This window comes from Acetobacterium paludosum (assembly GCF_008086595.1).
Classification (GTDB): Bacteria; Bacillota; Clostridia; order Eubacteriales; family Eubacteriaceae; genus Acetobacterium; species Acetobacterium paludosum.
This window is the reverse complement of record NZ_RXYA01000010.1, coordinates 115,343-167,849: the sequence shown is the minus strand read 5'-3', so window position 1 is coordinate 167,849 and position 52,507 is coordinate 115,343. Positions and strand designations below refer to the sequence as shown.

41 protein-coding genes, 1 pseudogene, 1 CRISPR repeat array and 1 riboswitch (1 of these 44 only partly in view) are annotated in these 52,507 nt (G+C 41.6%); of the genes and pseudogenes, 3 read left to right on the top strand and 39 right to left on the bottom strand.

What is annotated here, in order from left to right:
• The 27 genes and pseudogenes from FZC41_RS11540 to FZC41_RS11410 all read right to left on the bottom strand — a co-directional run.
• Window positions 1-328, bottom strand: a 328-nt coding sequence (locus FZC41_RS11540; RefSeq protein ID WP_243136710.1) for a GTP-binding protein, incomplete at its 3' end; no start/stop codon positions are given.
• Window positions 329-367: 39 nt separating this feature from the next.
• Window positions 368-2,440: an elongation factor G gene (fusA, locus tag FZC41_RS11535; protein WP_148567561.1), complete on the bottom strand. Its 2,073-nt coding sequence runs from the start codon at window positions 2,438-2,440 to the stop codon at window positions 368-370.
• A gap of 38 nt (window positions 2,441-2,478) precedes the next feature.
• Window positions 2,479-2,949: a 30S ribosomal protein S7 gene (gene rpsG, locus FZC41_RS11530; protein ID WP_148567560.1), complete on the bottom strand. Its 471-nt coding sequence runs from the start codon at window positions 2,947-2,949 to the stop codon at window positions 2,479-2,481.
• 138 nt (window positions 2,950-3,087) lie between these two features.
• Entirely contained in the window at window positions 3,088-3,462 is a 375-nt protein-coding gene (gene rpsL, locus FZC41_RS11525; protein ID WP_148567559.1) for a 30S ribosomal protein S12, read from the bottom strand.
• 109 nt (window positions 3,463-3,571) lie between these two features.
• Window positions 3,572-3,811 carry a ribosomal L7Ae/L30e/S12e/Gadd45 family protein gene (locus tag FZC41_RS11520; RefSeq protein ID WP_148567558.1) on the bottom strand — a complete coding sequence of 80 codons (240 nt, stop codon included), beginning with the start codon at window positions 3,809-3,811 and terminating at the stop codon, window positions 3,572-3,574.
• Window positions 3,812-3,892: 81 nt separating this feature from the next.
• Window positions 3,893-7,567 carry a DNA-directed RNA polymerase subunit beta' gene (gene rpoC, locus FZC41_RS11515; RefSeq protein ID WP_148567557.1) on the bottom strand — a complete coding sequence of 1,225 codons (3,675 nt, stop codon included), beginning with the start codon at window positions 7,565-7,567 and terminating at the stop codon, window positions 3,893-3,895.
• A gap of 36 nt (window positions 7,568-7,603) precedes the next feature.
• Entirely contained in the window at window positions 7,604-11,260 is a 3,657-nt protein-coding gene (gene rpoB / locus FZC41_RS11510) for a DNA-directed RNA polymerase subunit beta (protein ID WP_170253968.1), read from the bottom strand.
• Window positions 11,261-11,661: 401 nt separating this feature from the next.
• Window positions 11,662-12,456 (bottom strand): amino acid ABC transporter ATP-binding protein, encoded by a 795-nt coding sequence (locus FZC41_RS11505; protein ID WP_148567555.1) that lies wholly within the window; start codon window positions 12,454-12,456, stop codon window positions 11,662-11,664.
• A gap of 10 nt (window positions 12,457-12,466) precedes the next feature.
• The gene (locus FZC41_RS11500; protein WP_148567554.1) at window positions 12,467-13,129 is read right to left on the bottom strand and encodes an amino acid ABC transporter permease; all 663 of its coding nucleotides are present in this window, start codon (window positions 13,127-13,129) and stop codon (window positions 12,467-12,469) included.
• Between the two features lie 76 nt (window positions 13,130-13,205).
• Complete coding sequence (locus tag FZC41_RS11495; protein ID WP_148567553.1) at window positions 13,206-14,012, bottom strand: amino acid ABC transporter substrate-binding protein; 807 nt, start codon at window positions 14,010-14,012, stop codon at window positions 13,206-13,208.
• 172 nt (window positions 14,013-14,184) lie between these two features.
• Window positions 14,185-16,704, bottom strand: a complete 2,520-nt coding sequence (locus FZC41_RS11490) for a cation-translocating P-type ATPase (protein WP_148567552.1) — start codon at window positions 16,702-16,704, stop codon at window positions 14,185-14,187.
• Window positions 16,705-16,834: 130 nt separating this feature from the next.
• Window positions 16,835-16,932, bottom strand: a riboswitch (NiCo riboswitch).
• Window positions 16,933-17,062: 130 nt separating this feature from the next.
• Window positions 17,063-17,647, bottom strand: a complete 585-nt coding sequence (locus FZC41_RS11485) for a TIGR03943 family putative permease subunit (protein WP_148567551.1) — start codon at window positions 17,645-17,647, stop codon at window positions 17,063-17,065.
• 4 nt (window positions 17,648-17,651) lie between these two features.
• A complete protein-coding gene (locus tag FZC41_RS11480; protein ID WP_148567550.1) occupies window positions 17,652-18,470 on the bottom strand; it encodes a metal ABC transporter permease in 819 nt (272 codons plus the stop codon).
• Window positions 18,463-19,173: a metal ABC transporter ATP-binding protein gene (locus FZC41_RS11475; protein ID WP_148567549.1), complete on the bottom strand. Its 711-nt coding sequence runs from the start codon at window positions 19,171-19,173 to the stop codon at window positions 18,463-18,465. The genes FZC41_RS11480 and FZC41_RS11475 overlap by 8 nt, the downstream gene beginning before the upstream one ends.
• Window position 19,174: 1 nt before the next feature.
• Window positions 19,175-20,140 carry a metal ABC transporter substrate-binding protein gene (locus FZC41_RS11470; protein ID WP_148567548.1) on the bottom strand — a complete coding sequence of 322 codons (966 nt, stop codon included), beginning with the start codon at window positions 20,138-20,140 and terminating at the stop codon, window positions 19,175-19,177.
• A 125-nt stretch (window positions 20,141-20,265) separates the two neighbouring features.
• On the bottom strand, window positions 20,266-20,565 hold the full coding sequence (locus FZC41_RS11465; protein WP_148567547.1) for a hypothetical protein: 300 nt from the start codon (window positions 20,563-20,565) through the stop codon (window positions 20,266-20,268).
• An 85-nt stretch (window positions 20,566-20,650) separates the two neighbouring features.
• Window positions 20,651-21,103 (bottom strand): Fur family transcriptional regulator, encoded by a 453-nt coding sequence (locus FZC41_RS11460; RefSeq protein WP_148567546.1) that lies wholly within the window; start codon window positions 21,101-21,103, stop codon window positions 20,651-20,653.
• A gap of 53 nt (window positions 21,104-21,156) precedes the next feature.
• Entirely contained in the window at window positions 21,157-21,999 is an 843-nt protein-coding gene (locus FZC41_RS11455) for a metal ABC transporter permease (protein WP_148567545.1), read from the bottom strand.
• Entirely contained in the window at window positions 21,999-22,838 is an 840-nt protein-coding gene (locus FZC41_RS11450; RefSeq protein WP_148567544.1) for a metal ABC transporter ATP-binding protein, read from the bottom strand. Before FZC41_RS11450 ends, FZC41_RS11455 begins: the two co-directional genes overlap by 1 nt.
• Window positions 22,838-23,755: a metal ABC transporter substrate-binding protein gene (locus FZC41_RS11445; RefSeq protein WP_243136709.1), complete on the bottom strand. Its 918-nt coding sequence runs from the start codon at window positions 23,753-23,755 to the stop codon at window positions 22,838-22,840. Before FZC41_RS11445 ends, FZC41_RS11450 begins: the two co-directional genes overlap by 1 nt.
• A gap of 601 nt (window positions 23,756-24,356) precedes the next feature.
• Window positions 24,357-25,073 (bottom strand): annotated as a pseudogene (locus FZC41_RS11440) (amino acid ABC transporter ATP-binding protein); the annotation flags it as partial.
• The gene (locus tag FZC41_RS11435; RefSeq protein WP_148567542.1) at window positions 25,070-26,668 is read right to left on the bottom strand and encodes an ABC transporter substrate-binding protein/permease; all 1,599 of its coding nucleotides are present in this window, start codon (window positions 26,666-26,668) and stop codon (window positions 25,070-25,072) included. The pseudogene FZC41_RS11440 and the gene FZC41_RS11435, both read right to left, overlap by 4 nt.
• 206 nt (window positions 26,669-26,874) lie before the next feature.
• Entirely contained in the window at window positions 26,875-27,084 is a 210-nt protein-coding gene (locus tag FZC41_RS11430) for a hypothetical protein (protein ID WP_148567541.1), read from the bottom strand.
• A gap of 42 nt (window positions 27,085-27,126) precedes the next feature.
• Window positions 27,127-29,337: an NHLP bacteriocin export ABC transporter permease/ATPase subunit gene (locus FZC41_RS11425; RefSeq protein ID WP_148567540.1), complete on the bottom strand. Its 2,211-nt coding sequence runs from the start codon at window positions 29,335-29,337 to the stop codon at window positions 27,127-27,129.
• 14 nt (window positions 29,338-29,351) lie between these two features.
• Complete coding sequence (locus FZC41_RS11420; protein ID WP_311135824.1) at window positions 29,352-31,493, bottom strand: NHLP family bacteriocin export ABC transporter peptidase/permease/ATPase subunit; 2,142 nt, start codon at window positions 31,491-31,493, stop codon at window positions 29,352-29,354.
• A gap of 52 nt (window positions 31,494-31,545) precedes the next feature.
• On the bottom strand, window positions 31,546-32,028 hold the full coding sequence (locus FZC41_RS11415) for a hypothetical protein (protein WP_148567538.1): 483 nt from the start codon (window positions 32,026-32,028) through the stop codon (window positions 31,546-31,548).
• A 279-nt stretch (window positions 32,029-32,307) separates the two neighbouring features.
• Entirely contained in the window at window positions 32,308-32,625 is a 318-nt protein-coding gene (locus FZC41_RS11410; RefSeq protein WP_148567537.1) for a hypothetical protein, read from the bottom strand.
• Between the two features lie 350 nt (window positions 32,626-32,975).
• Here FZC41_RS11410 and FZC41_RS11405 point away from each other — a divergent pair, with 350 nt between their 5' ends.
• Complete coding sequence (locus FZC41_RS11405) at window positions 32,976-35,552, top strand: winged helix-turn-helix domain-containing protein (protein ID WP_148567536.1); 2,577 nt, start codon at window positions 32,976-32,978, stop codon at window positions 35,550-35,552.
• A 67-nt stretch (window positions 35,553-35,619) separates the two neighbouring features.
• On the opposite strand, the gene FZC41_RS11400 is transcribed toward FZC41_RS11405, so the two are convergent.
• From FZC41_RS11400 to FZC41_RS11370, 7 genes are all read right to left on the bottom strand, one after another.
• Window positions 35,620-36,207 carry a class I SAM-dependent methyltransferase gene (locus FZC41_RS11400; RefSeq protein ID WP_148567535.1) on the bottom strand — a complete coding sequence of 196 codons (588 nt, stop codon included), beginning with the start codon at window positions 36,205-36,207 and terminating at the stop codon, window positions 35,620-35,622.
• A gap of 165 nt (window positions 36,208-36,372) precedes the next feature.
• Window positions 36,373-37,860, bottom strand: a complete 1,488-nt coding sequence (glpK, locus tag FZC41_RS11395; RefSeq protein ID WP_148567534.1) for a glycerol kinase GlpK — start codon at window positions 37,858-37,860, stop codon at window positions 36,373-36,375.
• 16 nt (window positions 37,861-37,876) lie between these two features.
• The gene (locus tag FZC41_RS11390; RefSeq protein ID WP_243136708.1) at window positions 37,877-39,430 is read right to left on the bottom strand and encodes an amidohydrolase; all 1,554 of its coding nucleotides are present in this window, start codon (window positions 39,428-39,430) and stop codon (window positions 37,877-37,879) included.
• A gap of 336 nt (window positions 39,431-39,766) precedes the next feature.
• On the bottom strand, window positions 39,767-40,408 hold the full coding sequence (dhaL, locus tag FZC41_RS11385; protein ID WP_148567533.1) for a dihydroxyacetone kinase subunit DhaL: 642 nt from the start codon (window positions 40,406-40,408) through the stop codon (window positions 39,767-39,769).
• Window positions 40,409-40,533: 125 nt separating this feature from the next.
• Window positions 40,534-41,541, bottom strand: a complete 1,008-nt coding sequence (locus FZC41_RS11380) for a dihydroxyacetone kinase subunit DhaK (protein ID WP_148567532.1) — start codon at window positions 41,539-41,541, stop codon at window positions 40,534-40,536.
• 147 nt (window positions 41,542-41,688) lie between these two features.
• Window positions 41,689-42,084 (bottom strand): dihydroxyacetone kinase phosphoryl donor subunit DhaM, encoded by a 396-nt coding sequence (gene dhaM / locus FZC41_RS11375; RefSeq protein WP_148567531.1) that lies wholly within the window; start codon window positions 42,082-42,084, stop codon window positions 41,689-41,691.
• 116 nt (window positions 42,085-42,200) lie between these two features.
• Window positions 42,201-44,225: a sigma 54-interacting transcriptional regulator gene (locus tag FZC41_RS11370; RefSeq protein WP_148567530.1), complete on the bottom strand. Its 2,025-nt coding sequence runs from the start codon at window positions 44,223-44,225 to the stop codon at window positions 42,201-42,203.
• 193 nt (window positions 44,226-44,418) lie between these two features.
• Between FZC41_RS11370 and FZC41_RS11365 the strand changes: the two genes are divergently transcribed.
• Both FZC41_RS11365 and FZC41_RS11360 read left to right on the top strand, forming a co-directional pair.
• A complete protein-coding gene (locus FZC41_RS11365; protein WP_148567529.1) occupies window positions 44,419-44,868 on the top strand; it encodes an RpiB/LacA/LacB family sugar-phosphate isomerase in 450 nt (149 codons plus the stop codon).
• 7 nt (window positions 44,869-44,875) lie between these two features.
• Window positions 44,876-45,649, top strand: a complete 774-nt coding sequence (locus FZC41_RS11360) for a triose-phosphate isomerase family protein (RefSeq protein ID WP_148567528.1) — start codon at window positions 44,876-44,878, stop codon at window positions 45,647-45,649.
• Between the two features lie 47 nt (window positions 45,650-45,696).
• On the opposite strand, the gene FZC41_RS11355 is transcribed toward FZC41_RS11360, so the two are convergent.
• The 5 genes from FZC41_RS11355 to cas7c form a co-directional block, all read right to left on the bottom strand.
• A complete protein-coding gene (locus FZC41_RS11355; RefSeq protein ID WP_170253963.1) occupies window positions 45,697-46,290 on the bottom strand; it encodes a glycerol-3-phosphate responsive antiterminator in 594 nt (197 codons plus the stop codon).
• A 351-nt stretch (window positions 46,291-46,641) separates the two neighbouring features.
• A CRISPR array of direct repeats spans window positions 46,642-50,140; the repeat unit is 33 nt; unit sequence GTTTCAATCCACACGCCCCATGCGGAGCGCGAC.
• Window positions 50,141-50,299: 159 nt separating this feature from the next.
• On the bottom strand, window positions 50,300-50,590 hold the full coding sequence (gene cas2, locus FZC41_RS11350; RefSeq protein ID WP_148567526.1) for a CRISPR-associated endonuclease Cas2: 291 nt from the start codon (window positions 50,588-50,590) through the stop codon (window positions 50,300-50,302).
• A 9-nt stretch (window positions 50,591-50,599) separates the two neighbouring features.
• A complete protein-coding gene (cas1c, locus tag FZC41_RS11345; RefSeq protein WP_148567525.1) occupies window positions 50,600-51,631 on the bottom strand; it encodes a type I-C CRISPR-associated endonuclease Cas1c in 1,032 nt (343 codons plus the stop codon).
• Between the two features lies 1 nt (window position 51,632).
• Entirely contained in the window at window positions 51,633-52,301 is a 669-nt protein-coding gene (cas4, locus tag FZC41_RS11340) for a CRISPR-associated protein Cas4 (RefSeq protein WP_148567524.1), read from the bottom strand.
• Window positions 52,288-52,507, bottom strand: the end of a protein-coding gene (gene cas7c, locus FZC41_RS11335; protein ID WP_243136707.1) for a type I-C CRISPR-associated protein Cas7/Csd2. It continues 659 nt past the right edge of the window; only the last 220 of its 879 coding nucleotides appear in the window; its start codon lies off the right edge, out of view; it ends in the stop codon at window positions 52,288-52,290. Before cas7c ends, cas4 begins: the two co-directional genes overlap by 14 nt.

Below are 52,507 nucleotides of genomic sequence, written 5' to 3'. Positions count from 1 at the left end.
CAGCACTAACAACCAGGATGGCTCCATCCATTTGGGCAGCACCGGTGATCATGTTCTTTACATAATCCGCATGGCCCGGGCAATCAACATGGGCGTAATGGCGATTTGGGGTTTCATATTCAACATGAGCTGTTGAAATTGTGATTCCACGTTCTCTTTCTTCTGGGGCTTTATCGATGTTTTCGAATGCTACCGCTTCCCCTGTTCCAAATCGTTTGTTTAATACACATGTAATTGCCGCTGTTAATGTTGTCTTGCCATGATCGACATGTCCAATTGTTCCAACATTTACATGTGGCTTATTTCTTTCAAATTTTGCTTTTGCCATTTGTTCTTCTCCTTAAAATTTATTTTATTAATTGCGTTATTATTTTCGACCTTCAATTATTTCTTCTGAAACACTTTTAGGTACTGCTTCATAATGTGAGAATTGCATAGTGGAAAGGCCACGGCCCTGCGTTTTACTTCTTAATGCAGTTGCATATCCAAACATTTCTGACAATGGTACCATCGCTTTGACAATCTGAGCGCCACCACGCATTTCCATTCCTTCAATATGGCCTCGTCGAGAACTGATATCCCCGATAACATCGCCCATGTATTCTTCTGGAATTACTACTTCCAGAGCGAATATAGGTTCCAGTATTACAGGATCAGCTTTTCTCATACCATTTTTAAATGCCATCGATCCGGCAACTTTAAATGCCATTTCCGATGAATCCACATCATGATAAGATCCGTCATAAACAATTACTTTTAAATCCAATACCGGATAACCAGCCAATACACCGTTACGCATTGCTTCGACAATCCCCTGATTAATTGGGTTAATAAATTCTTTTGGAATTGAACCCCCAACTGTTTTGTTTTCGAAGACGTATCCAGTACCTGGTTCAACTGGTTCCATATGAATTAAACAATGTCCATACTGACCACGTCCACCAGATTGACGGGCAAACTTACCTTCAGCATCAACCGCTTTGGTAATGGATTCTTTATAAGCTACCTGAGGAGCGCCAATATTGGCTTCGACCTTGAATTCCCGAAGCATCCGATCAATAATAACATCCAAGTGAAGTTCTCCCATACCTGAAATAATCGTCTGACCTGTTTCTTCGTCAGTTCTGATTCGGAATGTTGGATCTTCTTCAGCCAGTTTCGCTAAAGCTGTACTCATTTTTTCCTGACCAGCTTTTGTTTTTGGTTCAACAGCAACATGGATTACAGGTTCCGGGAATACCATGGATTCTAGCACAATCGGTGCTGTATCCACACAAAGGGTGTCCCCTGTGGTTGTGTCTTTTAAACCAACTGCCGCTGCAATGTCCCCGGTATAAACGGTTGAAATCTCTTCCCGATGATTTGCATGCATTTGCAAAATACGTCCAAGACGTTCTCTTTTGCCTTTGGAAGAGTTGAAAATATAAGAACCGGAATTAATTGTTCCTGAATAGACTCTAAAAAAAGCAAGCTTGCCTACAAATGGATCCGTCATTATTTTGAAAGCCAACGCTGAGAATGGTTCTTCATCACTTGCGTGTCGAACTTCTTCTTTCTCAGTTTTAGGATTAATTCCAGTAATTGGAGGAACATCCAATGGTGATGGCATGAAGTCAACTATTGCATCCAACATTGGTTGAACACCTTTGTTTTTATAGGACGAACCGCATACAACCGGAACAATTTCATTATTCAATGTTGCTAAACGAATAGCGGCCTTAATTTGATCAACACCAACTTTTTCGCCTTCAAGGAATTTCTCCAAAATCGCTTCATCGTAATCCGAAATGGATTCGATCATTTTTTCACGGTATTCAGCAGCTAATTCTGCCATATCTTCTGGAATATCAACAATCTCAATGACTTCGCCTAAATCATCTTTATAGATTTCGGCATTCATTTGAATCAGGTCGATAATTCCGATAAAATCGCCTTCTTTACCGATAGGTAATTGAATTGGAACAGGATTCGCGCCTAAACGATCCTCCATCATATCCAGTACATTATAAAAATCTGCTCCGGTGATATCCATCTTATTGACATATGCCATTCTTGGAACATTATATTTATCGGCTTGTCGCCATACTGTTTCTGATTGAGGTTCAACGCCACCTTTTGCACAAAATACAGATACAGCACCATCAAGAACTCTTAGTGAACGTTCTACTTCGACGGTAAAATCAACGTGTCCTGGCGTATCAATGATATTAATACGATTTTCTTTCCAAAAACATGTTGTTGCTGCTGAGGTAATGGTAATACCTCTTTCCTGTTCCTGTTCCATCCAGTCCATTTGAGCTCCACCATCGTGGGTTTCTCCAATTTTGTGAATTTTTCCGGAATAGAACAGAATTCTTTCTGTGGTGGTGGTTTTTCCTGCATCAATATGTGCCATAATACCTATATTTCTTGTTTTTTCTAAACTATAACTTCTTGACACAGATGCTTTCCTCTCTTATTTCAAATTTTGAATAAAGACTACCAACGATAATGTGCGAAAGCTTTATTTGCTTCTGCCATTGCGTGTGTATCATCTTTCTTCTTAACGGCTGCACCACTATTATTTAATGCATCCATGATTTCTCCAGCTAAACGATCTTTCATTGTTTTTTCTGATCGTTTTCTGGAATAATTAACTAACCAACGAAGACCTAAAGCTTGTTTTCGTTCGGTTCTTATTTCCATTGGAACTTGATATGTTGCACCACCTACTCGGCGAGCTTTAACTTCTAAAACAGGAGTAATATTAGCTAGAGCTTCTTCAAACGCTTCCAGCGCATCTTTTCCGGTTTTTTCATTTACTTGTGTAAATGCATCATATACAATTTTTTGGGCAACCCCTTTTTTTCCATCTAACATAATATTGTTGACTAATTTTGTCACAACAATACTTCCATAGATCGGATCAGGTAAAACTTCTCTTATTGGAACAGGTCCTTTTCTAGGCACTTTACTTCCCTCCTTAACATTATTTTTATGTTCATCGGTACTCGACATCCAACATATTGTTGTTGTGCGTATTGCGTCTCTAACATATATCTGGTCTCGATCTTTTACGAGCGCTTTAATATGCAGCACTATGCACTACTACTTTTTAGGCTTTTTAGCCCCATATTTGGATCGAGCTTGTCTACGAGCATCTACACCAGCGGTATCGAGAGCACCACGGATAATTTTGTAACGAACCCCTGGTAAATCCTTAACACGTCCGCCTTTGATAAGAACAATACTATGTTCTTGCAAATTATGGCCGATTCCTGGGATATACGCGGTAACTTCCATTCCGTTTACGAGACGAACTCTGGCAATTTTTCTTAATGCAGAGTTTGGTTTCTTTGGTGTGGATGTTCTAACTGCTGTACATACACCTCTTTTTTGAGGGTTTGCTTTCAACGCTGGAGTTTTTGTTTTAACTTCCTGACGTTTTCTTCCTTTTTTCACAAGCTGATTAATGGTAGGCATTTAGTCCTGCACCTCCTTTTATAAAATAATATATCAATAACCCGCTAAGGTCATTAATGACTTCATGTAGGGATTGGGAGTGTCTCAGCAGAGACACTCCCAATCCCTTTTATTTAATTATTGCAATGACGGCTGCGCCACGGTCAATACCACCGGCTTTTCCAAGTCCTACCTTGGTTTCGACCCGCTCTATCGGTACATTATGATCGTTACAACAATCGACAATGCTTTTTTTGATACTTTCGTCTGTATCTTCTGCTAAAACAACTTTGAGTGCTTTTTCTTCTTTCACAGCCTTAAGGGTTTGTTTCATTCCAATTACTTTTGAAACATCAACAAATTGATTCATACCGTTTCTTCTCCTTGCTGTTTATGTATCTCTTTAAACACGCCTATTAATTGTATATGTTTGAGCTCAAAATGTCAAGAATTATTCTTTTGTCAGAAAATCCAAATCAAAGATATCCAAATCCGTGATAATTGCTTCATCTGTTTCTTCTTGCGTTTCTTCTACGTGAGCATCCAGAATCTCATCATCAAAAACAATATCCAGCATCTCGTCGCTTTCATCTGGTGCTATAAAGACTTCATCAGTCTCTTCTTCTTCACGTTCATAGATCAACTCAATATCAGCATATCTTTTGACGCCGGTACCGGCTGGTATCAGTTGTCCAAGGATCACATTTTCTTTTAATCCAACCAGCGGATCAACTTTGCCCTTTATGGCGGCGTCCGTAAGAACACGGGTAGTTTCCTGGAATGATGCTGCCGACAAGAATGAATCTGTCGCTAATGAAGCTTTTGTTATCCCCAATAACTCGCGGGTTGCTGTTGCCACTTCTAAATTTTCTTCCGTTGCTATTCGGTTTTCTTCTTCAAAGTTAAAGATATCGACCATGCTTCCGGAAAGAAGTTTTGTATCACCAGGATTTTCAATTTTAACTTTTCTTAACATCTGGCGAACAATCAATTCAACATGTTTATCGCCAATGTGAACCCCTTGCATACGGTAAACTTTTTGTACTTCCTGGAGTAGATATTGCTGAACATGATCAATCCCCTGTATTCTGAGAATATCACTTGGATTTATGGAACCTTCAGTGATTTCATCCCCGGCTTCTACTCTATCCCCGGTATGGACACGTAGCCGTGAACCATAAGGGATAAGATATACTTTCATTTCGCCGTCAGCTGCTGTGATAACCGCTTCAGTCTTCTTTTGGGTATCCTGAATTTCTACGCGACCATCAATTTCCGAAATAATGGCTTGCCCTTTTGGTTTTCGTGCTTCAAAAAGTTCTTCAATACGGGGAAGACCCTGGGTGATATCTTCAGCTGATGCAACACCCCCGGTATGGAATGTACGCATGGTTAACTGAGTACCCGGCTCTCCGATTGATTGAGCTGCGATAATTCCCACGGCTTCACCAATTTCAACCGGTCTCCAAGTGGTTAAGTCAACACCATAACATTTTTTGCATACGCCATGCTTTGATTGACAATTGAAAACTGCCCGAATTAGAACTTTTTCAATTCCCGACTTAATGATTGCTTCGGTCATTTCACTGGTAATGATTTCATTGGCTGGGGTAAGAATCTCACCAGTTTCAGGATGGACGACATCTTCAAAAGCGTATCGGCCAACGAGTCTTTCTTCCAATGTTTCAATAATCTCACCATGATCATTAATTGTAGAAACTTCATATCCACGAGTTGTTCCGCAATCTTCTTCACGGACAATTACATCCTGACTGACATCAACAAGACGTCGTGTCAAATAGCCTGAATCGGCTGTACGAAGGGCTGTATCTGCAAGTCCTTTTCGCGCACCATGGGTGGACGAGAAGAATTCAAGAACATTTAGACCTTCACGGAAGTTTGAACGAATTGGTAATTCAATGATTCGACCAGTTGGATTGGCCATCAGACCACGCATACCTGCTAACTGACGAATCTGATTCTTACTACCTCGGGCACCGGAATCGGCCATCATATTGATTGGATTCCAGGCATCCAGATTATTTAAAAGTGCCTCTGTAACCTCATCAGTGGCGCTATTCCAAATTTCAATAACATTGTTATAACGCTCTTCATCGCTGATAAAACCTTGACGATATAATGTCAGATTTTCATCAATTTTATCATCGGCTCTCGATAAAATTTCTTCCTTATCCTCTGGAACCACCATGTCACAAACTCCGACTGTAATGGCACCTTTTGTAGAAAATTTAAAGCCGACACCTTTTATTTCATCCAAAACCTCAGATGTTACGGTTGGTCCGAATTTCTTATAGCAACGATCAACAATTTCAGTTAGGACTTTTTTATTCACTTGTCGATCAATTTCCAAAGCAAATTTTTCCTCTAAAGTATCCCGTTTCACAAAGCCTAATTCCTGTGGAATAATGGTATTGAAAATGAATCGTCCCACGGTCCCATCTACTAATCGGGTGATTTGTTCGCCATCAATTTCTTTAGTACTTCGGACTTTAACCCGGGCATGCAGCTCAACCTCATGATTGAAGTAAGCCATTTCCATCTCTTCCAAATCTCTGAACACGCTTCCGGTGCCTTTAACATTTTCCTTATATATGGTCATGTAGTAGGTACCCAGAATCATATCCTGAGTCGGCGATACAACCGGTGTTCCGTCTTGTGGCTTAAGAATATTATTTGAAGCCAGCATTAGAAAACGTGCTTCTGCTTGTGCTTCAACTGATAACGGTACATGAACAGCCATTTGATCACCATCAAAATCGGCATTGTAGGCGGTACAAACCAGAGGATGAAGTTTCATCGCTCTGCCCTCTACTAAAACCGGTTCGAAGGCTTGAATACCCAATCGATGAAGGGTCGGAGCTCGGTTTAATAAAACCGGATGCTCTTGAATAACATCTTCCAAGACATCCCAAACTGCCGGGTCGAGCTTTTCAACCATTTTTTTTGCACTTTTTATATTTTGGGATAGATTACGTCCAACCAGTTCCTTCATAACAAACGGTTTGAATAGTTCAATCGCCATTTCTTTAGGAAGCCCGCATTGGTACATTTTCAAGTTTGGTCCAACAACAATTACAGAACGCCCGGAATAATCAACCCGTTTTCCCAAAAGATTTTGACGGAAACGTCCTTGTTTTCCTTTTAGCATATCACTTAAAGATTTAAATGGACGGTTTCCCGGACCGGTTACCGCGCGACCGCGGCGACCATTATCAATGAGCGCATCCACTGCTTCTTGAAGCATGCGTTTTTCATTTTGAACGATAATATCCGGTGCATCCAATTCTAAAAGTTTCAAAAGACGATTATTACGATTAATCACGCGTCGATACAAGTCATTTAAATCCGATGTTGCAAAACGCCCACCATCAAGTTGTACCATTGGTCGTAATTCTGGTGGGATAACCGGAATTGCTTCTAAAATCATCCATTCCGGACGATTGTTAGAATTTCGAAAAGCTTCGACTGCTTCTAAACGCCTGGCAATCCTAATTTTTTTCTGTCCGGAGCTTCCTTTAAGTTCTTCCTTGAGCACTGCCGATTCTTGATCGAGGTCAACCAATTTCAATAATTCCTGAATGGCTTCAGCCCCAATATTAGCAGTAAATTTGTTTCCAAATTGTTTTTTTGCTTCTTTGTACTCTGATTCTGTGAGGATTTGTTTGTATTCAAAATTACTTTCCCCAGGATCGGTAACAACATAGGCTGCAAAATAAATGATTTTTTCTAAGTTCCTTGGTGACATTTCTAGAATCAGACCCATTCGACTGGGGATTCCTTTGAAATACCAAATATGTGAAACTGGCGAAGCTAATTCAATATGCCCCATTCGTTCACGTCTTACTTTTGATTTTGTTACCTCAACACCACAGTTTTCGCAGACAATGCCCTTATGGCGAATACGTTTATATTTTCCACAATTACATTCCCAGTCTTTCTGAGGTCCAAAGATTTTCTCGCAAAACAACCCCTCTTTTTCTGGTTTCAGGGTTCTATAATTAATAGTCTCCGGTTTTTTTACTTCCCCTCGTGACCACTCTCTGATTTTTTCAGGTGATGCCAATCCGATTTGTATGGATTTTAAAGTGAATTCCTCATTCAACAAATGGCTTCGCTCCCTTCTTTTATAAATTTATTCAACTTAAAATAAGTCGTCATCAGTATCATCAATGCTTTTAATTTGGAAGGAATCTTCCAATCGTACATCATCGCCAGCTTCGGAAATTTCCGCGCTGCCAATTTCAATCGCCAATTCTTCCAATGGATCACGTTCATCCATTTCATCATCAAGCTGTTTAAGCACCTCTTGATCATTGAGGATGTTAACATCCAATGCTAAACTTTGTAATTCTTTTATCAATACTTTAAATGACTCTGGGATTCCTGGTCGGGGAATGTTTTCACCTTTTACAATGGCTTCATAAGCTTTAACCCGTCCCACGACATCATCCGATTTAATCGTCATAATTTCCTGTAGGGTATGAGCTGCGCCATAGGCTTCCAGTGCCCAAACTTCCATTTCTCCAAAACGCTGTCCACCAAATTGGGCTTTACCACCCAAAGGCTGTTGCGTAACCAGAGAATATGGTCCGGTTGATCGGGCATGCATTTTATCATCAACCAAATGATGTAGTTTAAGCATATACATGTAACCGACGGTTACCGGATTATCAAAAGGTTCGCCGCTGCGTCCATCATAAAGCTGAATCTTACCATCTTGCGGTAAACCAGCCTGATCGAGCAACTCCATGATATCATCTTCGTTAGCAGGGTCAAAAACCGGGGTGGCAATATGCCAGCCGATGGTTCTCATCGCGAGTCCCAAATGGACTTCCAGAACCTGTCCGATATTCATACGAGACGGAACCCCCAGCGGATTAAGACAAATCTCCAATGGTGTGCCATCAGGCATAAACGGCATATCTTCTTCAGGAAGGATTCGGGAAATAACCCCTTTATTTCCATGACGACCAGCCATTTTATCGCCGACTGATATTCTTCGTTTTACCGCAATAAGAACTCGCACCAATGTATTGACACCTGGTTTAAGATCTTCATCCTTATTTTCGCGAGAAAATACTTTTACATCCAAAACAATTCCTGATTCTCCATGAGGAACTTTTAAGGAAGTATCCCGTATTTCACGAGCTTTTTCTCCAAATATTGCTCTTAAAAGTTTTTCTTCAGCAGAAAGATCAGTTTCCCCTTTAGGGGTAACCTTTCCAACCAGAATATCTTCAGATTTAACCTCTGCACCGACAAAAATAATGCCGCGTTCATCCAGATTCTTTAAAGCATCTTCACTGACATTGGGAATATCTCGTGTAATTTCCTCTGGTCCAAGCTTGGTTTCCCGTGCTTCTGCTTCAAATTCTTCAACATGTATCGATGTAAACACATCTTCCTTGAGAAGTTTTTCATTGATCAGCATGGCATCTTCATAATTATAACCTTCCCAGGTCATAAATCCGATGAGGATGTTTCGGCCAAGTGCCAGTTCGCCCATTTCTGTTGAAGGACCATCTGCGATGATTTCTCCCGCCGCGATGTGTTGCCCCTTGTCTACCAAAGGTTTATGGTTCATACAGGTTCCCTGATTAGAGCGTTTGAATTTCAAAAGGGTATATTTGTCTAATTCTCCCTCATCGGTACGAATATGGATGGCTGAAGCTTCAACCCGTTCAACAATTCCGGCATTTTTAGCAATCACACAGACGCCTGAATCATGAGCCGCCTTGCATTCCATTCCCGTTCCGATAATCGGAGCTTTGGGAATCAGCAGCGGAACTGCCTGACGTTGCATGTTCGCTCCCATCAGAGCTCGGTTGGCATCATCATTTTCAAGGAACGGAATAAGCGATGTCGCTACCGAAACAACCTGTTTTGGTGAAATATCCATATAATCAACCCGATCCGGCGGAATCAGCACAAAATCACGCATGCTTCCAGCACGACCGGTAACCTGTTTACGTTCAAAACGGTTGTTTTTATCTAAAGGTTCATTCGCCTGGGCAATGGTATAGCGACCCTCTTCATCAGCTGCCAAATAATGAATCTCATCTGTTACAACCCCGTCATATACTTTACGATAGGGAGCTTCAATGAAACCATATTCATTGACTCTGGCATAGGTACTGAGGGAACCAATCAGTCCAATGTTAGGACCTTCAGGCGTTTCAATCGGACACATACGACCATAATGGCTATGATGAACATCACGCACTTCAAATCCGGCCCGTTCACGGCTAAGACCACCTGGTCCCAATGCTGATAAACGTCGTTTATGCGTTAATTCTGCCAATGGATTCGTCTGATCCATAAATTGCGAAAGCTGCGAACTTCCGAAAAATTCTTTTAATGCCGCGTTTACCGGACGAGTATTAATTAACCCTTGTGGGGTCAGAATTTCATCATCCTGGACCGACATTCTTTCACGTACAACGCGTTCCATTCGGGATAATCCGATTCTGAATTGGTTTTGAAGAAGCTCCCCAACTGATCGCAGACGACGGTTTCCCAAATGGTCAATATCATCAATGGCTCCGATATCATAATCGAGTCCAATGATATAACTAATTGACGCATGAAGATCTGAAATCAGCACATGTTTTGGAACTAGCTCGTCCATGCGTTTTTTGATGGATTTCTTTTTTTCCTCATCAGTCATATCTGATTCTAAGATTTCTTTAAGTACTTCATAACAAACGTGTTCTTTGATCTCAAGATCACTGATATCAAAAGGAATATCCTGAACATTAATATCGACAAAACCATTCCCGATAACTCGAACATTTTTATCATCGACTCGGACATCGACCACATTGATACCGGCATTTTGAATCTGTATCGCCACATCAATGGAAATGATGTCGCCTTCTTCAATGTAAACTTCTCCGGTTTCAGGATCAATAATTGTATTCGCTGCCCGTTGACCGGCAATCCGGGTTGCAAGCGCCAATTTTTTATTATATTTATGTCGGCCGACTTTTGCCAGGTCATATCGACGATCATCAAAAAACATGGAATTAATCAGGGATTGAGCACTTTCTACTGTTGGTGGTTCACCTGGTCTCAGTCTTTTATAAATTTCAATGAGACCATCTCGGGTTGATTTCATATTATTATTTTCATCTTTTTTTATGGTTTCAATTAATCGATAATCATCCCCATAGAAATCAAGAATTTCTTGATTTGTTCCTAATCCTAATGCCCGGATAAGGGCTGTGATTGGCAACTTACGGGTACGGTCAATTTTAACATACATAATATCGTTAGAATCGGTTTCATACTCCAGCCACGCACCACGGTTTGGAATAACTTGCGCCGAAAATAATTTCTTTCCAAGTTTATCACGACTTAAAGAATAGTATGCCCCTGGTGATCTCACCAGCTGGCTGACAATAACACGTTCTGCTCCATTAACGATGAAGGTTCCTGTCTCTGTCATTTTATGCAAATCGGCCATATAAACCTTTTGCTCTTTAACTTCATTTTTTTCCTTATTAATTAAACGGACTGTTACTTTTAAAGGAATAAAGTAGGTTTGATCCCTCTCTTTACATTCCTCTACCGAATACTTTGGTTTACCCTCAATGGAATAATCCACGAATTCCAGAACTAAATTTCCGGTGTAGTCTTCGATTTTATCAATATCATCAAAAACCTCTTTTAATCCTTTTTGAATGAACCATCGGTATGATTCTTTCTGAACCTCGATCAGGTTCGGCATTTCAATAACTTCTTTGATTTTAGAAAAGCTTTGGCGTGTTCTTAAGCCAGTTTTTTCAGGATGCAACATTACCATCCAATATCACCCCTCGCACAATACTCAGCAACGGATCACCCAGTAAGAGACTGCTGTCTCTCCTTTTGGCATCCCTAATTTGCCTGTTGTTTTTCATCTCTCCTTGTGTTATGATTAGCAAGTAATCAATTTCATATGCATTAGATTCAGCTTTACTTCCCCTTTGATCAGTTTGTAATTGCGGAATCACTAGCTAGGTTATTGTTTCATTGAAAATCAATGACAAGGACGCCTGATAATCTTATTTTTAAAGATACCAATGCAATTTAATATTCTATCATAAGATTATCTGTTTGTCAATTTTTTTGAGCGCCTTTTTTTTAATAATTAAGCCTTCCCAATTCATTTTGGGAAGGCTTTGTCTGTATATAAAGCAAAATAGCAAATACAAGTTACTATAAATATTTTTTAAGTCGGTATTTCTTTTTAACTTTTTTACTCTGTTCTCTAAGAACAGTACTTAAAAACGCCTGGGTTCTTTGCTCCCGGGGATTATTAAAAATATCTTCCGGTGTTCCCTCTTCCAGTATTTTACCTGCGTCCATAAAAAGAATCTTATTTGCAACTTTTCTGGCAAAATTCATTTCATGGGTTACAACCACCATTGTCATATGCTCATTGGCAAGACTTTGCATCACATTTAATACTTCGCCAGTCAGTTCAGGATCCAGAGCCGATGTCGGCTCATCAAAAAGTAGAATATCAGGATTCATCATCAATGCCCGAGCGATCGCAACCCGTTGTTTTTCTCCGCCTGATAAAGTCGAAGGCATCGCGTCAATTCGTTCTAACAAACCAACCTTTTCCAAATAAGTTTCACAGCGCTTATTCATTTGAAGTGGTTCTTCTTTTTTTACCACTTTTGGTGCCAGTTCTAAATTTTGTCGCACGGTGAGATGGGGAAAAAGATTAAAGTGCTGAAAAACCATTCCCATTCTCATGATAATTTCCCGAATCTCTTGCATACTGGGATAAACGCCAGATTTAATCAACGGTTTTCCTTCCATAAAAACATCTCCGCTATCAGCCTTTTCCAAATCAATCAGACAGCGAAGCAAGGTGGATTTTCCCGAACCGGAAGAACCGATGATTGCTACCACATCGCCTTTGTTTACAGTAAACGAAATATCGTTTAGCACATGATGATCGCCAAAACTTTTATTGAGTTTATCTACCCTTATTATTTCCATGTTGCCCCCCCTAAAATTCATATTTCTTTTCAAGTTTCTTGAATACCATGGTAATAACAAAATTGATCAGCAGGTACAATATGGCGGCAATAAAAAAAGGAAAAGGACCTCCGTCCCGATTAACAGCAGTTTTCGCATAGTGCAAAATTTCGGCTACTCCAATTACGGTAACCAGAGATGTATCTTTTACCAGTGTAATGGTTTCATTGGTGATCGATGGTAAACAAACGCGGATCATCTGTGGAACAACAACCCGAGTCATGGTTTCGAATTTTGTCAATCCCAATACCTTTGCCGCTTCATACTGACCCTTGTCAATGGCAAGCAGCCCGCCCCGAAAGATTTCCGCAAAATAAGCGGCATAGTTCATTCCAAAAGCGATGCAGGCGGCCGTGAATCGGTCAAAAATAAAAAATTGACCGAAAAAAGGCAATAACGGCAGTCCAAAATAAACGAACATCAATTGAAGCAGCAATGGTGTTCCCCGCATGACATAGATATAGGCATCGGCAAATGCTTTTATCGGTTTAAATTTACTTCGGACCATCAGGGTAAAAAGAAAGCCTAATGGAATTGAACATACAAAGGTGACCGCAAAGATGCTGAGTGCAATACCCATACCATATATCATCGGTAAAGTAATATTAGATAAATAAGTTAAAAAATCTGACATAATCGTTCTCCTGAGTAATAAAATAAAAAAGGAGCTATTGCAAAAGCCCCTTTCTAATAATTAATTTATTTAGAAATTATGGTTTATAAATAATGTCTTCGCCAAACCATTTTGTCGAAATGGTAGCAGCCGTTCCATCAGCAATCATAGCATCAATAGCATCCTGCAGTTTTGTCAACAATTCAGTATTGCCCTTTTTAACAGCAACACCATAGAGTTCTGGCGACAAACTTTCATTCAAAATAGTGTACGCAACATTTTCAGATTTGATGTAATAACGAGCGACAATAGAGTCAACGATGACGGCATCAATTCGGCCAATTCCTAAATCACTGAGTGCCGAAACGTTATCATCATATTCGTTCATCGCAGCCGTTTCTTTACTGATTGGGTCAGCCATGTAGGCATCATAGGCCGAAGATCCCTTTTGAAGACCAATATTTTTACCGGCTAAATCAGCTTTTGTTTTTATACTAGAATCACTTTTAACAACAATTACCTGATCGTTTTTAAGATAAGGTTTTGTGAAATTCATGGCTTGTTTACGTTCATCCGTTATCGTTAATCCGTTCCAGATAACATCGATATTTCCGGAATCAAGTTCTAATTCCTTAGTATCCCAATTAATTGGCTGAAGGACAACTTCCATTCCCATCCGCTTCCCTGCCTCTTTAGCAAGATCTACATCAAATCCAACGATTTCATTTTTATCATCTCTGAAACCCATTGGCGGGAAAGAATCATCTAAACCAACAACAAAAGTCTTATCATCATTTTTTGCAGTCGTATTACTATCTGTTTTGGCAGAACTGCTGCAACCTGCGAATAAACCAGCGACAAGAATGACGGTAAGCATTAAAACAAGTAGTCTTCTTTTTTTCATTCCTTTTTGTTCCTCTTTTCCTAATATAATTACGAAGCCATTATACACTTTATCACAGTGCTTTGCTAGTCCTTTGCATTAAAATCCGATATAAATTTTCGCATAAAAGCATAACTCCAGATCTCTCTCAGAAGTTATGCTTTTTCTATTTTTAGCGTTTTGATAAGCCTAATTAATTATTTCTTTTTTTCCTAAGCCAACAAACCAATTTCACTGCTTCATACCAAATTACCGATAAGATTGCTATCCCGGCAGCCATAAAAAACTGCTCGATTGTTAATGGATACAACTTTAAAAAAGCACTTAAAGGGGTGTATAAAATTACCAAAATTCCGCCAATCGTTCCGATATTAATTGCCCACATGACTTTATCTTTGATCAGACGCTTCATTGACTGAAAAACAAAGTCCTGATTGGAACTGTTGACCTGTACCAAAACCAAATTGGCCAGCATGATGATAACCAACCCCATAGTTCTCGCCAGCGGTGTATTTCCCTGTCCCAGAAACATAAAATAGGTTCCAAAGGATGTTCCGAAAATAACCAATCCTTGAATCACACTTTTTGCTAAAGTTTTTCCCGGGATAATACTTTCATTGGGATTTCTTGGTTTTCGATCCATGATATCATGTTCAGCAGGCTGTCGTTCTAAAACAATGGAACAGGTCGGATCAATAATAAGTTCCAGTATGACGACATGAAGCGGCAGTAAAAATAAATTAGTTGTTGACACACCCAGCAGTGGGGCAAACAAGCAGGAAAACGCGATCGGAATATGAATGGTGAACACATATCCTACCGCTTTTCGAATATTATCATATATCCGTCTGCCATCTTCAATAGTCGATACAATGGTAGAAAAGTTATCATCCATTAAGATGAGATCAGCTGCTTCCCGGGAAACTTCTGAACCGCGTTTTCCCATGGCAATTCCGATATCTGCCGTTTTAAGAGCCGGGGCGTCATTAACCCCATCCCCCGTCATGGCCACAACCTCGCCATTGGCTTTAAAGGCCTTAACAATTCGCATCTTATGCTCTGGCACAACTCTGGAAAAGATACTCACATTTTTAACTTTTTCCTGCAATACCTCATCAGACATAAGGTTTAATTCATCCCCGGTAATAATATGATCACAATTCGGTATGCCAATCTGTTTGGCAATACTACTGGCCGTAATGCCATTATCCCCAGTGATCATAACAACCCGAACGCCGGCTCTGGTACAATTTTTGATGTCTTCCTTAACGGCTTCCCGAGGTGGATCCGCAAGGCCAATAAGGCCTAATAATCGCAACTTAGCTTGAGTAATCGTTTTGGGAATTTCAGCTTCAGTCTGGGGCTTCATGACTCCCACTGCGATAACACGCAATCCTTTTTTTGACATTTCTGCGATTTTATCATTAACTTCCAGGCGTTCCTGATCCGTTAAGATGCAAATTGTCAGCATCCGTTCTGGCGAGCCTTTGGCTGCGACGATAATTTCTCCATCATGATGCCAGACATGACCCATCATTTTTAATTCATTGGTAAACGCATATTCCGTAATTAATTCTCCGCCAAAAAGATGCTCTTTGGAAAAGCCACATTTTTCACAATAACGGACCATGGCCTTTTCCATTGGATCATAGGCTTCTGTTTCGCATCCAAGACCCATCATCTCGCAGAGTTCGTCTTCATCGGAATTTCGGGCCCAGATATCCGTGACGGTCATTTGATTCATGGTAATCGTACCGGTTTTATCCACACAAAGTACTGAAACAGCCCCTAACGTTTCCACTGAAGGCAGTTTGCGCACCAGTGAATTTTTCTTGGCTAATCGCCAGGCACCCATGGATAAAAACACCGTGAGAATGACCGGAAATTCCTCAGGTATCATGGCCATGGCCAAAGTAATTCCCGATAAAATACTTTCAATGATACGATCCTTGAAAACATGTTCCGGGATATTAAAATAAGTGATCACCCCGACTAATGCACAAAGAACCGCTGCAATGCCAGCGCACAGCTTTACAAGACTTCCTGTTTGTTTTTGTAACGGCGTCGGTTTTTCTTCGGCTGAAGCGACGCTGGTTCCGATTTTTCCATATTCCGTTAGCGCGCCAATTTTATCAACAAGTACATGAGCATTTCCCTGCGTAACCAGCGTACCGGCATAACAGTAGTCTCTTCGCCAATAATCGTCCGATTCCTCGGCGTTATCAACGGTGACTTTCCAAACACCTTCCGCTTCCCCGGTTAAGGATGATTCATCTACACAAAGATCATTAGCCTTGATAATTTCACCATCCGCAGGTATTTTAACCCCTTCGGCGATGATCATCGTGTCTCCCGGCACTAAATCCACACTGGCAATCATCAGTTCTTCACCATCACGAATAACGGTGACATGTGGTGCAGACAGTTCTTTTAACGCATTTAAAGTCTTATCCGTTTTCCACTCCTGGATCACATCAATACTGATAATGCCGATAACAAAAATCAGCATTACCGCACCATCTCGGGGTTCACCTAAAACGAAATAGATAATAGCTGCAACGATCAGTAATAAAAACATCGGCTCCGCAATAATATGGAGCGTTTTAATAAAAAAGCTTTGTTTCTTACCAGCCGTTAATTCATTTTTCCCATACTGCTCCTGCAGTGCCTGTGCATCCTGAGTAGTTAAACCCATTTTTTTGTTTGTAGTCATGAAAATTACCTCCGTTTTTCATTTCTTCCCATTTTTTCATGATTTTAACCCTCTTTATGTCGCATAGTTTTCTTAGATTTCAATCTTTGTCCAAAATTTAGGTATAAAAAGAGCACACCCATGGGACAATTACTGTCCCACAGATGTGCTTAAGTTCATCTGTTGCCACTTTTATGGCCCGGCCCCATGAATCATTTAAGATTGCATCGCCTGCTCAGTTTGTACTGTATTCTATGCAGCGCAAAGAGATTCAACAATTATATCCTTTTAAAGCCTATCTGTCAATTGATAATTCAGCAATCTCTATTTTTATGAAAACTATAATTTATACAAGACTGGCTTTTTATTGCCGCCTCACCTAATTTGTTACGGTACTCATTCCCACTTCATCCATTTTCTCCAGTGAAAGAACCTCAATATACTTAAATACGCCCGTCTTGTCTTCTCCCTGTCTGAGAATTCCGATTACCTTAATCCAGTCCTGAACAGGTTTTAGGTCTGACAAATCCTCCTGGGTATAAAATTCAAAGCTGACATATCCGCCATTGCAATAAGGACATGATGGGCCGTACCTTCCCACAAATGTGCATGGTGCATATTTATTGATATAATAGCCTTCAATTTCCACTGTTTTGCCTTCATATTGGTCAAAGTTCGTATACCAGTCGTTAATCTGTGTCGTATAAAGATTATCACCGACGACTATATCCACCTTTCCATTAAAGTTCTTCTTATCCGCTTCAATATCACAATGATATCCAACCCTTCCTAACGCATCTGGCGTTCCGTAATCTTTCGTTTCACTACTTTCTGTCGCTTCTTTCTGAGAACTTGTTTTATTGTTTGAAGTGGCGCTCTGTTGTTTACTGCATCCTGAAATTCCTAATGCTAATACCAATATGCAGATCCATACAAACACCATCGATCCTTTTTTTATAGTCATCCTGTTATCGCTCCTTTATTTTTTCAACCATTGCAAACAATAGAAACATGATTATATCAGCAATGACGATACTTGCCCCGGTGGGAGTAGAATGCATATAAGAAAAATAAATGCCTACCACAAAGCAGACTACCGAAAGTATCGCCGCACAGATAATAACAGAACGAAAATGCTTACATATCCTCATCGCGGAAAGTGCCGGGAATATTATCAGACTGGAAATTAATAACGCGCCCATCATCCGCATTCCCAATACCACTGTAACTGCCGTTAACAAGGCAATTAGCATATTATAAAAATCACTGTGTGTCCCCGTTGCTTTCGCAAAGGTTTCATCGAATGTCACAGCAAATATTTTATTGTAAAAAAGCACATACAGAATCAGAACGACGATCGATAAGCCAATCGAAATTTGCACATCAAATTTACTCATTGACAGTATGCTTCCAAACATATAGTTACAGACATCGGTATTCATCCCCGTTGTCAGCGAGATAGTCATAACGCCGACGGCCAAAGCGCCACTGCAAAGCAGTGCCGTAGCTGCATCACCTTTCAACTTACTATTTTCATTCATCCGCAACAATAGAAACGCTGCAATTACACAAACCGGAATAGCAACTGTAAGCGGTGCCACATTCATTGCATAGGCAACCGCCAAAGCTGCAAATCCAACATGTGACAAACCATCGCCGATCATCGAATATCTTTTCAGCACCAGACTAACCCCCAGCAATGATGCACATAATGAGACCAGAATTCCCACCACCAATGCATTTACCAGAAAAGGATAAGATAACATCTGTTGAAAAGTATTAATCATCTTCTTCAACTCCGATAAAACGCATTCCTATTTCACTCTGAACATAGTCTTCCTTTTTCCCAAAGAACAACTGTGTCTTGCCTAAATGCAAGATATGACTAGCATACATAACAGCACCCTTAATATCATGCGACACCATAACAATCGTTCTTTTTTCCTCTTTATTGATCTTCTTAATTAGATCGTACAATTCTCCTGTCATGATTGGATCAAGGCCCGTAACGGGTTCATCCAACACCAAAAGTTCTTTGCTGGCACAAAGTGCTCTTGCCAATAATACTCGCTGCTGCTGCCCACCTGATAATTCTCGGTAGGATCTGCTTTTCAAGTCCTCGATTCCCAGAAGTTTTAATTGCCTGATAACATCTTCTTTATCTGTTCTCTTATAAAAAGGCAATATACCCAGACTATTTAGCTTCCCGGAAAGCACCACTTCATAAACACTTGCCGGGAAGTCTCTTTGTGCTATGGTCTGCTGGGGCAAATAGCCAATTTGTTTTGTTTTTAATCCATCGCCAGTAAAGATGCTTCCTTTTGAAGGATTTTTCAAACGTAATATCCCCTTAATCAAAGTACTTTTACCGGCTCCATTTTCCCCGACTATGCATAAATACTCGCCTCTTTCAACGCAAAAATTTAAATCCGCTAAGACAATGCTTCCTTCATATGTAAAGGTAACATTCTCACAGTTAATCAGGCTCATATCAATTTAACGCCTCCTTTAATACCTCAACATTATGTTCCATCAGATCAAGGTAAGTCACGCCTGCATCAAAGTCATCCTTACTAACATTATGAACCGCATTCAAAAGTTCTTTTTTTGCTCCAGTAGCAGTACATATAGAATCACACATTTGCTCATTGGAAAGCTCGATATGAAATACCACCGGTATCTGATCGGTTTTTACTTTATCAATCAAAAATGCAACCGTTGCGGCACTGGCTTCAGTATCAGTCGAACATCCGGGGAATGCCGCGTAATAAGTTAAGCCATAATCATCTACAAAATATCGGAACGGGAACCGATCACCTACGACGATCTCTTTTCTGGCTGCATGATCAACAACATCTTGAAATTCATTGTCCAGATGTTTCAATTTATTTATATAATTTTCCGTGTTTATTTTATAACTCCCGGCATTATCCGGATCTACTGTGCAAAGCTCATCACAAAGTTTCTGGACAATTAAAATTGAATTTTTTGGCGAGGTCCAAACGTGTTCATCCATTTCAGTTTCATCGGTAGCTGTCGCTTCCGTCGCTTCCGGCTCCATTCCTTCAACTGTTTCTTCTTTGACAAGATTCACACAGTCCATCAATGTAACTATCTTCATCTTACTTTTATCCATTGAATCCAGTATGCTGGAAACCCAGGCATCGGAATCACCGCCTACATATACAAACATATCCGCATTCTGCACGTTCAAAATATCCTGCGGCGTCGGTTCATAACTGTGGCTTTCTGCTCCCGGCTTTAATAACATCGTTAAATTTATGTGATCTCCTGCAATCTGACGCAGGAAATCATATTCCGGAAAAATTGTTGCAACAACGTTTATTTTTCCATTATCCGTTTTCGTCTGTGCTTCTTTTTCACTGCATGCTGAAAAAGCAGTTATTGTAAGAACAACAGCCAGCAATAACAGCAATGTTTTATATAATTTTTTCATAATTAAGTCCTCCAACTTGTAAAACCATGTCCGATCCGGCACAACTTTTACCAAAAAAAGGCGCAAAAAGATAAGATACCTTTATATCTCGATTTAAAACGTATCTTCTTTGGCGACTTAATTAATCATTCGTTCATGCGAATTTTTAGTTTAACCTGAGTGTTAATAAGATTGATCTGATTGGGGAACAAGATGCTTTCTGCCATAAAACATACAAAAGCAATTGAAATCACGACTGTTTGTACCGCAAAACCGAACTGTTGTAACACGGCCTCTGCGATATGAATTTCTGCACAAATCGGGCAGTTTTCGCCTTGACAGTCATGATTGATATGCGTAATTATGAAAATTTGTGATAAGAAAAGAACCGAAAGGAAAATAAACACTAAGCAAAATGACATGATTCTTCTAAAATTATTATCCATGTGTTATTACTCCGTTTCTTACATTAAGAGCGGCATTCTTTTGAGCGCCTTAATTTTAAGCTTCTACATATGTCAGTAGTTAAAATTATTGGGTATGCTTATTTTCTTCATCTTTTTTCTTACAATTATTACAAATTCCATAAATTTCAAGCTTATGACCCAGAATTGTAAATCCCATTTTTTCTTTTAATTTTTTTTCATATTCTTCAAATGGGCATTCATCGACCATAATTATTTTTTTACACTCCACACAGACAAGATGATGCTTATGTTCAAAACTATTTAGCTCAAACAAGGCTTTATTATCGCTAACCGAACTTGTTTTCACAATCAAATTTTTCTCTGCCAGAGTGTTTAAAACCCGATAGATAGTGGACAAATTTATGGCTGTCTTTTCATTGATAAGAGCCACATAAATTTGATCAGCGGTTAATGGCTGTGTGCTTTTTTCCAATATATTTAATATTGCATTGCGTTGTTTGGTATTCTTCAAGCCGCTATGTTTTAATGCTTCTTTATGGGAAGATATTTCACTCATATTAATCCTCTTTTCATAGCTAATTATTAGTTTTATTATTGACGCCGCTGCCTTTAGGCGAATTTATTTTTAAATGCCAGTGTTAGGAAGAAAACAATTCCGGATACCAATACAATTGTTGCTCCGGTAGCGGTGTTCAAATAATATGAAGCAATTAATCCGCAGATACCTGAAAACACCGCAATTATGATCGCAACAAGGGTATATTGCCGAACATTTGTTGTTATATTTCTGGCCCCTGCCGCGGGCAAAACCAGCAGTGAGTTGATAATCAGAAGACCTACCCATTGTATTGAAATCGTCACGATAACCGCCACAATCGAAGTAAATATCATTTCGACCAAAAGTGTTTTCACACCCCGGCTTCGTGCCAGGGATTGATTAATACTGACCAGCAAAAGTTTGTTGAAAATCAGCACCCAAAGAATAACAATAATAATAAAAACAACGAGTAAAAGCAGAATTTCAGATGGCGTGATGCTGAGCAAATCTCCGATTAAATAGGACGAATATTTATTAAAGCTTCCCCCCAGAGACAACAGCACCAGGCCAAAGGCGATTGCGATCGATGAAAACACACCGATAATAGTATCGGTAGACGCGCGGCTTTTATTTTTAATAACCGTAATGATCAGGGCAAACACAACCGAAAAAACAATGGCGGCCAAAACCGGTTTTACTAAACCGATTAATGCGCCAATGGCAATTCCGGTAAAGGCCCCATGGCCTAATGCGTCTGAGAAAAACGCCATTTTATTATTGACGATCATTGTTCCCAATAAACCGAAAAGAGGAGTTATCAGCAGTATCGCCAAAAGCGCATTTTTCATAAATGTAAATTCAACCCATTGAAAGGGTAAGACAATATTGACTAAACTGTACCATAAATTCATCATTATTTGTCTCTCCCTTCGTCGTTTTCATGATCAGTTGGTCTTCTTTTAAACCATGACATACCAAATATTTTTGTCGTTATTTCATTGTTAAAAACTTCTTTCGGCGAGCCATTGCATAGAACTTTACCGTTTAATAAAATAACACGATCCGCATATTTTTCAACAATATCTAAATCATGGGATATTAAAACAATTGACAAATCATACTTCCTTCTTAATTCCGATACAGTATCATAGAAAACTTCTAATCCCTTCTGGTCAATGCCGGATACCGGTTCGTCCAAAAGCAGTAAATCCGGAATCGGATCAAGTGCCAAAGCGAGCAAAACGCGTTGCAGTTCTCCTCCTGACAAAGCCCCCATTCTGCGATTGATAAGATGTTCTGATTTGACGATCGAAAGACTCTCTTTAACCTTACTAATTATTTTTTTTGTGCTCGTTAACCATGCCGGAATTTTTGAATTACAAACCATAAAAAGATCAAGGACACTGGTCGGTGTGCCAATATCAAAACTCAGATGCTGAGGCACGTATCCAATGACAGGATGAGCACGGTTCTTTTCATGCTCGCTCAAATAGCTAAGTTGTCCCGAATGCTTGACGTCTCCAAGCATTGCTTTTAAAAGCGTACTCTTTCCCCCGCCGTTTGGTCCGATGATTGCGGTTAATTCACCACAATGAATATGCAGATTGACATCTTCCAAAACTTTCGTATTGCCAAAATTCACACTGAAATGTTCAACCTTGGTGCAGCATAAGCCTGAACATTTTTCTTCATTTTCACAATGTTCACCGGAGTATTGGTCTTTATTTAAATTCGTTTCGTCTTGCTTTTCCATTATTTCAGTGCCTCTTCCAGTGATTTTAAATTGCTTTCCATAACATTCAGATATGCATCATACGCCGTTTCATCGGCCGTCCCGGTCACTCCGGGATCAAGGGAATAAACTTTAGCTCCAGTTTCATTTGCAATGGTCTGGGCGGCTTCGGCCGGATATTGAGGTTCTGCAAAAAGGGCTTTCACCTTTGATTCTTTGACAATATTGATCGTATCCTCAAGTTCTTTTGGCGATGGCGTTGTCCCGGGATCTCTTTCAATGACATCGACAATATTGAGATTAAATTCTTCTGCAAAATATGGGAAAGCTTCGTGAAAGGTGATAATATTCCGATTACTTACCATGTCCAAAGAAGCATGCATTTTTTCTTTTAACGCTTCCAATTTTGCAATATATGCATCTGCATTGCTTTGATAGGCCTCGGCATTTTTCGGATCGATCACTGAAAGTTGCTCGGCAATATTTTTCACCTGCGTAATGCAATTGGATATACTCACCCAAACATGAGCATTGTCTTCGCCTGATGCATCTTTAATCAAATCGATTCCGTCGCTGGCATTCACAATTTTCAGATCTTTATCCTGTTTTATCACGTCATCCAAAAACGTCTCCATCCCGGCCCCGTTAACAACAAAAGCATCGGCACTATTAAGGGTTATTAAATCTTGCGGTTTTAGTTGATAATCATGCAGGCAGCCGGTTTGAGGTTCGGTCATATTGATTACCTGCACATTAGGAATGTCCTTTGCCACATTGATTGTTTCAACATACATCGGATAAAAAGAGGTGACAATCGTAAACCCATCTTTAGTCGAAGAAGTTTCCGAATTTGTTTGAGTGCTATTTGACGCACACCCGCTTAAAACAGCAATAGAAATGAACAGCATAATTAGAATCTTAATCTTTTTTGTGAGCACAGAAATTTCCTCCAAATGATAATGATTTGCATTCGCGTTTATTGTTATTATACACCCAAATTATGCAAAAGCAACTGTTTGATGTACAAAAGAGCAATCATGTCCAGCGGCAAAAAAAACAACAACTTTCATTGCTGTTTTTTTTCATTCATCTGTTTATTATTTTTTTTACCAGTTCATCAATACTTAATTTGGTCCAGTATTAAAAACTGGGAATGGACTTGGAGAACCTTTTTTATTAAATTATGATTGTTACCGTATTTCGGCCTTCCCTATTTTCAGTCGACATTTTTTTTGCATAGGTATTAATAATGGCAAGCGATATTGTGTTTTCCTCCGCCTTTAGCAAATCATAAACTTCTCCATCAAAACTTGCCTGAATGGTAACCTCGCCGTTTAAATCCGAATACTCAACCAACAGGGAAACAACCGCTCTGGGAAATGCCTGAAGCAGAATGCCTAAAAGAATTTCCTCACAGACCAGCTGCACATTCATAATCTGGCGTTCGGTGAACATCTGCTTTTTAAGGAATTCCTCAATTTTAGCATTAAGTTCATACAGGTCAAACCCTCTTCCCGCTGCTTCATATTCAAACGCGAAAATTTTCTTTATAAATGCGCGGGTCTTTATTTTTTGAGGATGGTCGAAAATCTGCTCCGGTGATCCCTCTTCATAAATGCCCTTTTCATCCATATAAAAAACGCGGCTTGATACATCCCTGGCAAATTTCATCTCATGGGTGACAATCATCATGGTTAAACCATTAGAAGCCAGCTTGCGGATAACTCCCAGAACCTCACTGACCATGGTCGGATCCAGAGCCGAGGTTGGTTCGTCAAACAAGACGATTTCAGGTTTCATGGCCAGCGTTCTGGCAATGGCGGCACGCTGCTTCTGCCCACCAGATAGTTCATCAGGGAAAGCATAGACTTTTGATTTTAGTCCGACCATTTCCAAAAAACGCATTCCTTCCTCATAAGCCTGTTGTTTCGGAATTTTTAAAAGATTAACCGGACCCAGCATGAGATTTTCAATAATCATCAGATGAGAAAATAAGTTAAATGATTGAAACACCATGCCCATTTTCTGACGCAAACCAGACACATCAGCATTTTTAGCCAGAATATTCTGTCCGTCAACGGATATTTCGCCCGTTGTCGGTGTTTCAAGTAGGTTGATACACCGTAAAAACGTTGATTTTCCACAGCCCGATGGACCAATGATGGAGATGACTTCGCCCTCTTTTATCTCCGTGTTGATATTTTCCAGCACACTTAACTCGCCGAAGCTCTTTGACAAACCCTTGATCGTTATCATTTTACCACCTCCATTGCGCGCGCTTCAGGATCAACAATCCCTTTGACTATCCGTTTTCGACGTTTGGGATCAACCTGAACTTCAATTTTTCCCAGTACAATAATAAACAGATAGGTGATCACAAAATAGATAAAAGCTGTCACAAACAGCGGGAAAAAGGCATCAAAAGTACGACTTCTGATGATATCCGTCATTTTGGTCAAATCCTGGATGGCAATATAACCCACCACCGAGGTCATTTTTACCATGCTGATAAATTCTCCCTTGAAAATGGGCAGAATATGCCTTAGCGCCTGAGGTAATGTCACCTTAAAAAAGCTAGATACCTTTGTAAAACCCAGGGCATAAGCTGCCTCAAGCTGTCCCTTGTCAGTTGCGTCGATGGCTGTTCTGAATATCTCCGCCGAATAAGCAGCAAAGTTAATGGAAAAACCAACCACCGCAATCAGCACCGGATCAATGTCTACCGAAGCAAATAGAATATAATACAAGATCATTAATGTTAAAACAATGGGAACCCCCTGAATCAGGCGGATATAAACAATGGCGATCCCGGATAAAAGCCGTGATCGGGACTTTCGCATGGCACAAATCAATGCCCCCAATATACTGCCGAATACAAGTGACAATAGTGAAATAACAATCGTCGTCCAAAGGCCATCCAAAACCAGCTTGTACCGATCTTCGACGATAAATGTTTTATTAAAGCTGTTTTGAAGGGACCCGAAAAACGAACCAATCCCCGTTTGGTTTTCGTTGGTCGTAACGGTTCCGTCCGCGTTTTCAACCACGCCATTGTACATAGTCTTTCGCACCAATACGCTGTTATGAAGCACCACGTAGGCATCACTATAAAGAACTTCCTGTCCCCGTTCATCGGTTTTAAAGAAATCGGATATAATGATATCACCTTTGCCACTTTGCAGTGCTGGGATCATAGCCGCATAATCCATCGTGACAATTTCAAAATCAATATTGGCATAATTGGCAAACCGTTTCATAAACTCAATGTCATAGCCGGTAAGCTGCCCATTTTCGTAATAATTCATGGGTTCCGTCATGCCATTGGTAATGATTGTCAACTTCTTTTCCGGATTCTGGGGTTTGGGAATATCCGGCATTTTCCCACCGATGTTATCGATCCAACGGGTCACCATTTCATCGGCGGTACCATCCTCATGAATCTGTTTTATAAAAGCATTGATCTGATCATTCAACCCTGTATTATTCAACCCCACCACGGTGGCAATTTCAATATTACCCAGTTCCTCGGGCAGCTTGATCAGATCCGGATTACTGAGAAGAATGCGGTCCACCCCGGAGCTATCATAAATTACCGCCGTGGCCTTGCCGCTTTTGAGGGCTGCCACGCCGTCAATAAATTGGGTGAAATAAGAGATTTCCGCATTGGGCATATACTCTTTGGCCACTTCTTCCGGGGGTGTTCCTTCGGGAACACCAATAATATAGCCAGCCTGATTCAAATCACTGGCACTACTGATTTTCGCTTCATCTGCTGCGGAACAACCGCAGATTAGAAACACAACAGTCATACACATCAGTAGTGCGTAAATGCTTAAAGCACCTTTTCTCATCAATGTCCTCCAACACTTTCCTATTTTCCAATTTCTGTTTGTTTTTCGTTTTTTCTGCTCTATGATGATTATCACATCTTAATAGCCTGAATCAACTCTGATTCAGGCTTTATTCTGAAGTAGATAACACAAATATCCACTTAACCGCTGCTAACCTGGCATTTCTTCGATTTTATGAAGAGTCACCCTAAACCTTATTGATTAGATTAAGAAAAATTTGCCGCTGTGTTGATTCCTTTGCCAAATTCACAGGTGTCACATGGCCGCTTTAATGCCGACTCATATGGGCACTCATGATTACAGGTTGCCACATTATCATTAACATCATCTTCTGAAAAAAGGGTCATGCCTCCAGCTGCACCTTCCAGCTCCTCATCTGTAAGTTCTAGTCCTTTTGTTTTTAATTCTTTGCTCATTTTTTTCTCCTTTAATATTTTTTTTTTTAAAAAAACGACTCTTTAATAAACGGTTGTAACCTCCACAAATGCCGTATCGTCCAGACGTTGTCGGGAAACCAGCTCGGCCAGATAGCCGTCTTTCGCAATCAATTCTTCATAATTGCCGTCTTCGATGATTTTTCCCCTGTCCAGCACAATGATCCGGTCACATTGCCGAATTGTCGAAAGACGATGGGCAATGACAATCCGTGTACTTTTGAGCTTTTCAAGAGATTGCGATACATGTTTCTGGGTGATATTATCCAGTGCACTGGTAGCCTCGTCGAACATGATGATTTTCGGCTTCGAAGCCACCGCCCGGGCAATCATGAGCCGCTGTTTCTGCCCGCCTGAAATGCTTCCCGATCCTTCAGAAATGATGGTGTGCATGCCCATCGGCATATCCCGGATATCATCCGCAATGCCGGCAAGCTCGGCCGCCTCCCAGGCATCTTCCATCGTCAGCCATGGCGCTGTTACCACAATGTTTCCAAATATATCGCCCTGCATCAGCTTGCCGTTTTGCAGAACAACGCCGATATTGCGACGCAACGATTTCAGATCAACCGTCGTTAAATCTTTATTATCGTAATAAACGGCCCCTTTTATCGGTGTCTCAAATCCCAGCAGCAGGCGCAGCAGCGTTGATTTACCACAACCCGTCTGCCCGACAATCGCTATATACTGTCCCGGCCTGATTTTCAGGGAAAGATTATCAATGATCAGGGGCATATCTTCCTGATAACGAAATGAAACGTTTGACAGTTCAATATTTCCTTTTACCTTCGTCACCATTTTTTTCCCGACCGCCGCTTCCGGCTCTGTTTCAAGAAGCGGCAAAGCCATCTCGAGGGTGGGTTTAATGCCTGCAATCGTGGTGACAATACCAAAAAGTGAAGCAAAAGAACCACTCACCATGCCGTAAGATGCATTGAACGCCATATACCCCGCCACTCCAACACTTGTCTGAACCGCATAAAAGTATATTGCAATCATTCCTATCATGTTGATGGCAGTCGACAGAACGCTGCTGTACTTTAATAATGCCGGAGGATCATAAATGATCCGCGCGATTTCAGAATAGGCATTCGCCCATTTTCCAAACGCCCGCTTTTCCGAACCCGTCAGTCGGATTTTTTGGATTCCAGAAATGAGCGCATACTGCATACCACTCTGCTTTGCGGAAAGTCCCATACTCATTCGGGTTCGTTTCATGCTCACCAGCGTCGTCCCAAGCGTAATAATGCTTGAGCACACAATAACCGACAGTGCCGGTATAACCAGCCCCGGCGCATAAGCGAAAATCTGGGTGATATAGACCAGTGAAAACAGCGACGTCAGACCCACAGACAAGATGGTTTGCTGAAGTTTATTGCAGAGGTTATTAATGTATTCAACACGGCTTCCCAACTCACCAGCCGAATAATCCTTGAAAAAAACCGCCGGCATCATCAGCACCCGCATCATCGCCGCTGACTGAACCGAAACATTGATTTTGGTATTAATTCGCGATTGAATCAGCGAATTGGTTATTCCGATCAGGAGCTGGCTGACGACCACGCCTGTATAAAACAGAGCAATCGGAAGAATCAGACCCACTTCACCGCTGGGAATGACCTGATTGAAAATCAGAAAGTTGATATAAGGCAACAGCATCCCCATCAGCGTCATCATCAGGGTGGACAGCAATACCGCCACCACATCCATGACCGACAGCGTCCTGAATGTATAAAGCAACAAATCGGAAATTTTCAATTTCTTCATCGGGAACGGTTTATAAAAACAGATGGCTTCATCAGCAAGCTTTTTTACATTCTTTTTCGTGACTTTGACGCGCTTACCGATTTGGAAATCAAAATAGGAATAGCCACTGAATTTACCGGGAATCAGGGCTACAATTTCACCTTCCGTTGTTTCCCCGAGTAAAGCCCCAATCCCATCCCGATACCATCCTTCACTGAGCTTGATGCTGCGTCGCATGAACCCATGGGGTCGCATATGGTATTCAAGTTTTTCATTGAGGTTGGGAAAGGATTCCTCGGTTTCCTCCATCTTAATGGCGTAGTAGGCCAGAATTTCAGAAATTGCATCGTTGACTCGTCGATCGTCAGCAGCAAATTCAGTCAGAATTGACCTGCCCATTACTACTGAAGACATATTGGCAAAAGCCTCTTCAAACTGATCATTATCATTTTTCAGTCGTTCCTTGATTTGGTCGTCAAACCAGCCCATGTTGTCGCTCCTCTCTATTCATTGGATACCAGTTTTGCATAGTAGCCATTCTGTGCCATCAGCGTATCATGACTTCCGCGTTCTACCACCAATCCTTTATCCAGCACAAGTATCTCATCGCAGTCGCGAATGGTGGAAAGACGGTGAGCCACAATGATCTGGGTAATTCCCCGATCCCGGATGGCTCGGGTGACCTTGAATTCAGTTTTCGCATCCAGTGCGCTGGTCGCTTCATCCATAATGATAATCGTAGGATCCTGAGCGAGTACTCGGGCTATTTCCAGACGCTGGCGCTGTCCTCCTGAAAAATTTCGTCCGCCTTCCATCACGCGGTACTGATAACCGCCTTCACGCTGCATGATATCCTCATGCAGCTGGGCATCGTTAGCCGCCATAATCATCTCGAAATCTTCGATAGTACTGTCCCACATTTTTATATTATTGGCAATGGTATCCTCGAAGAGAATGATTTCCTGATCGACAACTGCAACGGAACCGGTAAACGTCTCCCGACGGATGGCATCCAGCGGTTTTCCGTCAAAATGTATTTCTCCGCTCCAGGGGGCATAAAGGCCGGAAATCAGTTTGGTCAAGGTCGATTTTCCGCAGCCGGTTGCTCCCACAAAAGCAACACTGCTGCCCTGATCGATGGTTAGGCTGAAATCTTTGATAATAGGTTCTGAAAGTTTGGAGTAGCCAAAGGTCATATTTCTGATCTCAATAGCACCTGAGAGTTTGTTATAGCCTGATCCTGCATCATCCGTTTTCTTCGGACTTTCAGAAAGGAGCCGATCCACCGGATATTTCAGCACATCTTCAATGCGTTCCATATTGCTCCGCATTTCCTGCATCGACTGACCGGTTGAAATAAATTTGTTCGCCGGCAGCATAAAGGAACTCATAAAGCCCTGAAAGGCCATCATCATTCCGACGGTAAAGCTGCCCTGCATAATAAAGAAAACCCCGAGCATCAAAATCAGAATATTGGCTAGCGCAGAGACCAGACTCGGCACCGTGCCCAAAAACTGATTCAGCCGAATAAATCGCACCATCTGCGTATTCACACTGGCATGATAACCCGCCCATTTTTCAAAATAACCATTTTCAGCACCGCTTGCCTTAATCGTTTCAATCATTTCAATTCCCGAAATCGTGGCGGCGGAAAGCTTGCCGGCATCACGCATCTGAACCCGGGTGAGGTTGACACGCTTGTTTGAAATCATCCGTGCCACCACCATGTTTAAAATGATGGAAGTCATTCCCACGAGTGTCAGAATCAGACTGTAGCGGATCATGACCGTCAAATAAAAGATCAACATCGCAAAATTCAGAACCATCGGCGCAAACTGATTGATCAGCGATGAGGCAATTCCCTGATTGGTGCTGGCTCGTCCGACCACATCTCCTGCCATTCGCTGAGAGTAGAACTCCATTGGCAGACATAACAGATGCCACATAAAGGTGGCATTCGCGACAATGGCAAGTTTTCCCTCTATTTTAAGGTTGTACGCCGCACGGATTCCCTCCACAAGCAGCGTCACTGCCGTTAATCCCGACAGTGCCAGAATAAAGGGATAAAGCCAGTTCGGATTTTCACCAGTCAGAATCCGGTCCATAAAAACCCGAGAAAATGCCGGCGTAATAATCCCGATAATCGAGCTGATCAACGTGGTCACCACCACAAAGACAAAGGCCTCCTCCGAACCCCGGAGCCGTTCTCGGGTAAAATTCCAGATTGATCTTGGCTTTCCACCCGTTTCAAACGCCGCGGTCGGCTCAAACATTAAACAGACTCCGGTAAACGCCTTGTCAAATTCATCCATGGCGACGCGGGTATTGCCGCGTCCCGGATCGTTGATATAAGCGAAGCCGCCTCTAAATCCGCACAACACAACGAAGTGGTTAAAATTCCAGTGAATGATGCAGGGAAATTGACCATCTTCCTTAAGCCCTTCCAGTTCAAAGCGATAGCCCTTGGCCGTCAACCCGTAGTTTCTTCCGGCTTTCAGCATATTCCGAGCATTGGAACCATCTCTTGAAACACCACAGTCAGACCGAACCCGTTCAAGCGGCAGCCATTTTCCATAATAAGCCAGTATCATCGCAAGACAAGCCGCGCCGCACTCTACTGCCTCCATCTGCATGACGACCGGCACCTTTTTAACGCTTTTCGTCTCCTGCTTTACTTTTGCAGCGATACCAATCACCTCAATTCAAGAGAAATGAAATCGGCTTGTCACGTTTAACCGTAATCGCCATTTCATACAAACCATCTGCAACATTCAATCCATTGACTTTAACGGGATAGTTCCAGTCTCCCGCCGCCAAACTTTCGGCCAGATAATCTTCATTGTATTTTGCCTTAAGCTCGGCTTCCGATATCGGCACCTGCGAAACCTCGGCAACCGTACCGGCTGAATCACCCAATTGTACCGTCATTCCTTCTTTCAGCGTTTCCGCCATTTCTTTATTGACATAACAAATACCCACATTATCCTGAACAAATCCCTTCACCGTCAAAGTTTCCGGCAATGCGCCGAACACCGACCAGATCAACGCTCCGGCCAGCAATACGACAATTGCCGACAGAACGATCCATACACTGGGGTTTGATACCCGAATATAATCCGTCAACTGCTCAGGTGATGAAATGCGCTCAAGACTTTTTTTTCTGAAAATTTTTTCGTTCATTTATGGGCTCCCATCATCCAACTTTTTTAATCAAAAAACTTCAGTATCCTTTTATCACTTAATAAAAATAAATTAAATCATCAGTAGCTCTTTTTCAATCCGTTATAAACCCGATCTGCCCGGATCCTAACATTAATTTTTTGCTACAGATCGGCTGCCTTCGCGCCAAAAAGGATGCCAGGTATTTTCACACCTGGCGTCTTCTTTGACTCTTTTCGATAAATTTCAATGGAATTTAATGCTTGCTGCCTTTCTGATGACAACGATTTGTTTATCCCTTTAATAATGCGTGACCGTTCCATTATTATAGGTTACAGTCTGACAGGAGTAGCAGGAAATCGCCCCATCAGTATGATTGACCAGGATGCTGCCACACTGGGGACAATGGTAAATAATCTCCGTCGGACTATTGCAAACGCTGCATCTCATATCGCCATAACTCGGCGGCCATTCCGCACAAGCTCCGCAAGATGGATTGGTGCAACGATGCCATATATAGGTTGGACTGGGGATTTTACCAAACTGCAGATAGCCTCCGCCGGTTACTTCTTCCAAATCCGCTTCGCTCAATTCCATTATTTTTTCTTTTTCTATCATCTTAAAAACTCCTTCTTAATTAATTCTTACGCCTATTCATCAGTCTCTTGAAAGTCATGTGAAGTCTGCAATCATTTCAAATTCTATCATCGCTTTTTTTCTAGAATAATTGTAATACTTTATTTTAGCACCGGATTTCGCAATGATAAATCACACGCGTGTGAGTTTTTTTAAATAATCATTTATTTGTTTTATCATTCGGGTGATATTTTTATATGTTTTTCCCCTGAAATCATCTTTAAAATGCTTTTTTATCCACTGATGGGTGAAACCTGATCCTTTAAGAAACGCTTGATTCTATTGATTGAGATTGATATAATACAAATAACTGTTGAAAGGATTCTGTTATTGTGACTATAAATTATACAACTGATAAATTCATGTGCCCATCGTTACCTGAAATTTGCATCCCAAGACCTGAACTTTTTAATCTATATAACAAGGCAATGAAAACTTGTCTGGTGGCTGTCTGCGCACCTGCCGGCTATGGCAAAACCGTTTCAACGTTGCTTTGGGCCAGAGAATCCAAACGAAAATGCATATGGATTGTTCTGGATGAATACGACAATATACCTTCTTTGTTTTATAATCTTTTTTGTACTGGCATCTTCTCTACTCAGCCCAACAATAAATATATGAAGGAAGTGTTAAACAGTTATACTTTCAAATCCGCACCCATTGAACATACCATCCGTTTTCTATCTAAAATTGAGCAGGATGAACAATCTTACACTTTGATTTTTGATGACTTCGATACCATTACCAATCAAACGATTTTAGAATCATTTTCTTTCATACTTAAACGTTTGCCTCATTCATTTAATGTTGTGATTCTAAGCCGTGGCCATCTTTTTGAAAATTTAAATGAATTGATTGAAAATCGAAACAGCTTTATCATCACTTCGGAGTCGCTCGCTTTTTCATTGGCGGAAACCCATGGCTATTACCGTGCTTTAGGCCGCAACATCAATAATAGCGAGGCGCAGTTAATTCTTGAGATGACCGGCGGCTGGGCTGTCGGAATTCATACCCTTTTGCAAAATGATCCTATTGAGGATCTTAAAGACAGCGAACAGATTCTTTATGATTATCTCACAAAAAACATCTGGAATAAATGTAATGCCGAACTTCGGGAGTTCATGCTTCTTACCGCTGTAGCAGACGAATTGGATGCAGAATTATGCAGCATCCTGACCGACCGAAAGAAAGCAATCGTAATTTTCGAAAAACTCATCATTCAAAATGCATTCATTATTAAATCATCACCGGATAACTACCAATATCATCTTTTATTCTTAAACTTTCTTCGCTATAAACTGAAAGAACGTCCCGATGTCAATGTTCAAGAAATCAATCTGAAAATTGCTGATTTTTATTATAAACGTCGTGATTTCTTTACCGCCCTTGATTTTTATGTACGTTCTGAAAACATCGATGGTATTAATCGATCATTCTTTCAATTAAACACCAGCTTTATGGATTTCAGCGTGGAAGAATGGCTCAATCTTTTTACCACTTTAGTGAAGAATAGACTTTCTGAAGAAATTGTTCAAAATGATTTTTCACTGCTCCTCGAATATGCCTGGGCAAATTTTCTAAACGGAAATGCTCAATCAACTTTGTACTATATTGACCGAATCAACGCATACATTACTGTAAAAGAGAATCTGGAAACCATTTTTCAAAGTGATCTGATCGGCTCGATTGGCATTATCCGATTTGCCGATTTTCGACAAGGAATCTGCACCTATTCCAAAGATTTTTCAGAATGGGTGCGTTTTTTTCCCGAGAACCACTCGTTCAAAATGTACACTCCCTCTATCACACAGAATTTTCCAATCATGCATCGCTCGATCTGCGATTGTCTGGAAATCCTTTCTGATATGGATAATCAATTACAGATCATAAAAGATGCATTCAGTATTTTTTTTCCACAGGAAATCGACCTTTTCTGTTATTGCGTTAAAGCAGGACTTTACTATGAACTGAATGAAATTGAAAAAGCATATCAAACAATTGGACTCGCTCAAAATATTGTAAAAAAAGATACTCGCTTCGAAATGCAATTCTGTCTGTCCATGCTCCTATCCCATATATTAAATGCGATGGAAAACAAACGAGAATCTGAAAATATTCGACTAAACTTCCGCCTGCGAATTCAAAACGAAAATGCACCTTTTCTGTATCCTAATTTTCTCGCAATTGATGTCAAACACCGTCTATGGGATGCCGACAGAAAAGCAGCTAACATGTGGCTTGAAGAACCATATATCTCCACTGAAGAACCCCTTCGATTTTATAGGCTTTATCAGTATTTTACCACCGCACGCGCTTATATTGTGCTGTCAAAATCCAGTGAGGCCTTGGCACTGCTGGAAAATCTAAAAAAAATCAGCACCGATTATCGTCGTCCCCTTGATATCGCTGAAACTGGTGTATTAAAAGCGATTCTGGAATGGGCAATCGGGTCCAGAACAGAAGCCATCCAATTACTTGAAACAGTTTTGATTGACCTCCAGCCTTATCAAGCCATCCGCATTGTCAGTGATGAAGGTGCTTCTGTTCTCCCTATATTGAAAAAGCTAAGCACACAAATAGACTCTTCTGATTCCATCGGACCGCTTAATCCACATTATCTCAAACAAGTCTATTTGTGTGCCTATCAAGTTTCAAAAAAACACCGAGGCATTACTGCTCTTTTCAATGAAAAATCCATTAAACTTTCAAAACAGCAAAAAACTATTTTGTCTTTATTGGCAAAAGGGTACAATAATATCGAAATTGTGGAGCTAACCGGAAGAACGATCAACACCGTCAAGTCACATACAAAGATGCTGTATTTAAAACTAGATGTCCACAACGCTGCGGATGCGGTTCTAAAAGCCAAACAATTAGGACTTCTTGAATCATCAGTTCAAAACTTTTGAACTATCCTACTCAGAAAAAACAACAGCAACTTTCATTGCTGTTGTTATCATTCATCTGTTTATTATTTTACAATTTTATTCCAGAAATAATATATAATTCATCACCATCTGCTCGAATATCAATATCAAAGAGTGTATTAAAGTGTTTTGATTCAGTCACTGCATCATTTAATGAAGATGTCATTTTCCTGACTCGCTCCTCAGAACGCCTGGCATTAAAGCTGTCCTTGCTTTCGCTATGGGCAATCATAAAACGTCCCCCGGAATTCAGGCAAGCAGAAAGTTGCCGCGCAAACTCATCCTTATCAGCAAAATGAGGATAAGCATTGTAGACAATGGCAAAATCAAAGCCAGTCTGATTATACTGATAAAAATTCGCATCTTTAAATTTGACTTTCGACTGTTTGAAATTTTTTCGTGCCTGTCTAATCATCAATTCCGATAAATCAATCGCAATGATCTCCGCTGGTTCATAATTCAATAAATGCGGTATTAAGATACCAGTACCTGTTGCAATATCCAGGATACGGCTATTATCTTTTATATTCGCCAATCCCAGAATCGTAGATATTTTTTCGGAATTATGACGACATAAAATATCCCATTGATATGCAACATTACCAAAATACGCGTTAGTCGGTTGACAATTATTCATTTGAACACTCCTTACATTTATCTTATCTATTTTTGTTATAATACCCAAAAATAGTGTTGATAAGCACCAGGAATAAACTAAATGATAAATTTTATTGGTATAATTTCAGTCTCAGACAATCTACCTTTTCGATAAATTTTCAGTATTTCCGAGTCATTTGAACGCTTATTTCAACCAGCCCGCCGAACGTTCGACTGCTTTATCCCAGAATCCGCACAGTTCCTGTCTTTTTGAATCACTTATCTGTGGCTCAAAACGCTTTTCGACTTTCCAGAACTCGTTGATTTCTTCAAAGCTGTCCCAATATCCGACCGCCAGACCGGCCGCATAAACAGCCCCAAGGGTCGTGGTTTCGGTAATGATCGGCCGCTCTACCGGAATTCCTAAAATATCCGCCTGAAACTGGAGCATGAAATTGCTTTTCGAACCGCCGCCGTCAGCTTTCAGTTTTGTCAGGCTGAATCCTGATTTCTTCTCCATTACTTTGAAAGCATCTTTTACCTGAAAAGCCATCGATTCCAATGCCGCCCGGGCGATATGCTGTTTAGTGGTTCCTCTGGATATTCCCATAATGGTGCCGCGGGCATAAGAATCATAATAAGGTGCTCCCAGCCCCACAAACGCCGGAACAAAGTATACTCCCAAACTATCCTCCACCTGAAGGGCCAATTTTTCAGCATCCCCGGCGTTGTCAATGATGTTCAGCCCATCCCGAAGCCACTGAATAACGGCTCCTGAAACATCGGCCATTCCTTCCAGACCATAGTCCGTCCGGCCTTTTGCACTCCAAAGAACCGGAGAGAAAATACCATCTGAAGGCGGCACATATACATCCCCGGTATTCATGACCATAAAAGAGCCCGTGCCATAAGTGTTTTTTGCCATTCCTTTTTCAAGACAGCCCTGCCCAAAAGCAGCTGCCTGCTGATCCCCCAGAATTCCGGCCACCGGTATCTCTGCACCAAAGAAAACAGCGGGATCCGTCATACCGTAAACCTCGCTGGAGGTTCTCAGCTCAGGCAGTATTTCTTTGGGAATCTGCAACTCATCCAGAATCCATTCATCATAATCCAAAGTTCGGGCGTTTTGCAGCAGGGTGACGGAAGCATTGGAGTAATCCGTCACATGAGCACGGCCTCCCGTGAGTTTCCATACCAGCCAGCTATCAATGGTGCCATAGAGAAGCTCGCCGTTATCCACGCCTTCCTTCACCTTTTGATCATTATCCAATAGCCAGCGGATTTTTGTCGCGGCATCATTTGGTAAAATGACCATCCCGGTTCGATCAACAATTCCCGCTCCGTCTTTTGCTTCCAATGCTTCACAAATATCAAGGGTTCGTCGATCCTGCCAGACAATGGCACGGCAAACCGGCTGACTTGTTTTCTTATCCCAAAACAGCGTTGTCTCACGCTGGTTGGTGATCCCGATCGCTTCAATATCCGTCGGTTTGACAGCGCCATTTTTCAAGGCTTCTGCCACCATTTTAATAGTCACATCCCAGATTTCACCGGCATCATGCTCAACCCACCCGGACTGGGGAAAATGCTGGGTAAATTCCGAATAAGCCTGGGCAATAATATTCACCGCCTTATCGAAAATCATTACCTTTACACCGGTGGTGCCTTCATCAATTCCTAAGATATACTTCATCTTTCTCCTCCATATTTTATTTTTGATAGACAATATTTCCTTGATAAATGGTCATTTCAATAGAAATATCTTTTATATTTCGGGGTAACACTTCCAATGGATTATGAGACAATACGGTGATATCCCCTGCTTTTCCAGGGCTCAAAGACCCGCGTATTTTTTCCTCTTTGGCAGTATAGGCCCCGTCAATGGTGAATAAGCGCAGTGCCTGAAACGGGCTTATGGCATTCTGAACATAGGGGGGATTAACAGCTGCATGAATGCCCAGCACCGGATTGATCGGAGTGACATTCGAATCCGAGCCGCCGTTGACAATAAGCCCCGCCTCCAGAAATTCCGGGATGGGATAGGCCCGACGGTTTCGTTTTGCTCCAACGCGATCTGCATAAACGCTGTCCGGGCCGCCCCGCAAATAGGTGAAGGCCGGTTGGGTGGAAACAACCGCCCCCAAATCCGCCGCCCGCTGAATATCCCGTTGATCCGGAAAGCCAAAATGTTCGAGCCGGAAGCGATGATCCGCGATGGGATACCGGTTCAACGCCTTTTCCAGACAATCGAGAACTTGGGTGATGCCCCGCTGTCCAATGACGTGGAATCCGGTTTGCAGATTGTTTTTATGGGCCGCAACAATATAATCAATAATCCATTCATCGCTATAATATAGCTCACCTTTGGTGCTGGAATCATCGCAATACGGTTCCTCAAAAGCCGCCGTTCGGGAGCCAATGGAGCCATCCAACAACATATCGGTACCAATGACGCCGAGGCCTTTTTCAATGACCTCTTCAATTTTCGTGCTGCACCAGTGCAGCACAACATGCACCGGCAAACGGTCCATTAATTCCAGGAACACCGGAATATCCTCATCCGAAGATAGATCTCCGCCTTCCATCGCATGGATCGTGGTCACTCCGGCTTTCACCGCTATCTCCGCCGTGTACCGGATCGCCGTTTCTCGCTGTTCGCTTGTCATTTTGTCAAAAAAGAATTTTCGGGCATGGCTGTTCGCCTTGCTCTGCAGCCTCCCGATGACGTTCCCCTCTTGGTCTTTAATAAGCCCTTCTTCTGTTCCCAGAAACCCCATGGCTTCCATGGCAGCCGTATTGACCTGGGTATAATGCAGTCCCCGATCGGCCAGATAGATCGGACGCTCTTTAAACCGAGTATCCAGTTCCTGAGCGGTCGGCGGTCTTTTCTCCAGCAATCGGGACTCATCAAGACCATAGCCGTAAATCCATTCCTCCGGGTCGGATGTTTGCTCTTCAGCCAGTGTTTTCAATATCTCTGCAATGGATCGACAGTGGTATAAATCAATGCCGATCGCGGATAAACCGGTGTTCATCATATGAACATGACAGTCGTGAAGTCCTGGTAAAAAGGTCTTCCCCTGAAGATCAATTATCTTTGCATTTTCTTTTTCCGCCATCATTTTTATGGCTTCGGTGTTTCCGATTTCTTCGATTTTTCCGTTTTTAATATAAATTCCCTGACAGTTGGGATTCTTCTCATCCATGGTAATGCCGATTCCATTAATGAGGGCAAGCTTGTTTTCGATCGTTTTTCTTTTCAATGTATTTCCTTTCTCTATACAAAAAAATCCGCATCATACCAAGGGCACACTCCCGGAAATCCCAGTGCGGCGTACCCACAGTATCATACGGACATCTCTTAACCTCTTGCCCTGTGTTATTCTCTTGTAATGGTTTACTTCTTTTTCATTCTATTCCTTTATCTCAAAATTGTCAAGGCTATCGCCTCAGCATTTTCAATAAACTATAAGGTTGCAGATAAGCCGCTACCGGAGACAAATACTATCAGGATTGTCTCCGATACTTACTTTGACGCTTTATCTACAGTCTACGCCGTTGATCACGGATTTTTCTAAATCCCGCTCTCATTAAATTCTTTACGGCATATTGTTATAAAAAATTGCCAGAATTGCGGTACTCGAAGCAGAACCTGGATCACGGTGACCGATTGCCCGTTCACCCAGTCTCATGGCCCGTCCTTTTTTGGCGATAATAGGAATCGTCGAGTCCGAACCGGCTGAGCCGACTGCGGCTGCTTTTTTCATCGCCTCTTTAGGCTCCAGTTTTTCATCAACATAAGCGGCCTTTAGTGCATCCACAGCCGGTCGCAGTGTATCAACCATCGTTTTATCACCCACTTTGGCTTTTCCGCGCTTTTCGATAATGGCAACACCGGTTTCCATCATCTCGATGAATTCATCAAAAGTCACTTCTTCTTTTCCTTTTACAGGCAAGCCGAATTTCATAAAAAATCCGCCGTACAATGGTCCGGAAGCACCGCCAACCTTATCCAGCAAGGCCGTTCCGACATTCTTAAACAGGGTGCTGATGTCTTCTGCTTTCCAACTATCCAAATTTTTGGTTACTTCACGAAAGCCAATACTCAAATTCATCCCATGATCACCATCGCCAATGGCAGAATCCAATTCTGAAAAATAGTCTTTCTTTTCTTCAGCCAAAACGGCAAGGTCTTCAATGACCTTGATAAAATAGTCTTTGTTTAGTATATATTCACTCATCATTCTCTCCTGACAATGGATTAAAGGGCAGACAGAAAACTGCCTGCCCGGTTTTGTTATTAAGCTGTTTATTTTTTTCGATTCGAACGGTTTATTCAAGTTTAGACTAATGGCAAAAAAAGTGATTAAACCTGGGTGAAATATGGAGCATCACAGGGATAATCCAGTAGTTCTTTCAGTTCATCATCCAATCTGACCAGCGTTACCGACATGCCCGCCATATCCATCGACGAAGCGAAAGAGCCGACTAATGATTTGTAAATTGTGATTCCTTTTTCTTCCAGAATCTGGGCAACACGTCTAAAACAAATATGCAAATCGAGAATTGGCGTAGCGCCTAAGCTGTTGACAAGGACATATACTTCATCACCTTTAGCAAAGGGAAGATCTGCTAAAATCGGTTCCATAATTTGATCAACTACTCGATCTGCCGGTTCAATTTTTCCACGTCGTACGCCTGGCTCGCCATGAATCCCCATGCCGATTTCCATATCGCCGTCTTCCATTTCAAAAATCGGGCCTCCTTTGGAAGGCAGGGTCGCCGATGACATGGCCACACCCATGGTGCGGGTGACACTGTTGCATTTCTGAGCCGCCGCTACAACTTCATCCAAATCTGCACCCATATCGGCTTTTGCGCTGGCACTTTTGAAAACAAAAAACATACCGGCAATACCGCGACGGTCTTCAATATTTTCGGAGGAAATAACATCGTCTGTTACGGTAACCGTTTCAACCCGGATGCCGTCTTCCTCATCGGCTTTTTCCGCACCCATGTCAAAGTTCATGACATCTCCAGCATAGTTGCCGTAAAGATAAATACATCCTTTTCCGGTATTGACTGCTTTTGCTGTTGCATAGCATGGGTCTGGAGAAGGTGATGTATTGATATTGCCGATAACGGCAGCATCTGCAAAACCTTTTCCAACATAACCAAGAAATAATGGTTCATGTCCGGATCCGCCACCGATGATAACGCCCACTTTGTCTTTTTTCTTAGCAGTCTTGCTGAGAACCACGCGACCCTGAGCTTCACCTTCAGTGATCAATGTCACATAATCTTTGTGTGCAAGGACGTATCCCTCCAACATTTCTTCTACAACATCATAGGGATCATTGATTAATCGTTTCATTTTATCCTCCTAAAATATATATTTTGTATACGTTTTCTAAAAAGAGCAAGAACCATGCCAATATAGAATCCTCAGAATAAGCCATTCAAAGCTTATCTTGATTTCAGACATGGGTTGTTTTTACCCAAGCGGGTGAAAATTCCCCAATTAGCATACTTTTTTCATCCTTGCACTTTCACTGCAAGTTGCTAAAATCTCGTCCAGATCATTGCAGATTGTCGCCTGGACAACACCGCCAATAACGCCTTCAACTAACGGAGAATCCACGATATGAACTTTTTCCTGAATCGCATCATCGACAAGATCAATGGCCGCCTCGCTGCTCATAACCGAGCTTCCCAGATCAACGAAAATAAGAATATGCTCACGGTCTGCCAATGCCTCAATTGCGGCTTTAATCTTCAGCGTATTGGTGCCAATACGTCCTCCGTCAGCGCCGCCGGCAGCAATGATCTCGACGCTGCCATCATTCATTTCCATCGCAATGTCTCTCAGACCTTCTGCCAGTTTTTCACTGTGGGATACAATAATCACGCCCGTCATTATTCATCCTCCTTTTTAAAGTGCATTTACCAGAAGTATCTGTCAGGCTTCTCAACAGCCCGACCCTCTACAATAGGTATACGTTATCATATAGCAATTATCATGCCAAACTAAGCTCATTTCAAGTCATACTTTTTCGCTTTTGCAGATATGGTCTTGTGATCCAATCCCAAAGCCAAACCTGCCTGCCTGAAACTTCCATGTTTTTTTAAGGCCAATCCGATCAGTTCCCGTTCCATTTCTTCAAGTGTGGGGAGATTATCCCCATCCAATGCAAACGGACGGTTGTTTTTCTTTTTATCATTCACTTCATCCCTTAAATGATTAGGCAGATCGTCAATGGAAATCCACTCATTATTCGATAATGTCATTCCCCGCTCGATAATATTTTCAAGTTCTCTGACATTTCCGGGAAAGCGGTATTGTTCTAATGCCATCAATGCACTTTTCTTAATGGTACAATTCGGCAAATCATACTTTTTGCTTATTTTCTCGGTAAAATGCTCCACCAGAACTGGAATATCGCCTTTTCTCTGCCACAAAGGCGGAAGCATAACGGTTATCACATTTAATCGATAATACAGGTCCCGGCGGAAATCCCCCTCCTCCATCATTTTTTCAAGCGGGCTGTTGGTCGCAGCAATCACCCGAATATTAATTTTAATAGGTTCGATGCCACCGATTCTCTCGATTTCCTGTTCCTGCAGCACTCTTAACAGCTTGGCCTGCATGGCTTTATCCATATCGCCAATTTCGTCCAGAAAAATCGTTCCGCCACTCGCTATTTCTAATTTTCCCCGTTTCTCTTTATAGGCTCCGGTGAATGCTCCTTTTTCATAACCAAAAAGCTCACTTTCCAAAAGATTTGAGGGGATGGCCGCACAATTCATTCCGACAAAAGGTTTTTTGTTTCTTGAACTGCCCCGATGGATGGCTCTCGCCACCAGTTCTTTACCGGTGCCGCTTTCCCCCCGAATCAGGACCGCTGCATCAGTTCGGGCCGCTTTTGACGCCACCGTCAGGCTCTCCATCAAGGCCCCGCTTTTACCAACAATATTGTTAAAGGAGGGATTAAGGCTCTCTTTCTTATCAAGCTCATCCTGAAGAAAGCGCGTCTTTTCCGACAGCAGTTCAATCCGGTCTGCCAGCTTGGCAATTTCCGTCAGCTCTTTCGCCACGACAACATTTCCGGTAAATTTGGATTCAATCACAATCGGCCGGGCATGCATAATAAATTCCCGTCCGCCCTTCGTAACGATGATGATCTCATCTTTGCCCATGAAAAAATCATCTCGAAATTTTTCTTCCGGAAACAAATCCTGTATTTTTCGAGACAAAACCTGGATTCCTTCTTTTTTAAACATTCTCACAAAAGGAAGATTCACATAAGTAATCTCCCGGTTTCGATTGATCATGCAGATGCCATCGTCAACCGTTTCCAGAATCGTGTTGAACTTTTCCTTCAACTCTTTAACACTATGAAGTTCCCAGGATAATTCTTCTATCTGTGAAATATCCTGAAACACCACGACGCCGCCAACAACCTCCTCATCGACAATAATGGGACTCTTGTTCGTTATTACCCATTTTTTACCGATTTTATGTTTTAAACCAAGTTTTTCTTTTTTTGTATTTAACAGATCCTTTAAATTGAAATTGGGAACCCATTCGTCTCCTTTTTTTCCAATAATATCGCTCGCCTTTATTCCGGTGATTTCTTCTGCCGCTTTATTGAAAATATTGATGCTGCCATTACTGTCCATTGCGATGAGGCCGTTGTTGATACTTTCAAATATTTTTTCACTGGCCAGTGTGTTTTCCTGGAGAATTGTATCGACTGCCTCCGTTTCAGGAATTTCAAGTTCTGATATCTGTCTGATAAAATCGGCCAGCCCGAAAACCGCTTCCTCACTTCCGTTCTCATCGGTGTACACCTCAACCATCTCGCCATTTTTCAATTTCAAAGATACCAGCGGCAGGACACTATTGCAGGGAACACCTGAATGAGAATTCAGGCGCCTCAGATAAAGCTGGCAGTTCCACATTTTTTCGATTTTTTGAGACTGCCTGACAACCATCGCGGCAACCCTGGTATGAAGTCCGTTTTTATTCGTGATTTTTACCCGTTGGCTTTTTTCCATATCCCCTCCATTGTCTCTTTATCCATGCAAATATTGAGCTAGCGGTTTCTATTGATCAATCAATTTTCTTTCGAATTTCCAACTTGACCCCAACCCCTGCATTCTTTACAAAACAACATATCTATGCCATAATATTACCGTATCGTTTGATAGAATACCTTAAACAAAATCAATCATTCTAAGGAGGATAATTATGCGAATTGCTGTAGATTGTGATGATGCGGCCATCGATTTTAAAAATCAGATTTTCAATTATTTAAAAACGGCTGGCTATGATATCACTGATTTAGAATATTCTTCAACTCACGATTGTGATTACCCGGAGATTGCCTTTAACCTGGCTGAAGCGATCAGCAATCATAAATTTGATCGCGGATTTTTGTTCTGTGGAACCGGTTTGGGCGTAGCTATGATGGCAAACAAAGTGCCCGGGGTTTTCGCCGGCACCTGTCATGATGTCTATTCTGCGGAACGGCTTGCAAAAAGCAATGACGCCAATGTACTGACCATGGGCGCTCGTGTCATTGGCGTTGAACATGCCAAAATGGTTGCAGAAGCATGGTTAAAAAGCGAATTCCAGGGCGGTGGATCAACACAAAAAGTTGAAAAAATGAGAACCCTGGAAAAAACGCATATGAAATAGAGGCGTTATGAAAAAATTTTTATTAGGTTCCAACTGGAAAATGAATAAAACAACGGCTGAAGGTCTCGCTTACACATCCGAATTGATGGCGACGATCAAGAACTATCCCCAGATCGATTTCTTCATTATCCCGCCTTTTACGCATCTCTGGAAAATGAAGGAGCTCATGGTTGCTGAAAATACCGCTCTGAAATTGGGCGCGCAGAATATGCACTATGAGGATTTCGGACAGTTCACCGGACAAATTTCACCGGTGATGCTCAAAGAAATCGGTATCGATATTGCCCTACTCGGTCACAACGATTGCCGGCAGCATCTTTATGAAACGGATGAATCGGTCAATTTAAAAACGCTGGCCGCATTAAATTTCGGTTTTACCCCGCTCATCTGCATCGGTGAAAAGCGGGAGGACAAAAACTACGGCGTTTCCAAAGAAATGCTGGCCAAACAATTGAAGATCGCCCTGAAGAATGTGCCTTCCGATGCCATCGGAAAATTCTGGGTAGCCTATGAACCCGTCTGGGCAATCGGCGACAGCGGAACGCCTCCCGAAGCTTCTTATGTCGAGGAAATCCATAATCATCTGAGAAATATTATGATTGAACTTTATGGCGAGTTGGGAGCAGACATACCGCTTCTTTATGGCGGCAGCGTCAATATCGATAACGCCAAACCTTATGCGCTTCTTGAAAATGTGGACGGTTTGTTTTTCACCCGAAGCGCCTGGCCCGTCAGCCGCTTCGAAGCGATCATGGCTGCCGTTGCTGAGATACTGAACTAAACCAGTTTTTTAATTCTTAGTTTGGATGACAATATTTGATATTTTTTTTAAGCACTGAAGTTCCACAATTCAGGATTGCTACTTGCAACTGAAGTGGCGCCAATGCGAACGGCATTTAAGATTTGCTCTTCTGTTGTCATCAATCCACCCAGCATAATGGGTGCCGTTGTTTCCCCGGCAATCGCCTTAATAATCTGCTCCGGAATCGTCCCTGGCATCAGAATGACACCATCCGGGTCACATTCTTTGATGTTCATCAAACCGGAACGATAAGCATCTGAATCGATGATAAAAAAACCGAATGCCGCAAGCATTCCGGCATCTTTAATATATTTTATACAGGGGGATTTCATCGTAATCACGCAATCTACTCCGCAATTGCCCATATACTGAATCCCCATCTTATCTCTGGCAATTCCCTTGATGGAATCTTGATGAACCATCACACGTTTGCCTGATTGATGAATAAGCTTAACCAGCCGCGGCAGCGTATTGACATCCCCTAATTTCAACATAATCCAGCCAACACTCGTTTCTTCCATCGCATAAAGCAATTCTTTTCTCTGATGGACCGATGGAATAACCGGGTGGGATTTTAGTAGTTTTTGAAAGTCTTCTTTACCAGAATTTTTCTTTTTCAAAATTTTTCCTTTCTTTGACATGAAAAAAGTCCGCATCATACAAAGGGCGCAATCCCGAAAATTCCGGTCCGGCGTAACGGCAGTATTATACGAACATCTCTTAAACTCTTGCCCTGTGTTATTCTATTGTAATGGTTTACTTGTAGAGCCATTTTATTCTTTAATTTTAAAGTTGTCAAGAATAATAGCAATTAAAGAACAGCAAATCGGAGTTTTGACAAAGTGAAAAAATCAAATTCTAGCGACAATAGTGCTATCAGTTTTCTCCTCATATCTATATTTTTTTTATAAATTTGCGAAATATTATTCACGGAGATTATGCGAGTTGTTTCTATAGTATAAAGACAAGAAATTTCAATCCACACGCCCCATGCGGAGCGCGACCTGGCGGTACTGGATAAGGTGATCGAAGAGTTAGGTTTCAATCCACACGCCCCATGCGGAGCGCGACTTAGAGGATTTGCTTGAAAAATATCCAAATTTCGTGTTTCAATCCACACGCCCCATGCGGAGCGCGACGATCAACCCTGTAATATTGCCTATAAATCGGCAGGTTTCAATCCACACGCCCCATGCGGAGCGCGACCGAAATCAGATGGACGGGAGAGCCAATAAGAGCTGTTTCAATCCACACGCCCCATGCGGAGCGCGACCGGGGAGATCGCCTTGCATGATACTGAATTTTTTGTTTCAATCCACACGCCCCATGCGGAGCGCGACCCAAAAATATTATGTCCCATAAGAAATTTATGTAGTTTCAATCCACACGCCCCATGCGGAGCGCGACTCAGTATAAAATTCATCGCCGTCTTGTTTTCGTGTTTCAATCCACACGCCCCATGCGGAGCGCGACTATACAAGGCCTGCAAGAAAGCAGGGTTACCCATAGTTTCAATCCACACGCCCCATGCGGAGCGCGACATTGCTGCATCACGAAAGGCGTTAAACATCAACGTTTCAATCCACACGCCCCATGCGGAGCGCGACGATGGCGTTATTACTCCGATGGCAGATTTTGATAGTTTCAATCCACACGCCCCATGCGGAGCGCGACCTACAATGGAGGGGGAAGGTAAAACGTGGGAAGAGTTTCAATCCACACGCCCCATGCGGAGCGCGACCTACTAATGTAAATGACTCTTCCCACTTAGATGAGTTTCAATCCACACGCCCCATGCGGAGCGCGACGTATTCTAACTATGATTTAGATGTAGGCTTTTTGTTTCAATCCACACGCCCCATGCGGAGCGCGACTAGTAATGGTGTAACAGCTGGTACAACAGGTGAGTTTCAATCCACACGCCCCATGCGGAGCGCGACATGCAGGAATTGTTCTCATTGAATTACTGTCAGGTTTCAATCCACACGCCCCATGCGGAGCGCGACCTTATTATACCATCAGGTAATTTTGGGGATGAAAGTTTCAATCCACACGCCCCATGCGGAGCGCGACGGGCTACAGTTGATACCAAAACCTCAGTCACACGTTTCAATCCACACGCCCCATGCGGAGCGCGACATTAACTGAAATGCAAGCGCTATTGTTATATGTTGTTTCAATCCACACGCCCCATGCGGAGCGCGACAACTAGGAGGTATTAATAATGAGTTTCGCGGAGTTTCAATCCACACGCCCCATGCGGAGCGCGACGACGCCGTTACGAAAACTGAAAAAAGGCTCGATGGTTTCAATCCACACGCCCCATGCGGAGCGCGACAGGCAAAAATTTTATAATGAGAGGTAAAACTATGGTTTCAATCCACACGCCCCATGCGGAGCGCGACGTGAATATGATGGCAGAAAGAGTTTTTACAATAGTTTCAATCCACACGCCCCATGCGGAGCGCGACTACAATCTTTCTGTATTCATCAAGGTTAGTATTAGTTTCAATCCACACGCCCCATGCGGAGCGCGACAAAACGAACGTGAGGTAATGGAGTCTTTAGGAATGTTTCAATCCACACGCCCCATGCGGAGCGCGACACCTATCAAATAGAAGAAGAGTTTCTTACTATAAGTTTCAATCCACACGCCCCATGCGGAGCGCGACAGATACACAATCATTTACATGGACACCTCTACCAGTTTCAATCCACACGCCCCATGCGGAGCGCGACGAAAATGTGGGGAATTAGGTTATTGTGTTATAAGTTTCAATCCACACGCCCCATGCGGAGCGCGACTTGACACCTCCATCTCTGTTTTAGGTCTTCCTACTAGTTTCAATCCACACGCCCCATGCGGAGCGCGACGAGAACAGCCTAGTGATTTTATTGATATATGTAGTTTCAATCCACACGCCCCATGCGGAGCGCGACATAACATCAATGATTGGGTAGCAGGTCTTAATAGTTTCAATCCACACGCCCCATGCGGAGCGCGACGGGTGTAACTCAATAGGTTAGAGTACTGTTCTGATGTTTCAATCCACACGCCCCATGCGGAGCGCGACACAAACTTAACCATAATATACTATTTGTGTAGAGTTTCAATCCACACGCCCCATGCGGAGCGCGACTTCAGTGTATGGTTTCTTTCAAAATGGCGGTAAAGTTTCAATCCACACGCCCCATGCGGAGCGCGACGTTTGGTGGCATTCAACACAGTAACCTATTTTAGTTTCAATCCACACGCCCCATGCGGAGCGCGACGACACCTCCACCTCTGTTTTAGGTCTTCCTACTAGTTTCAATCCACACGCCCCATGCGGAGCGCGACAGTACGAAATGGGAAGTTCAACAGGCATGGGATGTTTCAATCCACACGCCCCATGCGGAGCGCGACTTGACAACAATATTCATATTTCTACCATGAGCAGTTTCAATCCACACGCCCCATGCGGAGCGCGACCGACAAATCCTTGTGGTTGATATATCTCATTAAGTTTCAATCCACACGCCCCATGCGGAGCGCGACCACGAGATGAAGCAAGCAGAATTGTATCAGCGGTGTTTCAATCCACACGCCCCATGCGGAGCGCGACAAACGATGGTGGAGCAACCAAAGTTTTATTATAGTTTCAATCCACACGCCCCATGCGGAGCGCGACAACAACAAACAATAAGTAACCTATGTAATGTCACGTTTCAATCCACACGCCCCATGCGGAGCGCGACTTAATGATAATGCAATTGCTGTACCACCGATTGGTTTCAATCCACACGCCCCATGCGGAGCGCGACTTTACATATTCTTTTAATGCCATACTTGCTAAATGTTTCAATCCACACGCCCCATGCGGAGCGCGACTTTAATGATTCAATATTTAAAGATTATGAGGTGAGTTTCAATCCACACGCCCCATGCGGAGCGCGACGGTTAAGCTGATTGATGATGCACTAAACAAAGTAGTTTCAATCCACACGCCCCATGCGGAGCGCGACTAACTCCTGTATCTGTACCAAACTGTCCTAGAGGTTTCAATCCACACGCCCCATGCGGAGCGCGACGTAGAATAAACTAACAACATAGGGCAGTCTAAGTTTCAATCCACACGCCCCATGCGGAGCGCGACAAGACCTGCCAACCTTTAGTTGACCAGTATAGAAGTTTCAATCCACACGCCCCATGCGGAGCGCGACTTGAGAGTGTACAGGCTTTATTAGATCCCTATAATGGTTTCAATCCACACGCCCCATGCGGAGCGCGACTTATGGCCCATGTTAGAGTCGCTAATAATGAAGTTTCAATCCACACGCCCCATGCGGAGCGCGACCCAATGGGAGCCGCTTATAATGCTACTATAGTAGTTTCAATCCACACGCCCCATGCGGAGCGCGACTGTCATTTTCTTCGCTATTTTTGATTCTATATTTGTTTCAATCCACACGCCCCATGCGGAGCGCGACTCTGCAATTAGATAAAAAATGCTGTATCTATGCCGTTTCACGACTTTTTGAGGCGGACTAGTTTTTTGTTTATTTTTAGTTTTTATTTTTAAGAATCTGATTATATCCAGCTTTCTATAGAATAGAAAACAATGTTAGCTTGGGGTTCGCAAAACACCACTAGATTATTAAAATATCTTGTGGATTGAATGATGGTTTCGCACCCACATGTTCCACTTTTTTTTCCCAATTATTACCTAAATAATAATATCTCAAACTGTCTGTTTCTTTATTTATTATTTTTTCTAATTCATTTTTCAATTTTAAAAATGTACCATAATCAATACAGCATTCAAAAAGTGAATTTTGAACTCGTTGTCCATAATTTTGACAAGCTTTACTGACTTTTCTTAGTCGTTTTCTTCCTTCAGCCGACATCGTACTCACATCATAGCCGATTATAACATACATAAAACCACCTCATCTCATTAAAAACGGACAATACTCCGGTAACTCTTCACGTAAATACTTACCCAGCAACTGTGCTTGTACATAAGGAATCAACCCAATCTCAATTTTTTCTTTAATATATGGATGCATAATTATTTCTTTTTTTCTATCCTGCCAACATTTAAGTATTTTTTTTCTTCCATCATCGGTCATTAATACACCGCCACCTTCTTTTTTTTGAAAGTCTTTTTTCGTTATATGCTTTAAATTAATCATAGTTAATACAACTCGATCAACCATATATGCTCTCAATTCTTCCATTAAATCAAGTGCTAACGATGGTCGACCTGGTCTTAAAGTATGCATAAAACCAACATAAGGATCTAATCCTACGGTCTCCAACGCCGATCGAACTTCAAATGAAAGAATTGTATAAAGATATGACAACATACAATTTAAGAAGTCTAATGGCGGTCTTTTTGAACGTTCAATCATACTAAAATCTTTTTTTTGAGCCAATACCATATCACTAAAAACGGAAAAATAATTTCTTGCAATAATTCCTTCAAAGCCCCTTAATTGATCAGAATCATTAAATTCATAAATTCTATCAATATTATTAGCAATATAGTTTGATGTTATTTTTAGATTCGATGTATCTATTTTATCGAAATTATCTCTTATTGTTCTCTCCAAAGTCATTCTACTATTGCAAAGCTTAGCTGCAATAATGTTTTTAGATATATTCAAACAAAATTCTTCATTTTCACTTAATGTATATTGTTTTTTCCTAAGTAGTACATTTCCTTTTGTCTTACCAACAATTCTAGCCAAGTATTCGCCATTGGGTTTTAAAAAATTTATGGATATGTTATTATCAGCACATTTGCCCATTAATGCAGGACTAGCCCCCATATAACCAAAACAGATAATATTTTCAATATTAACAAACGGCAACCGAAACTTTTCATTATCTTCCAACAAAACAACAAGATTTTCACCATCCAGTGAAAGATATGAGTTTGGGGTTGTAATATATAAACTATTGAGTAATTTTTTCATGTCAATTTTCTTTCATCAGTATCGATATCCGATCTTTTAACTTTTTTTGCTTATTAAATACAGATGGAATACAAGTATTGATTAATGAACACAAACTACAGATTTGATCTTTAGATTTATTCGGAACCTTTTGATTTAAAAGCAAATCATTCATATTTTTCACCTGTACTTTCACCTCCTCTTTTAATTCCTCGGTTATTTCAACTGTTACCCTCCTTTTAATTTTTCCATAAAAGATATCACCACTTTTAATTTCAGTTTGAAACATTTCTTCCAGGCACATAACTTGCGCACATAATTGGTAATTATCTGCATTACTTTTTTCTGGTTTCCCATTTTTATATTCAACTGGATTTATTTCCCAAAGGCCCTTTTTTCTTGGTATCTTAATACCCTTTTCGTTTTGAATAAACTCAACAATATCAGCAACTCCATAAAGATTTAATTTATTTGAAAAAATTGGCACACTTCTGCTTATATAAATAGCTCCCCGCTTTTCGTTGAAATTTGGATCATCTGCACGTTGGTGTAACAAATCACCTTCGACAATTTTATAATTATTCCCCCACTCACATTCAAGATACATAAGTGCAAATCTTCTTTTACAATATATATACTGTTTTAATGAAGATAGTGGCAATCTTTCAATTCCTTCGTCAAATTTTTTCATCCACTGTTACACCATTCGGCATATTACTTTTATCAATTTTCACTTCATAATCCGTATATTTTCTTGTTGGAATATCTTGATTAATTCGTTTTACTTGTACTCTTTCCAACAAAGTATGGGATGGTGCATTTCCCAGAAAGCTTTCGTGTTTAAAAACAATCAGTTTACGTACTACCATCTTTCCTCTTGCCGCTGAATGATCGTTT

Coding starts and splice junctions, on each gene's coding strand:
- FZC41_RS11520 (WP_148567558.1), bottom strand. CDS start 3,811: ATGAATCAATTTGTTGATGTTTCAAAAGTAATTGGAATGAAACAAACC.
- FZC41_RS11455 (WP_148567545.1), bottom strand. CDS start 21,999: ATGATGAATTTATGGTACAGTTTAGTCAATATTGTCTTACCCTTTCAA.
- FZC41_RS11495 (WP_148567553.1), bottom strand. CDS start 14,012: ATGAAAAAAAGAAGACTACTTGTTTTAATGCTTACCGTCATTCTTGTC.
- FZC41_RS11450 (WP_148567544.1), bottom strand. CDS start 22,838: ATGGAAAAGCAAGACGAAACGAATTTAAATAAAGACCAATACTCCGGT.
- rpoB (WP_170253968.1), bottom strand. CDS start 11,260: ATGTTGCATCCTGAAAAAACTGGCTTAAGAACACGCCAAAGCTTTTCT.
- dhaM (WP_148567531.1), bottom strand. CDS start 42,084: ATGACGGGCGTGATTATTGTATCCCACAGTGAAAAACTGGCAGAAGGT.
- dhaL (WP_148567533.1), bottom strand. CDS start 40,408: ATGAGTGAATATATACTAAACAAAGACTATTTTATCAAGGTCATTGAA.
- cas1c (WP_148567525.1), bottom strand. CDS start 51,631: ATGAAAAAATTACTCAATAGTTTATATATTACAACCCCAAACTCATAT.
- FZC41_RS11430 (WP_148567541.1), bottom strand. CDS start 27,084: ATGAGCAAAGAATTAAAAACAAAAGGACTAGAACTTACAGATGAGGAG.
- FZC41_RS11460 (WP_148567546.1), bottom strand. CDS start 21,103: ATGAGTGAAATATCTTCCCATAAAGAAGCATTAAAACATAGCGGCTTG.
- FZC41_RS11365 (WP_148567529.1), top strand. CDS start 44,419: ATGCGAATTGCTGTAGATTGTGATGATGCGGCCATCGATTTTAAAAAT.
- FZC41_RS11485 (WP_148567551.1), bottom strand. CDS start 17,647: ATGACTATAAAAAAAGGATCGATGGTGTTTGTATGGATCTGCATATTG.
- cas4 (WP_148567524.1), bottom strand. CDS start 52,301: ATGAAAAAATTTGACGAAGGAATTGAAAGATTGCCACTATCTTCATTA.
- FZC41_RS11425 (WP_148567540.1), bottom strand. CDS start 29,337: ATGGGCTGGTTTGACGACCAAATCAAGGAACGACTGAAAAATGATAAT.
- glpK (WP_148567534.1), bottom strand. CDS start 37,860: ATGAAGTATATCTTAGGAATTGATGAAGGCACCACCGGTGTAAAGGTA.
- FZC41_RS11490 (WP_148567552.1), bottom strand. CDS start 16,704: ATGACTACAAACAAAAAAATGGGTTTAACTACTCAGGATGCACAGGCA.
- FZC41_RS11360 (WP_148567528.1), top strand. CDS start 44,876: ATGAAAAAATTTTTATTAGGTTCCAACTGGAAAATGAATAAAACAACG.
- FZC41_RS11380 (WP_148567532.1), bottom strand. CDS start 41,541: ATGAAACGATTAATCAATGATCCCTATGATGTTGTAGAAGAAATGTTG.
- FZC41_RS11410 (WP_148567537.1), bottom strand. CDS start 32,625: ATGATAGAAAAAGAAAAAATAATGGAATTGAGCGAAGCGGATTTGGAA.
- FZC41_RS11370 (WP_148567530.1), bottom strand. CDS start 44,225: ATGGAAAAAAGCCAACGGGTAAAAATCACGAATAAAAACGGACTTCAT.
- FZC41_RS11470 (WP_148567548.1), bottom strand. CDS start 20,140: ATGAAAAAATTATATAAAACATTGCTGTTATTGCTGGCTGTTGTTCTT.
- cas2 (WP_148567526.1), bottom strand. CDS start 50,590: ATGTATGTTATAATCGGCTATGATGTGAGTACGATGTCGGCTGAAGGA.
- FZC41_RS11465 (WP_148567547.1), bottom strand. CDS start 20,565: ATGGATAATAATTTTAGAAGAATCATGTCATTTTGCTTAGTGTTTATT.
- FZC41_RS11500 (WP_148567554.1), bottom strand. CDS start 13,129: ATGTCAGATTTTTTAACTTATTTATCTAATATTACTTTACCGATGATA.
- FZC41_RS11480 (WP_148567550.1), bottom strand. CDS start 18,470: ATGATTAATACTTTTCAACAGATGTTATCTTATCCTTTTCTGGTAAAT.
- FZC41_RS11415 (WP_148567538.1), bottom strand. CDS start 32,028: ATGAACGAAAAAATTTTCAGAAAAAAAAGTCTTGAGCGCATTTCATCA.
- FZC41_RS11435 (WP_148567542.1), bottom strand. CDS start 26,668: ATGAGAAAAGGTGCTTTAAGCATTTACGCACTACTGATGTGTATGACT.
- FZC41_RS11475 (WP_148567549.1), bottom strand. CDS start 19,173: ATGAGCCTGATTAACTGTGAGAATGTTACCTTTACATATGAAGGAAGC.
- FZC41_RS11400 (WP_148567535.1), bottom strand. CDS start 36,207: ATGAATAATTGTCAACCGACTAACGCGTATTTTGGTAATGTTGCATAT.
- rpsL (WP_148567559.1), bottom strand. CDS start 3,462: ATGCCTACCATTAATCAGCTTGTGAAAAAAGGAAGAAAACGTCAGGAA.
- FZC41_RS11505 (WP_148567555.1), bottom strand. CDS start 12,456: ATGGAAATAATAAGGGTAGATAAACTCAATAAAAGTTTTGGCGATCAT.